53 protein-coding genes (2 of these 53 cut by a window edge) are annotated in these 56,838 nt (G+C 59.7%); 27 read left to right on the forward strand and 26 right to left on the reverse strand.

Annotated elements, in window-relative coordinates; translation table 11 throughout:
• Positions 1-2,909, forward strand: the 3' portion of a protein-coding gene (locus AC5FXY_RS04825) for a metallophosphoesterase family protein (protein ID WP_493555504.1). The gene continues 826 nt to the left of window position 1, outside the view; only the last 2,909 of its 3,735 coding nucleotides appear in the window; the start codon falls outside the window, past its left edge; it ends in the stop codon at positions 2,907-2,909.
• Positions 2,910-2,948: 39 nt separating this feature from the next.
• Here AC5FXY_RS04825 and AC5FXY_RS04830 read toward each other — a convergent pair whose 3' ends face one another.
• From AC5FXY_RS04830 to AC5FXY_RS04880, 11 genes are all read right to left on the reverse strand, one after another.
• On the reverse strand, positions 2,949-3,860 hold the full coding sequence (locus AC5FXY_RS04830) for an ADP-ribosylglycohydrolase family protein (RefSeq protein ID WP_493555505.1): 912 nt from the start codon (positions 3,858-3,860) through the stop codon (positions 2,949-2,951).
• A 625-nt stretch (positions 3,861-4,485) separates the two neighbouring features.
• Complete coding sequence (gene accC, locus AC5FXY_RS04835; protein ID WP_493555506.1) at positions 4,486-5,829, reverse strand: acetyl-CoA carboxylase biotin carboxylase subunit; 1,344 nt, start codon at positions 5,827-5,829, stop codon at positions 4,486-4,488.
• Between the two features lie 103 nt (positions 5,830-5,932).
• The gene (accB, locus tag AC5FXY_RS04840) at positions 5,933-6,424 is read right to left on the reverse strand and encodes an acetyl-CoA carboxylase biotin carboxyl carrier protein (protein ID WP_493555610.1); all 492 of its coding nucleotides are present in this window, start codon (positions 6,422-6,424) and stop codon (positions 5,933-5,935) included.
• A gap of 34 nt (positions 6,425-6,458) precedes the next feature.
• Positions 6,459-7,022 carry an elongation factor P gene (gene efp / locus AC5FXY_RS04845; protein ID WP_493555507.1) on the reverse strand — a complete coding sequence of 188 codons (564 nt, stop codon included), beginning with the start codon at positions 7,020-7,022 and terminating at the stop codon, positions 6,459-6,461.
• A 193-nt stretch (positions 7,023-7,215) separates the two neighbouring features.
• Positions 7,216-8,229: a beta-ketoacyl-ACP synthase III gene (locus tag AC5FXY_RS04850; protein ID WP_493555508.1), complete on the reverse strand. Its 1,014-nt coding sequence runs from the start codon at positions 8,227-8,229 to the stop codon at positions 7,216-7,218.
• Between the two features lie 111 nt (positions 8,230-8,340).
• Entirely contained in the window at positions 8,341-9,282 is a 942-nt protein-coding gene (gene plsX, locus AC5FXY_RS04855; RefSeq protein WP_493555509.1) for a phosphate acyltransferase PlsX, read from the reverse strand.
• 86 nt (positions 9,283-9,368) lie between these two features.
• On the reverse strand, positions 9,369-9,590 hold the full coding sequence (gene rpmF / locus AC5FXY_RS04860; protein WP_493555510.1) for a 50S ribosomal protein L32: 222 nt from the start codon (positions 9,588-9,590) through the stop codon (positions 9,369-9,371).
• A gap of 44 nt (positions 9,591-9,634) precedes the next feature.
• Positions 9,635-10,171: a YceD family protein gene (locus AC5FXY_RS04865; RefSeq protein WP_493555511.1), complete on the reverse strand. Its 537-nt coding sequence runs from the start codon at positions 10,169-10,171 to the stop codon at positions 9,635-9,637.
• A gap of 79 nt (positions 10,172-10,250) precedes the next feature.
• Positions 10,251-10,640: a helix-turn-helix domain-containing protein gene (locus AC5FXY_RS04870; protein ID WP_493555512.1), complete on the reverse strand. Its 390-nt coding sequence runs from the start codon at positions 10,638-10,640 to the stop codon at positions 10,251-10,253.
• A gap of 420 nt (positions 10,641-11,060) precedes the next feature.
• Positions 11,061-12,083, reverse strand: a complete 1,023-nt coding sequence (gene pdxA / locus AC5FXY_RS04875; protein WP_493555513.1) for a 4-hydroxythreonine-4-phosphate dehydrogenase PdxA — start codon at positions 12,081-12,083, stop codon at positions 11,061-11,063.
• Between the two features lie 226 nt (positions 12,084-12,309).
• Positions 12,310-13,758 carry a leucyl aminopeptidase family protein gene (locus AC5FXY_RS04880; RefSeq protein WP_493555514.1) on the reverse strand — a complete coding sequence of 483 codons (1,449 nt, stop codon included), beginning with the start codon at positions 13,756-13,758 and terminating at the stop codon, positions 12,310-12,312.
• Between the two features lie 133 nt (positions 13,759-13,891).
• On the opposite strand from AC5FXY_RS04880, the gene rsmA reads away from it, so the two are divergent.
• The 6 genes from rsmA to AC5FXY_RS04910 all read left to right on the forward strand — a co-directional run bounded on the left by rsmA (position 13,892) and on the right by AC5FXY_RS04910 (position 18,715).
• The gene (gene rsmA, locus AC5FXY_RS04885; RefSeq protein WP_493555515.1) at positions 13,892-14,686 is read left to right on the forward strand and encodes a 16S rRNA (adenine(1518)-N(6)/adenine(1519)-N(6))-dimethyltransferase RsmA; all 795 of its coding nucleotides are present in this window, start codon (positions 13,892-13,894) and stop codon (positions 14,684-14,686) included.
• 84 nt (positions 14,687-14,770) lie between these two features.
• Positions 14,771-15,718, forward strand: coding sequence for an NAD(P)-dependent oxidoreductase (locus AC5FXY_RS04890; RefSeq protein WP_493555516.1), 948 nt, complete (start codon positions 14,771-14,773; stop codon positions 15,716-15,718).
• A 179-nt stretch (positions 15,719-15,897) separates the two neighbouring features.
• Positions 15,898-16,368, forward strand: a complete 471-nt coding sequence (greA, locus tag AC5FXY_RS04895) for a transcription elongation factor GreA (RefSeq protein WP_493555517.1) — start codon at positions 15,898-15,900, stop codon at positions 16,366-16,368.
• Positions 16,369-16,540: 172 nt separating this feature from the next.
• Positions 16,541-17,413 carry a nuclease A inhibitor family protein gene (locus AC5FXY_RS04900; RefSeq protein ID WP_493555518.1) on the forward strand — a complete coding sequence of 291 codons (873 nt, stop codon included), beginning with the start codon at positions 16,541-16,543 and terminating at the stop codon, positions 17,411-17,413.
• A 177-nt stretch (positions 17,414-17,590) separates the two neighbouring features.
• Entirely contained in the window at positions 17,591-18,211 is a 621-nt protein-coding gene (locus AC5FXY_RS04905) for a hypothetical protein (protein ID WP_493555519.1), read from the forward strand.
• A gap of 105 nt (positions 18,212-18,316) precedes the next feature.
• Positions 18,317-18,715 (forward strand): hypothetical protein, encoded by a 399-nt coding sequence (locus tag AC5FXY_RS04910; protein WP_493555520.1) that lies wholly within the window; start codon positions 18,317-18,319, stop codon positions 18,713-18,715.
• Positions 18,716-18,902: 187 nt separating this feature from the next.
• On the opposite strand, the gene AC5FXY_RS04915 is transcribed toward AC5FXY_RS04910, so the two are convergent.
• Positions 18,903-20,354, reverse strand: a complete 1,452-nt coding sequence (locus tag AC5FXY_RS04915; protein ID WP_493555521.1) for a DNA/RNA non-specific endonuclease — start codon at positions 20,352-20,354, stop codon at positions 18,903-18,905.
• 222 nt (positions 20,355-20,576) lie between these two features.
• Here AC5FXY_RS04915 and AC5FXY_RS04920 point away from each other — a divergent pair, with 222 nt between their 5' ends.
• The gene (locus AC5FXY_RS04920; RefSeq protein ID WP_493555522.1) at positions 20,577-22,085 is read left to right on the forward strand and encodes a M28 family metallopeptidase; all 1,509 of its coding nucleotides are present in this window, start codon (positions 20,577-20,579) and stop codon (positions 22,083-22,085) included.
• Positions 22,086-22,175: 90 nt separating this feature from the next.
• On the opposite strand, the gene AC5FXY_RS04925 is transcribed toward AC5FXY_RS04920, so the two are convergent.
• From AC5FXY_RS04925 to AC5FXY_RS04935, 3 genes are all read right to left on the reverse strand, one after another.
• The gene (locus AC5FXY_RS04925) at positions 22,176-23,843 is read right to left on the reverse strand and encodes a T9SS type A sorting domain-containing protein (RefSeq protein WP_493555523.1); all 1,668 of its coding nucleotides are present in this window, start codon (positions 23,841-23,843) and stop codon (positions 22,176-22,178) included.
• A 134-nt stretch (positions 23,844-23,977) separates the two neighbouring features.
• Positions 23,978-25,678, reverse strand: a complete 1,701-nt coding sequence (locus AC5FXY_RS04930; RefSeq protein WP_493555524.1) for a T9SS type A sorting domain-containing protein — start codon at positions 25,676-25,678, stop codon at positions 23,978-23,980.
• A gap of 112 nt (positions 25,679-25,790) precedes the next feature.
• The gene (locus AC5FXY_RS04935; RefSeq protein ID WP_493555525.1) at positions 25,791-29,129 is read right to left on the reverse strand and encodes a class I SAM-dependent DNA methyltransferase; all 3,339 of its coding nucleotides are present in this window, start codon (positions 29,127-29,129) and stop codon (positions 25,791-25,793) included.
• Positions 29,130-29,478: 349 nt separating this feature from the next.
• Between AC5FXY_RS04935 and AC5FXY_RS04940 the strand changes: the two genes are divergently transcribed.
• The 4 genes from AC5FXY_RS04940 to AC5FXY_RS04955 all read left to right on the forward strand — a co-directional run bounded on the left by AC5FXY_RS04940 (position 29,479) and on the right by AC5FXY_RS04955 (position 33,809).
• Positions 29,479-30,105 carry a hypothetical protein gene (locus tag AC5FXY_RS04940; RefSeq protein ID WP_493555526.1) on the forward strand — a complete coding sequence of 209 codons (627 nt, stop codon included), beginning with the start codon at positions 29,479-29,481 and terminating at the stop codon, positions 30,103-30,105.
• A gap of 280 nt (positions 30,106-30,385) precedes the next feature.
• Positions 30,386-32,158: a DUF885 domain-containing protein gene (locus tag AC5FXY_RS04945; RefSeq protein ID WP_493555527.1), complete on the forward strand. Its 1,773-nt coding sequence runs from the start codon at positions 30,386-30,388 to the stop codon at positions 32,156-32,158.
• A gap of 379 nt (positions 32,159-32,537) precedes the next feature.
• On the forward strand, positions 32,538-32,882 hold the full coding sequence (locus tag AC5FXY_RS04950) for a thioredoxin domain-containing protein (protein WP_493555528.1): 345 nt from the start codon (positions 32,538-32,540) through the stop codon (positions 32,880-32,882).
• Positions 32,883-33,029: 147 nt separating this feature from the next.
• A complete protein-coding gene (locus AC5FXY_RS04955; protein WP_493555529.1) occupies positions 33,030-33,809 on the forward strand; it encodes a YdcF family protein in 780 nt (259 codons plus the stop codon).
• Positions 33,810-33,854: 45 nt separating this feature from the next.
• Here the strand turns inward: AC5FXY_RS04955 and AC5FXY_RS04960 are convergent, their stop codons facing one another.
• Positions 33,855-35,255 carry an NAD-dependent succinate-semialdehyde dehydrogenase gene (locus tag AC5FXY_RS04960; protein WP_493555530.1) on the reverse strand — a complete coding sequence of 467 codons (1,401 nt, stop codon included), beginning with the start codon at positions 35,253-35,255 and terminating at the stop codon, positions 33,855-33,857.
• 190 nt (positions 35,256-35,445) lie between these two features.
• Here AC5FXY_RS04960 and AC5FXY_RS04965 point away from each other — a divergent pair, with 190 nt between their 5' ends.
• From AC5FXY_RS04965 to AC5FXY_RS05000, 8 genes are all read left to right on the forward strand, one after another.
• Positions 35,446-36,000 (forward strand): RNA polymerase sigma factor, encoded by a 555-nt coding sequence (locus AC5FXY_RS04965; RefSeq protein WP_493555531.1) that lies wholly within the window; start codon positions 35,446-35,448, stop codon positions 35,998-36,000.
• A gap of 7 nt (positions 36,001-36,007) precedes the next feature.
• Positions 36,008-36,925 carry an anti-sigma factor gene (locus AC5FXY_RS04970; protein ID WP_493555532.1) on the forward strand — a complete coding sequence of 306 codons (918 nt, stop codon included), beginning with the start codon at positions 36,008-36,010 and terminating at the stop codon, positions 36,923-36,925.
• A gap of 75 nt (positions 36,926-37,000) precedes the next feature.
• Complete coding sequence (locus AC5FXY_RS04975) at positions 37,001-37,543, forward strand: heme NO-binding domain-containing protein (RefSeq protein ID WP_493555533.1); 543 nt, start codon at positions 37,001-37,003, stop codon at positions 37,541-37,543.
• Positions 37,544-37,618: 75 nt separating this feature from the next.
• Entirely contained in the window at positions 37,619-37,954 is a 336-nt protein-coding gene (locus AC5FXY_RS04980) for an arsenosugar biosynthesis-associated peroxidase-like protein (RefSeq protein WP_493555534.1), read from the forward strand.
• A gap of 83 nt (positions 37,955-38,037) precedes the next feature.
• Entirely contained in the window at positions 38,038-39,090 is a 1,053-nt protein-coding gene (arsS, locus tag AC5FXY_RS04985; RefSeq protein ID WP_493555535.1) for an arsenosugar biosynthesis radical SAM (seleno)protein ArsS, read from the forward strand.
• Positions 39,091-39,098: 8 nt separating this feature from the next.
• Positions 39,099-39,620, forward strand: coding sequence for a rhodanese-like domain-containing protein (locus AC5FXY_RS04990; RefSeq protein ID WP_493555536.1), 522 nt, complete (start codon positions 39,099-39,101; stop codon positions 39,618-39,620).
• On the forward strand, positions 39,617-40,261 hold the full coding sequence (locus tag AC5FXY_RS04995; protein WP_493555537.1) for a TIGR04282 family arsenosugar biosynthesis glycosyltransferase: 645 nt from the start codon (positions 39,617-39,619) through the stop codon (positions 40,259-40,261). Before AC5FXY_RS04990 ends, AC5FXY_RS04995 begins: the two co-directional genes overlap by 4 nt.
• Before the next feature lie 71 nt (positions 40,262-40,332).
• A complete protein-coding gene (locus AC5FXY_RS05000; protein WP_493555538.1) occupies positions 40,333-41,175 on the forward strand; it encodes a hypothetical protein in 843 nt (280 codons plus the stop codon).
• A 5-nt stretch (positions 41,176-41,180) separates the two neighbouring features.
• Here AC5FXY_RS05000 and AC5FXY_RS05005 read toward each other — a convergent pair whose 3' ends face one another.
• From AC5FXY_RS05005 to AC5FXY_RS05020, 4 genes are read right to left on the reverse strand one after another with little or no spacing between them, the layout of a single operon-like run.
• Positions 41,181-42,521 carry an MptA/MptB family glycosyltransferase gene (locus AC5FXY_RS05005; protein ID WP_493555611.1) on the reverse strand — a complete coding sequence of 447 codons (1,341 nt, stop codon included), beginning with the start codon at positions 42,519-42,521 and terminating at the stop codon, positions 41,181-41,183.
• Positions 42,521-43,990, reverse strand: coding sequence for a cellulose synthase family protein (locus tag AC5FXY_RS05010; protein ID WP_493555539.1), 1,470 nt, complete (start codon positions 43,988-43,990; stop codon positions 42,521-42,523). The genes AC5FXY_RS05005 and AC5FXY_RS05010 overlap by 1 nt, the downstream gene beginning before the upstream one ends.
• An 18-nt stretch (positions 43,991-44,008) precedes the next feature.
• On the reverse strand, positions 44,009-44,731 hold the full coding sequence (locus AC5FXY_RS05015; RefSeq protein ID WP_493555540.1) for a glycosyltransferase family 2 protein: 723 nt from the start codon (positions 44,729-44,731) through the stop codon (positions 44,009-44,011).
• Between the two features lie 57 nt (positions 44,732-44,788).
• Complete coding sequence (locus tag AC5FXY_RS05020; RefSeq protein ID WP_493555541.1) at positions 44,789-45,220, reverse strand: hypothetical protein; 432 nt, start codon at positions 45,218-45,220, stop codon at positions 44,789-44,791.
• 170 nt (positions 45,221-45,390) lie between these two features.
• On the opposite strand from AC5FXY_RS05020, the gene AC5FXY_RS05025 reads away from it, so the two are divergent.
• From AC5FXY_RS05025 to AC5FXY_RS05045, 5 genes are all read left to right on the forward strand, one after another.
• Positions 45,391-45,849: a peroxiredoxin gene (locus AC5FXY_RS05025; protein WP_493555542.1), complete on the forward strand. Its 459-nt coding sequence runs from the start codon at positions 45,391-45,393 to the stop codon at positions 45,847-45,849.
• A gap of 45 nt (positions 45,850-45,894) precedes the next feature.
• Complete coding sequence (locus AC5FXY_RS05030) at positions 45,895-46,605, forward strand: GAF domain-containing protein (protein ID WP_493555543.1); 711 nt, start codon at positions 45,895-45,897, stop codon at positions 46,603-46,605.
• Between the two features lie 82 nt (positions 46,606-46,687).
• Positions 46,688-47,242, forward strand: a complete 555-nt coding sequence (locus AC5FXY_RS05035; RefSeq protein ID WP_493555544.1) for a hypothetical protein — start codon at positions 46,688-46,690, stop codon at positions 47,240-47,242.
• A 95-nt stretch (positions 47,243-47,337) separates the two neighbouring features.
• Positions 47,338-48,309, forward strand: coding sequence for a class I SAM-dependent methyltransferase (locus AC5FXY_RS05040; protein ID WP_493555545.1), 972 nt, complete (start codon positions 47,338-47,340; stop codon positions 48,307-48,309).
• An 87-nt stretch (positions 48,310-48,396) separates the two neighbouring features.
• Positions 48,397-49,401, forward strand: a complete 1,005-nt coding sequence (locus AC5FXY_RS05045; RefSeq protein ID WP_493555546.1) for an alpha/beta fold hydrolase — start codon at positions 48,397-48,399, stop codon at positions 49,399-49,401.
• Positions 49,402-49,488: 87 nt separating this feature from the next.
• On the opposite strand, the gene AC5FXY_RS05050 is transcribed toward AC5FXY_RS05045, so the two are convergent.
• The 4 genes from AC5FXY_RS05050 to AC5FXY_RS05065 all read right to left on the reverse strand — a co-directional run bounded on the left by AC5FXY_RS05050 (position 49,489) and on the right by AC5FXY_RS05065 (position 53,171).
• Entirely contained in the window at positions 49,489-50,025 is a 537-nt protein-coding gene (locus AC5FXY_RS05050) for a hypothetical protein (protein ID WP_493555547.1), read from the reverse strand.
• A gap of 4 nt (positions 50,026-50,029) precedes the next feature.
• Complete coding sequence (locus AC5FXY_RS05055; protein ID WP_493555548.1) at positions 50,030-51,385, reverse strand: 4Fe-4S binding protein; 1,356 nt, start codon at positions 51,383-51,385, stop codon at positions 50,030-50,032.
• Between the two features lie 199 nt (positions 51,386-51,584).
• Entirely contained in the window at positions 51,585-51,821 is a 237-nt protein-coding gene (locus tag AC5FXY_RS05060; protein WP_493555549.1) for a hypothetical protein, read from the reverse strand.
• A gap of 6 nt (positions 51,822-51,827) precedes the next feature.
• Positions 51,828-53,171: an NAD(P)/FAD-dependent oxidoreductase gene (locus AC5FXY_RS05065; protein WP_493555550.1), complete on the reverse strand. Its 1,344-nt coding sequence runs from the start codon at positions 53,169-53,171 to the stop codon at positions 51,828-51,830.
• Positions 53,172-53,442: 271 nt separating this feature from the next.
• Here AC5FXY_RS05065 and AC5FXY_RS05070 point away from each other — a divergent pair, with 271 nt between their 5' ends.
• Together AC5FXY_RS05070 and AC5FXY_RS05075 are read left to right on the forward strand one after the other, a co-directional pair.
• Positions 53,443-53,862, forward strand: coding sequence for a hypothetical protein (locus AC5FXY_RS05070; protein ID WP_493555551.1), 420 nt, complete (start codon positions 53,443-53,445; stop codon positions 53,860-53,862).
• A gap of 218 nt (positions 53,863-54,080) precedes the next feature.
• Complete coding sequence (locus AC5FXY_RS05075) at positions 54,081-54,794, forward strand: carboxypeptidase-like regulatory domain-containing protein (RefSeq protein WP_493555552.1); 714 nt, start codon at positions 54,081-54,083, stop codon at positions 54,792-54,794.
• Positions 54,795-54,909: 115 nt separating this feature from the next.
• Here the strand turns inward: AC5FXY_RS05075 and AC5FXY_RS05080 are convergent, their stop codons facing one another.
• Both AC5FXY_RS05080 and AC5FXY_RS05085 read right to left on the reverse strand, forming a co-directional pair.
• The gene (locus AC5FXY_RS05080; RefSeq protein WP_493555553.1) at positions 54,910-56,418 is read right to left on the reverse strand and encodes an APC family permease; all 1,509 of its coding nucleotides are present in this window, start codon (positions 56,416-56,418) and stop codon (positions 54,910-54,912) included.
• Positions 56,419-56,594: 176 nt separating this feature from the next.
• Positions 56,595-56,838 carry the final stretch of a hypothetical protein gene (locus tag AC5FXY_RS05085; RefSeq protein ID WP_493555554.1) on the reverse strand. The gene runs 314 nt beyond the window's last position, so 244 of the gene's 558 nt are visible here — the last part of the coding sequence; the start codon falls outside the window, past its right edge; its stop codon occupies positions 56,595-56,597.

Here is a 56,838-nt window from a genome sequence, read left to right on the forward strand (position 1 = left end):
GCGGCGTCGATCAGGACATTCCGCACTACCGCTACCAGCTGCTGGCTGAGCGCCTGCTCGGCATCTTCCGGCGCTACGACAACGTGGTGTACACCGCCGGCCACGACCACAACCTACAGCTGCACCAAACCGAGGTTATATCCCACATCATCAGCGGCTCGGGCTGCAAAACCAATCACATAGCCCCTGGCAACAACGCCACCTACGCGCAACGCGAAAAAGGCTTTGCCCGCATCCGGTATTACCAGAACGGCGAGGCTTGGGTAGAGTTCTGGGCTCCTGAGGGCGATGGATCTACCGGTAAAGTGTACTACCGCGGCGTGCTGCACAACCGCAAGCCGCAAACCCCGCCCGTGTGCGCCGACCCGGCCCCCAGTGCACCGGTGCCCGCCGCCATTGCCGATGCCCGCCAAAAGCCTTTCCCGCTAGCCAATGCCCTGCTGAAAAGTAGCTACCGCCAAGCCTGGCTGACTCCTGTGACCTTACCCACGCTCAACCTGAGCACGGCCGAATCGGGCCTGACGCCGTTTGGCATCGGCCGGGAAGAAGACAAGTACCTGCTGCGCCTGCGCAGCGGCCAGGGCAATGAGTACAGCTTCCGGCCGCTGCAGCGCGATGCGGCGCGCACGGTGCCGGCGCGCTACCGCGCCGCGTTGGGCCTAGGCGAGGAGCGCCGGCAAAAGCCGGTGGTGTGGCTGCCCTCGCAGCACCCATACGCGCCGCTGGTGGTGTCTGGACTAGAACAGGCGGCGGGGCTGCTGACCACAGCTCCCCAACTGCTGCGCCTCCCCGACGCTCCTTGCCTGGAGCCGTACCGGGAGCGGTTTGGCGGGCAAGTAGGGTTGCTGGAGCCCGATGCCCGTGAATATCAACGCGAGCGGCTGGCGAGCGGCGAACAGGTGCAGGAAATCAGCTACACTTCCCTGATTCAGCAATTGGAGCAGCACCCCACGCACCGCATCGATAAGCGCGCGTTTGCCCAACTGCGGCTGCTGGATATGCTCGTCGGCGACTGGGACCGGCACGAAGACCAGTACGGGTGGGCCATTTTTGGGGAGGGTGCCCAAACCCTGTACCGCCCCATTGCCAAAGACCGCGACAATGCCTTTTTTCTGTTTGACGGCGCCGTGCCGCGGTTGCTCTCGCGTAGCTGGGGCATGCGCGAGCTGCAGCATTTCGGGCCCGACCTCAACAACCTGAAAAGCCTGAATTACGCTGCCCGCCAGCTCGACCGGCGCTTGCTTAGCAGCCTAACGCCCGCCGACTGGAAAACCCTGGCCGACAGCCTGCAGCAGCGCCTGCCCGATGCGGCGCTGCAGGCCGCCCTGCGCCAGTTGCCCGCTGAGGTGTACGAGTTGCACGGCCCCACTATCCTAGCCAAGCTGCAAAGTCGCCGTGCCCAGCTGCCGCAGGCCGCCGAGGCCTACGGCCGCCTGCTAGGCCGCTTCGCCGACGTGTACGGCTCCAACGAAGACGAACGTTTCGAAGTGCAGCGCCTGCCCGATGGCAGCACCCGTGTGGCCGTGTTTGCGGCTGCCGGCAACGCCGCTGCCGCTCGCTACTCGCGCACGTTTAGCCCCGGCCTTACCCGCGAAATTCGCCTGTACGGCCTACGCGGGCGCGATGTATACCGCATCAGCGGCGAGGTTGGTAGCAAAATCAAAGTGCGCGTAGTGGCTTATCAGGAGCCCGGCAACTACCAGTACACTGCCGCCCCCGATAGCGCCCGCCGCCAGCGCCAGTACACCATCGACAACACGATCAACGACAAGCGCATCGGGGACTACACCACCGACACCAACCAGGATTTTGCTGCCGGCGACCTGATCAACAGTCCCGCCTCCGACCGCTTCGACTACACCGAGCTGCGGCCCAGCGGCGAGCTACTGCACACGCCCACCGACGGGCTGGTGCTGGGTGCCGGCCTGCGCTATACCCCCTACAAGTTTCGGAGTAGTCCTTACGGCGCTTCCCACCGATTGCTGTACCAGCACGCGTTTGACTCGAACGTGGGGCGTATAGCCTATCAGGGCGAAATCAAAAACCTGGCTTTCGACCTCGATTTCGTGGGCCAGGCCTGGGCCTTCACGCCGGTTTACAAAATGTGGTACCGTGGTTATGGGCAACCGGCTGCGGCCGAGCAACAGGTAGCGGCTACGCGGGTAGCCTTCGGCAATGCGTATGCATCGGCCGCGTTGCAGAAGCCGTTCGCGTCCTTTTTTGCGGTCGGTGGTGGTATGCTTTACGAGCATTTTCGCCTTAGCCGGGGGCGTAATGGAGAACTTGCTTCCGCCTTGGCGCCAGTTGAGGCTTTTGGGCCGCGCAATTACCTCGGGCCGCTGGTCTACTTCCGCGCCAGCGTTAAAGACAACGAACACAACCCTTCGCGCGGGCTGGTGGTCAATCTGGATGGTGCCTGGCGCCAAGGCCTGCAGAGTGGCTTGGGTAATTACCGTCGCTACACCTATGAGGTGCGCTACTACATGAGCCCGACGCTGCCCTTGCAGGCTACTCTAGCCGGTCGGCTGGGCGGTGCCGTAAACTCCGGCCGCTACGCCTTCTACCAAGCCAACATGGTGGGCGGGGGCCTGCTGCCTGATTTCAGCCAAACCATCCGAGGCTACGACCGCACCCGCCTGCTCGGCGACCGAAGCCTGTACACCAACCTGGAAGCGCGGGTGTCGCTGCTGCACTACCGCCTCTATATCTTCCCCGGCCAAGCTGGCCTGCTCACCCACTACGACGCCGGCAAGGTGTGGGCCCGCGAGCAACCTCGCGGCACTACCTGGCTTAATTCCTATGGCGGCGGTGCCTGGGTAGCCATTGCCAATCGACTGGTGCTAACGGGCTCCGTGGCCCGGTCATCGGAAGGCACTTACCTGAACTTGCAGCACGGCTTTTTCTTCTGATATAAGTCGTTCTGCATCTGGCAGTGAGCTAAGTCCCGATTAGCGGCTGAAAGCTTGCGCAAAACGGCCCACAATTTCCTCAATCCAGGGGCTCTCGGGCAACTGCCGGAACTCCTGGAGCAAGGCACGCGGAATACCGTCAATGCCTAGTAGTGCCCCGGCAATCTGTCCGGCTATCGAGCAATTGGTGTCAGTGTCGCCGCCGGCTTCCACGAGTTCCTGCAGCATCCGCTCGAAGCCCAGCGCAGAAACCCTTGACGCAGCTGCAAGTGCGAGTGGTACCGACTCGACGACGTAGCCGCCGCTGCCATACTTCGCGGCTAGCGCGGGAATGGACATGGTTTCCAACGACAGTTCCACGCAACGGTCCCGCAGACGCGTGTCCGGTAAGGAACCGGCGACTAATCCTACTAAATCTTTCTGATCGTCGAGTGTCTGATCTATGATTGCTCGCAAAGCGACTACGACTGCCAAGGCACCGCTGTATGCATCGGCGTTGCGATGAGTAATCCGACTTACTTCTTCGATCAAAGAGCAGTCTATTCGGGGCGAAGCAAAGGCTATTGGCGCAATGCGCATCGCCGCACCGTTGCCGGCTGCATATTCGCCTTGGCGACCAGCTGCCCGCCAATCGGCTCCGGCGTCTAGTTCCCGTAGTGCCTTCAGGGTACTTCCTCCAAGTCCCGTCAGCCGCCCTAGTCGGTAATGTTTCAGGAACATGCGGGCAATAGTAGCTGGGGCCACCGTTCCCTCTTCGATCAGCGATTCACAAGTCGCTAACGTTAACTGCGTGTCATCGGTAATTGCCCAATAGCGCTTGGCGACGGGTCTGCCGAAAGGATAATAAGTATCGAGCCGCGCGGACTGAGATTGGTTTTCATAACTGCTGCCATACGCGTCGCCTATAGCACCGCCAATAAGGCAGCCAATTATTCTGTCCTGGTCAGACATGCAGCTAGTAAACTCGTTTTAGGAGCATAAAGAACCGAAAAGCCCTCACAACACCTTGATGAGGGGACGGGGCTGCATTGGGGCAAAAAGAAGGTTAGTTAATTAACGCAGGGAAACAGGAGCAGTTCAGGTGCCAGCGGTGCGGACTTGCTGCCACAGGTTATCCAAGTCCGCCAAAGCCAAACTACTTAGTAGATATAGCTGACATTGATTGGCACCGTCGAAGTAACGCAAGCGGTATACGGAACGTTGATTTAAGTTGATGAAGGTGCTATCAATTGATTGTATGTTCCCCAGTGGAATTTCTGCTATGTAAGAAACCTTATGTATTACCAAACTCTCCCTATTGAACGTGACCTTTTGGGGTAGTGCTTTGGCTTTCCTGTAAACAAAGGGTAAGCAAAGCAAGAAAGCTAATTGAAAGCATGCTTCCAGATAAGAGCTTGCCTGATAATGGTCCCAAGCTGCCCAAATAATTATAATTCCGGCAGCTAATACAAGCCAACGTAATGAACGACTGAGAGCGGGTAAGTTGCGTTGTTGCACTAGAGTACTTTGCCGGTAGATTAGATACAAAAAATGCTCACGCCGTCAAGCATGAGCATTTTTTGTAGTTCAAATCAGTTTACAGCGTTGTAAAGTCAAACGACTCCAGGAATTTCGTGGTGAAGTTACCGGCACGGAAATCCGGGTCGTCCATCAGCTTCAGGTGGAAGGGGATGGTGGTTTTAATGCCTTCTACCACGAATTCCGACAAGGCCCGCTTCATTTTCACCACGCACTCTTCGCGGGTTTGCGCCACGGTGATGAGCTTGGCAATCATGGAATCATAGTTCGGCGGAATCTGGTAGCCCGCGTACACGTGCGTATCCACGCGCACGCCGTGGCCGCCGGGAATGTGCAGCACCGTGATTTTGCCGGGCGAGGGGCGGAAATCCTTCGTCGGGTCCTCGGCGTTGATGCGGCACTCCATGGCGTGCATCTTGGGCAGGTAGTTTTTGCCCGAAATCGGAATGCCCGCCGCTACTTTGATTTGCTCTTTGATGAGGTCAAAGTTGATAACCTCTTCCGTCACGGGGTGCTCCACCTGAATGCGGGTGTTCATCTCCATGAAGTAGAAGTCGCGGTTCTTGTCAACGAGGAACTCGATGGTGCCCACGCCTTCGTAACCGATGGATGCAGCACCGGCCACAGCTGCCTGACCCATCCGCTCGCGCAGATCATCGGTCATGAAGGGGGAAGGAGCTTCTTCCACCAGCTTCTGGTGGCGGCGCTGGATGCTGCAGTCACGCTCCGAGAGGTGACACACAGTCCCGAACTGGTCGCCAGCCACCTGAATTTCGATGTGGCGGGGTTCCTCCACAAACTTCTCCAGGTACACGCCGTCGTTGCCGAAAGCAGCTTTTGCTTCGGTGCGGGCGTCGTTCCAGGCTTTCTCGAACTCGTCTTCGCTCTTGATGATGCGCATGCCGCGCCCGCCGCCGCCGGCCGTAGCCTTCAGAATGACGGGGTACTTGATCTGGGCGGCAACCTTCTTGCCCTGCTCCACGGAGTCGAGCAGGCCATCGGAACCCGGAATAGTAGGCACGCCGGCCTTCTTCATGGTGTCCTTGGCCGAAGCCTTGTCGCCCATGGAGTTGATCATCTCCGGCGAGGCACCAATGAACTTGATGCCGTTCTCGCGGCAGATGCGCGAGAATTCCGCGTTTTCGGACAAGAATCCGTAGCCGGGGTGAATGGCGTCGGCATTGGTGATTTCTGCCGCCGCAATCAGGTTCGGAATGTTCAGGTAACTGTCGCGCGAGGCGGGCGGCCCGATGCAAACCGCCTCATCGGCGAAACGCACATGCAGGCTTTCCTTATCGGCAGTGGAATACACCGCCACCGTCTTGATGCCCATTTCGCGGCAGGTACGAATTACGCGAAGCGCAATTTCGCCGCGGTTGGCAATGAGTATTTTCTTGAACACAGGTCTGGGATAGAAGTGAGAGGTGAGACACGAGAAGCAAGACCGATGAAGCCATTGGTGGCGTTCATCTCACTTCCCATGTCTCACCTCACATGTCTAAAAATTACATCGGCTCGATGATGAACAGCGGCTGGTCGTACTCCACAGGGGAGGCGTTGTCCACCATCACCTTCACGATGCGTCCGCGCTGCTCAGCTTCAATCTCGTTGAAGAGCTTCATGGCTTCGATGATGCAAATCACCTGGCCCTGCTCTACCACGTCGCCTACGGCCACGAAAGGCGGATTATCGGGGCTGCCGGAACGGTAGAACGTGCCAATCATCGGAGCCCGCAGCGCGGTGGTATTAGCACTGGCTGCTACGGGAGCTTCTGCTGGGGCAGCAGCCGGAGCCGGGCTGGGCGCGGCTTGCGGAGCCGGCGCAGCGGCCGGCGCTGGGGCGTGTTGCACAGGTGCCGGGGCAGCGCCGCCGCTCACGTACTTGGTGCTGGGTTCGCGCTGGACCGAAATCTTAAATTCTTCGGTCTCGATGTTGACTTTGTTCAGACCCGACTTGGCGATAAAGTCGATCAGCTCTTGCAGTTCCTTGGCTTTCATGGCAGCGGGGGAGGGCTTTTGCGGCACCTTGTCCTTATTTGACTCTTTCGACATAAGTGTAGTCGCGGGTGTCGACGCGGATTTTCTGGTCTTGGTCGATGAACAGGGGAACTTGAATGCGGGCACCGGTTTCGACGGTGGCGGGCTTCAGCGTATTGGTTGCCGTATCGCCGCGCAGGCCGGGCTCGGTGTAGGTTACCACGAGCTCCACAAAAGCGGGCAGTTCGGCCGTCAGCGGCTGTTCGGTTTCGGCATGAAATAGGATGGTCAGTTCCTGGCCTTCCTTCATCAAATCGGCAAAGGGAACCATAGCTTCAGGCAGCGTTACCTGCTCGAAGGAACTGTTGTCCATGAAATTGTAGCCGTAGTCGTCTTTGTACAGAAACTGGTGCGGGCGCTGCTCTACGCGGGCCGTTTCTACTTTCACACCGGCGTTAAAGGTGTTATCAATGACCTTACCGGTCTTGATATTGCGCATTTTGGTACGCACGAAAGCGGGGCCTTTGCCGGGCTTTACGTGCTGAAATTCCGTGATGACGTGCAGGTCGCCGTTGTAGTTCAACACGAGACCATTGCGAAAATCCGCGGTGGTTGCCATTGCTGGGAAGGGAAATGTGGGGAATCGAGGTGCTTCAGATGGGAGCTAGCGGAAACGCTGGCGAAAGTAACTGTTGCCTAAACAACAGAAGGGAGGAGAGTTGAGTGGAAACCAAACGTGCCGTCCCGGTAACTGGCGGGGCGGCACGTCGGGTGTGCAAGTATAGGAGTTTTCCGCGTCAGGGCCGCCCAGTTTATGCGGTTTGGGGGCCAGGCTTGGGGTCGTATGCCCACTTCAAGTAAAGTGAACCCCACGTAAAGCCACCGCCAAAAGCTGCCAGGATCAGGTTGTTGCCCTTGCGCAGCTGGCTTTCATAGTCGGCCAGGCACAGCGGAATAGTAGCGTTGGTAGTGTTGCCGTATTTGTGAATGTTCAGCATCACCTTATCGGCCCCGATGCCTACACGGCTAGCCGTGGCGTCGATGATGCGCTTGTTGGCTTGGTGTGGAACCAGCCAATCGATGCTGTCGGCAGTGAGGCCGTTACGCTCGGCCACCTGGCCAGCCACGTCGGCCATGCCTTTCACGGCAAACTTGTACACCGTGGCGCCTTCCTGGTACACGAAATGCTCGCGGTTGGCCACCGTCTCGGCCGAAGGCGGACGGCGGGAGCCACCGGCTTTTTGGTGCAGAAACTGTTCGCCAGCGCCATCGGAATGCAGTTCCTGATCGAGTAAGCCAAAACCTTCAGTGCTTGGCTCCAGCAGTACAGCGCCAGCTCCGTCGCCGAAGATAATGCAGGTAGAGCGGTCCGTGTAGTCTACGATGCTCGACATCTTGTCGGCACCCACTACGATTACCTTCTTGTAAGTGCCCGATTGCACGAATGCCGAACCCGTAGCTAAAGCAAACAAAAAGCCGGAGCAAGCGGCTTGCATATCAAAGCTGAAGGCCTTGCTGAGGCCCACGGCAGCCGAAATGATATTGGCCGTAGCCGGAAATACCAGGTCAGGCGTGGTAGTAGCGCAGATCAGTAAGTCCACGTCCTCGGGCCGGGTGCCGGTTTTCTCCAGCAACTGCTGCACGGCCTTGATGCCCATCACCGAGGTGCCTTGGTTTTCACCTTTCAGGATGCGGCGTTCTTTGATGCCCGTACGGGTCTGAATCCATTCGTCGTTGGTTTCTACCAAGTTTTCAAGTTCCTGGTTGGTCAAGACGTAATCAGGTACGTAGGCGCCTACGCCGGTGATGGCAGCGGTCAGCTTCATTGCAAAAGAGAGAAAAAGCGGCGGAAAGAGAATTGGCGAAGAAAATGGCCGCCAAGGTAGCAAAAAGTCCGGCCGAGAAGGGCCGGACTTGCGTGCGAAATTACTTCCGCGTTATGTTTTGAACGTTGCCTTGATCTGGTCTGCAATGCCCGAATGAGCCATTTGATAGCCTTGGAGCAGCATGTTGCAGATGGCCAGCGGCGTGCTCACGCCGTGCCCGATGATGGCGTTGTCGTTGATACCCAGAATGGGCGAACCGCCTACGGACTCGTAGTTGAATTTGTCGAAGAACGGGTCATGCATGTTGCGGGCAGCCAGCAGGTCGTAGACGGACTCAGCCATCTTCAGCACCACATTGCCGGTGAAGCCGTCGCATACAATCACGTCGGTCTTGTCGTTAAACAAGTCGCGGCCTTCCACGTTGCCCACGAAATGAATGTGCGGATTAACCTTGAGCAGTTGGTAAGCCTGCTGGGCAAGAGGAGTGCCTTTGCCTTCTTCTTCGCCCAGATTCATCAAGCCGACTTTGGGCTTGTCGATGCCAAGCACGTACTGTGCGTACAGCGAACCAAGCTCTCCGAACTGCTCCAGCATCTCGGGCTTGCACTCAGCATTGGCGCCTACATCGAGCATGATGCCAAAACCGCCGTGCTCCTTCGGAACGAAGTTGGCAATGGCGGGGCGGAGTACGCCCGGCACGGGCTTCACGCTGAACATGGCACCCACGAGCATGGCGCCGGTGTTGCCCGCTGAGCAAAACGCTTCTACATCGCCGGCGTGTAGCATACGGTAACCTACCGCAATACTCGAATCCTGCTTTTGCTGGTAAGCTTTGGCCGGGTGCTCACCCATATTGATGACCTGGGAAGCTACAACGAGCTCCAGGGAAGCAGCGGCGTCACCGTATGCATCCAGCAGGGGGCGCACCGCGTCTTCCTGCCCGATGAGTACAATTTGGGCCTTACCGGCCAGCTCCTTGGCGGCCAGTACGGCCCCGTCCACGGCAGCTTGAGGGGCGAAATCGCCTCCCATTGCGTCGAGGGCTATTTTCATGAAAGCGAAGTCAAGAACAGTCGGCGGGTGGTATACTGAAACCGGCGGCCGAGTTTCGGCCGCCGGTCAGGGATTCGGGAGGTGCGTTATTCCTCGTCGGTCGAAGCGGCAGCCGAAGCTACGGGAGCGTAGCCCTGAATTGCCACTTTGCCATTGAGGTACAGATCACCGTCCACTACGTAAGCGCGGTGGCGCAGGTGCGTTTCGCCGGTCGTCTGGCAAACGGATACTGGCTTCGGATCGAGCTTGTAGTGAGTGCGACGCTTGTCGCGGCGAACGGCGGAAATGCGTCGTTTCGGGTGTGCCATGAGTGAAAAAAAAGTAAAAGCGAAGAAAAAAGTCGAGAGAAAAACTAGTTGAGGTTGCGAAGGGCGTTCCAGCGCGGGTCGCCGGCATCCTCATCATCGTCGTCATCATCGGCAACGGAGCCGGTAGAGTAGATGAGTTTAGCGTCGGCGTCGGGGTTTTCGTCCTCTTCGTCCTGGAAGCGCGGGTGCAGCTTCTTCATCGGTATGGCCAGCCCAATGTAATCAAACAGGTGCTGGGCGAGCGGCAGGTACTGGGTGTCGGGCGTGACTTGCAGCACATCGTCGTCGAGCTCTTTTACTTCGTCGCCGAAGCGTACGAGCAACTGCTGCTCTACATCGATGGGATGGTCGAAGTCCTCCAAAGTCCGGTCGCAGATCAGCTGCACGGTACCTTGAATATGGATATCGAGCACCATGCGCTGGGCGGTCTTGTCCAGCTTCACATCGGCCCGAAGCTTACCGGTCGGAATCAGCGTCTGGTCGAATTGCTCAAAGAAGTCCTGGCCGAGGTCGAAAACGAATTCGTGCGTTTTCTCGCTTAGCGCGGCAATGTGCAAATCGTATGGGGAAGCCTTTTTCACTGGAGGCGTAAATAGCAAGGGTGCAAAAGTAGAAAGAATTCGCTGCAAGGGGAAGAATGCGAGCATTCTTCGGTGGAACTCAGGCGTTTTTCAGAATGAATTCCGGGCTGATGCCCAGCCGCTCGTACAGCTTCTTGGCCAGATCCAGCGTTACGCGGCGCTTACCGCTAAGGATCTGTGACAAGCGCCCGGCCGGCACTTCTAAGAGCAGCGCCAGTTCTTTTTGTTTGAGGCGCATTTGCTGCCGCTTCAGCTCAATCATCTCTGCCAGGGTGGCCGGCAGGTTGGGAATCGGCAGCAGGCCCAGCTGGTCTTCATATGCATCAATGGCCACAATCAACTCCCGAAATTCCGCTTCCAGTACAGCATTGCCCTCAAAACCAGCGGCTACCAAAGCGTCGAGGCGGCGCAGGGCAGTTTTATAGTCGGTGGGATTATTGAGCTTCATGGAGGCGTAAGCGAGGAGCAACAGTAGCTTCGGTAGCGGAAGTAGCTGGTCTTTCCGCTGCAAAGGTGCAACATTAATTGCAAAATCAAAAACAAAGTTTCGTTTTTGAAAAGAATGTTCTGCTGAATGGAAAGAAGTTGGCAGTAGTAGCGCTACAACTGAGCCTGAAAGGCTGAATTTTAGTTCGTTGTTAAAGTTTTTGAACAGCCCTGAGTGGTCCTGCTATTAACTGTTAGCAGTAAGTAAAGAGTCAAAGCTCGAGCGGCGTGCCATATTATGGTGCGCCGCTCGGGCTTTGGTTATCAACAAGTTTTACCAAGCAACATGTCGCGCGCTCTGCGGCTCTGGTGCTGGTCCGGCTGTCAACTGCGGCTGTTGGTGCCAACTTAAGCCTACTTCAATCCTTTGGGTATTAGTCCTATTGACTCTGTTGCATATGCACTACTTGGCAGAAACCGGCTCCTGCTCGGCCTTGCGGTTGCGAACCAAGTCGCAGGCCAGATACAAAGCTTCACGGAACGACGTCGGATCGGCAGCAAACTTACCGGCCAGGCTGTAAGCGGTACCGTGGTCAGGTGAGGTGCGAATGACGGGCAGGCCGGCTGTGAAATTTACGCCGCGCTCGAAGGCAATGGTTTTGAAAGGAACCAAGCCTTGGTCGTGGTACAGGGCCAGCGTAGCATCAAACTGCCCGTACTGGCGGGTGCCAAAGTAGCCGTCGGCGGGGTAAGGCCCGTACACGAGGTGGCCTTCGTTGAGGAACTGTTGGATAACGGGCTGTACCAAATCCTGCTCCTCGCGGCCCAACAGGCCATTTTCGCCGGCGTGCGGGTTTAGGCCCAGCACAGCCACGCGCGGCTTTTGGATACCAAAATCCTGGCGGAGCGAATGCAGCAACATGCGCAGCTTGCCGCTCAGTACTTCGGGCGTGAGGCGAGCGGGCACATCTTTAAGCGGGATGTGCCCAGTAGCCGTTGCCACGCGCAGGTTGTCGGCCACCAGAAACATCAGGCTGTCGTTGTTGGTGCTGAAATGATGCGCCAGAAACTCCGTGTGGCCGGGAAAGTTAAATCCTTCACCCTGGGTGTTTTCCTTGCTGATGGGCGCCGTCACCAGTGCATCGATCAGGCCTGCCTTAAGGTCCTTGGCCGCGGCAATCAGGGAAAGGCGCGCGGCCTGGCCCGACTCCGCCGTAGGTTGGCCAGGGGATAAAGCGAAGTCTTCGTCCCAGCAAGTGACGGCATTGACTTTGCCGGCTACAATATCGGCCGCTTCGCGTACTTGGCGAAAGCTGAGCGGCGTGTGATTCTTGTCGTGCGGGAAGTCGTCGAAAAGAGTAGCGGCGGTGCCGTAAACCACTGGCGTGCAGAAGCGTAGCACGCGGGCGTCCTGTAAGGTGCGGTAAATGATTTCGGGACCGATACCGGCTAGGTCGCCAGTTGATATGCCAATGCGGGGAAGCATTCTATAGAAGAAAGGTTAGGCGGAAGACTCCCTTCTCAATTGGGAAGGGGCCGCGGCCGTTTGCGGCCGCTGGGGTGGGTGAAAGGTGCCGGGTCCGTTTAGGAGTGGAGAGGAAATAAATGCTACAGGCGAAACTAAGTTTGGCATCAACATCGGCGCTCAAGACCCGGCACGGCCTGGAAGCGCAACATCCCCTCCTCATCTGAGGAGGGGAGTTACCGTCTTGTTACACGCGGCTCGTCAGGAAAGAGTAGAGCAAACGCACGGCAGTACCGGTGCCGTGCTTGCCACGGTACGAATCGGGGCCGGTGAGGTAGGCAGGGCCGGCAATGTCGAGGTGAATCCACGGGTAGCCTTCGGTGAAGCGCTCCAAGAATTTGCCAGCCGAAATGGCGCCGGCTTCGGCTTTGCCCAGGTTGTTGATATCGGCAATGTCGCTCTTGATGTGGTCGGCGTACTCGTCCCACAGCGGGAATTCCACGATGCGTTCGTGGGTACGGCGGCCGGCAGCGGCCAGCTCGCGCATCACGTCCTCATCGGCGGTGCCCATGGCCACGATGCCTTCTTTACCGATGGCTCGGGCGGCCGAGCCGGTGAGCGTGGCCGCATCGATAACCAGTTCGGGGTGGTATTTCTTTGCGAAGCTGAGGGCGTCGGCCATAATCAAGCGACCTTCAGCATCGGTGTTGAGCACTTCCACGGTCAGGCCGCTGTGCATAGTGAGCACGTCACCGGGGCAGTAGGCGGGGCCGCCGGGGCGGTTGTCGGTGGCGGGCACCAGCGCGATGACGTGCAGCGGAATGTTGTTTTTGGCCAGGGCATACATCACGCCGGTCATGGCGGCTGCGCCGGCCATGTCGCACTTCATTACATCCATGGACGCGGGCGTGGGCTTCAAACTCAGGCCGCCGGTGTCAAATACCACTCCCTTGCCGACAAGCACGTAGGGCTTGGCATTCTGAGCACCCTCAGGCTTCCACTCCATTATCGTAAAAGTGGGCGGCTCGGGGCTGCCGAGATTTACGGCCAGCAGGCCCCCCATGCGCAGGGCTTCGATGCGGGCCTGATCGAGGATTTCGGTGTGGTAGCCGGCTTCTTCGCCTGCCGCGGCCATTTGATCGGCAAACATGGTGGCGGTGAGGTAATTCTGGGGCTTGTTGACCAAGTCGCGGGCCAGCGTTACGCCTTCCAACAGGTTTTGCAGCTGAGTCACGCTCTGTTCATCGGCGCCGATGAGTACGACACGCTCCAAATCGGCGGGCTTTTTCGACTTTTCATCGGTTTTGTAGCCCTCGAAGTGGTAAGCCGTCAAGTACAGGCCTTCGGCCAGGGGCAGGGCGGCTTGCTTGTCAACGGTCAGATCCAGAATATGCAACTCCTTTACCTTGGCCGTTTTCAGCTTGGCATGCAGCTGATGGCCCGCCTTGCGAACCTGCTCGGCGGTGAGGTCGGCGGTTTTCTTTTCCGGAACCACTAGCACGTACACCCGGTGGGTGTACAGGTTCACGGCGAAGAGCTTGTTGTCGGCGGCGAGCTGCTCGTGCGCATAGTCACGGGCGGCGTCGGGCAGGGCGGGGGCATCCGTCGGAAGCGACTTGCTGCCCGCAGGCAGAATCACAACGGTATTGGCATTGCCCTGGGGCAATGCGGCAGCTGCGGCGAGTTGGAGTGGCATAGGGAACGTAACTTTGGGTCGCAAGTTATCGGGTTGTTTGATTGCGGCCCGGTTGCCCGCAGATTTTCACTGCCCCGAGGCCGGTGCTGCCGTTGTACGGCGCTGGTATTCGTAAGGCTAACTTTTTGCTGCTGTGGAACGCGTCACCCCCAAAAAACACCTGGGCCAGCATTTTCTGGCCGATCTGAATATTTCCCGCGGCATTGCCGAGTCGTTGCGCCTGCCCGATGGCGTGCGCCACGTGCTGGAAGTAGGACCCGGAATGGGCGTGCTCACGCAGTTTCTGCTGGAGCGTACGGCCGAGTATGAAACCACCGTCATCGAAATCGACCGCGAATCGGTGGCATACCTGCAGCAGCATTTTCCGGTGCTGGAAGGGCGCATACTTTCCGCCGACTTTCTGCGGCAAGACTTGGGCAAGCTGTTTCCCGGGCAACCCTTGGCCGTCATCGGCAACTTTCCCTACAACATCAGCAGCCAGATATATTTTAAGGTGCTGGAGTACCGCCAGCAGGTGCGCGAGTGCGTGGGCATGATTCAGAAGGAGGTGGCTGAGCGCATCGCTGCCAAGCCCGGCTCCAAGGTCTACGGCATTCTGAGTGTACTGGTGCAAGCCTGGTACGATACCGAATACCTCTTTACGGTGCCGCCGCACGTGTTTGTGCCACCGCCCAAAGTTCAGAGTGCCGTGCTACGTCTGACCCGTAATAGTGTGCAGCAGCTCGACTGCGACGAAGCTCTATTTTTTAAGGTAGTGAAGCAGGCTTTCAGCACTCGCCGCAAAACGCTGCGCAACTGCCTAAAGCCAATGGGCATGCCGGTGGAGGAAATGACCGACCCCATCTTTGATAAGCGAGCCGAACAACTGAGTGTAGCCGATTTTATCGGGCTGACGCGGCACGTGGCTGAGCATCGGAAAATGACCTAACCTGCGGTTTGCGCGTAGCCGGCCAACCCCATCAGGGCGCTGGTCTCGTAAGCCTCCTCTTACTGAATTGCTAATTCGCCTGCTATGTCTCGTTGCTTGGTAATAGACGAAATGCACCCTTCCCTGAAGGGTTTGCTTCGTGAAATCGGAGTGCAAATCGACTACGACCCCGACCTGCTGCCCGCAGAGGTAGCGGCAGCGCTGGCAGAGAAGCCATATGAGGGGCTGATCGTGCGCTCCAAGGTGCGCGTGACGGCCGAACTGCTGCGCCACGGCCCGCACCTGCGCTACGTTGCCCGCGCCGGTGCTGGCATTGATAATGTGGATATGAAAGCGATGGAAGCAGCAGGCATCACCTTGCTGAATGCGCCCGAAGGCAACGAGCAGGCCGTGGGCGAATTCTGCGTGGGCCTGCTGTTGACCTTGCTGCGCAAAGTAGCCGCTGCCAATACCGAAGTGCGCCGTGGCGAATGGCAGCGCGAGGCCAACCGCGGCTACGAGTTGCAGTCTCGCACCATAGGCATTCTGGGCTGCGGGCACATGGGGCGAAGCTTTGCTCGTTGTCTGCGTGGCTTCGGTTGCGAAGTGCTTGGCTACGATAATGACCCCGCCGTGCTTGGCACCGATTACTTGCCCCTGGTAAGCTTGGAAGAGCTGCAACAGCGGGCCGATGTGCTGAGCATTCACATTCCGTACTCTTCTGAAAACCACGCTTTCGTAAATGAGACGCTTCTAAGCGGTTTCCGGCGGCCGCTTTGGCTGCTGAATACGGCCCGTGGCGAAGTGCTAGACCACGCGGCCCTCGTGAAACTTCTGCGGGGAGGACAACTGCGCGGCGCGGCCCTGGATGTGCTCGATAACGAACGTCTCGCGACGCTGAAGCCCGAGCAGCGGACCCGCTTTGGGTACTTGGCCGCGGCGCCCAACGTGGTGCTCACGCCGCACGTGGGCGGCTGGACGCACGAGTCGTATCGGCGCATCAACGAGGTGCTGGCGCGTAAGATTCAGGCTTTCCTGCACGGCGAGGGATAATCGGGTAGCAAGCGCAAAAAAGCATCGCTCTATAATCGTTTTGGCCGACCGCAGCTGCCAGCCCTACTTGCGCATCGTAGCGGGGATTTCGTATATTTGCTGATGCCTGTTCGGGAGAACGGCCGGCGCCGCCGGCCGTTCTCCTTGTTTTTTTACCTGTTTGCCCACCACTCATCGTCATGGCTGTCAACTATTATACCCCCGAAGGCTTGCAAAAGCTGAAGGACGAACTGCAGGACCTCAAAATCCGCGGCCGGGCCGAGGCAGCCCGCCAATTGGCGGAAGCGCGCGACAAAGGTGACCTAAGCGAAAACGCGGAATACGACGCAGCGAAGGAGTCGCAGGGCCACCTAGAGCTGAAGATTTCGAAGCTCGAGGAAGTAATCGGCAACGCCCGCATCCTCGACGATTCCAACCTGGACACGAGCAAGGTGCTCATCATGAGCAAAGTGAAGCTCAAGAACCTGAAAAACAACATGGTGCTTGACTACACGCTAGTAGCCGAAGAAGAAGCCAATCTGGCTGCCGGCAAAATCTCGGTGAAGTCGCCCATCGGCAAAGGCTTGCTAGGCAAGTCGGCCGGCGACGTAGCTGAAATTACCGTGCCTGCCGGCAAACTTCAGTTCGAGATTCTGGAAATAAGCCGATAGGTTGAGTGACCGGTAACAGGTGACGCGTAACAGGTCAGCTGGAACCCCACCCAATTCGACCCGTACCAAGCCAAGCGGCGGAGCACAACGCTCCGCCGCTTGGCTTTTTCATTTATTTTGGCGTGCCATGCCTGTTGGCATGTGTTCCTGTCACCCGTTACCCCTTCCCAAAATGCCTTCTATCTTTTCCCGTATCGTGGCGGGTGAGCTGCCTGCTTACAAAGTGGCCGAAGACGACCACCACCTGGCTTTTCTGGATATTACACCGCTGGTAGAAGGCCATACGCTGGTTATTCCCAAGCGGGAGGTAGACTACATCTTCGATTTGCCGGCCGACGAGCTGGCTGCCCTGCACCAGTTTGCGCAGCGCGTGGCAAAGGGCGTGAAGGAGGCTGTAACGTGCCGCCGCGTGGGGGTGGCCGTGATTGGGCTGGAGGTGCCGCATGCGCACATCCATCTGATTCCGATGAACCGCGTGTCGGACATGAACTTCGCCAACGAAAAGATCAAGGTAGGAGAGGAGCGCATGAAGGAATTGGCGGCTGCCATTGCAGCCAAGGTACCAGCCGTCGATGGGCAAAAGTCAGCTGCTGAGTTGGCCGATGCAACTGGGAGCAGCACCACGGCCCCAACTGCCGATTCGGGGGGAGCAGAAGGTGCCCCGGAGCAGCTACACATGCTGACCCAGGGCCTGTATTACATGAGTGAATCGGAGTCGCCGCTGACGGTGGTGAGCGTGCCGATGCCCCAAGGAGAATTTTCGCCGCAGAGCGTTCTGCCGCTGCTAGGCCACTCGCCGGCCGCGGCGCAGGTGGAGACGCAGGAGCTAACGTATTTCCTGCGCAATCACACCGCCGACGATGGCGTGCTGGGCGACGTGGAACTGGCCAACCGCTTTAAAGCCTTACAGATGTACATGAAGCAGGAGCTGGAGGATACGCAGGTATACCGCGTGGGCAGCAGCCCCGAAATTGCGGCTTACGCGTTAGGCAAAACAAGTGACGGAAAGCTGGCTGGCTTCAAAACCACCCTGATTGAGACCTGATCCAGCCTACCTTATCAAGCGTAACGAAAGCGGCTACCCTGCGGTAGCCGCTTTCGTTACGCCTAATTGAACCTGGGAATCGACAAGTATTCAATCACGTTCGGCAAAGGGTTCGTTTGTTTAAAGGCAAATACTAATTGATAGCCTTCGCACTTCTGGTTTGAGCCGGAACTACGCATGATTCACAAGCAGCCACTTTCAGCGGGTATCGATATCGACGTGCCGCATGGCCTGTGGGGCCGGGCGCACCAGCTGCTCATCGACGCAAATACCATCTGCTACCGCCAGGTAGGAACTGCTGAAACGCCGGAAACAGTATGGCGACTAGCCGATGTAGAGGCCATACGCTACGGTTACCAGGTAATAGTATTTTACCGTTTTCGGGTGGGTGTCAACTACGAGGTTCGGCTGCGGCATCGTGACGGCCGGGAACTCAGCATCTGGTTCTACTCCTTGCTGGATAGCTCCGAGGAAGATGAATACTTGTGGCAACTGTATAGCCGTATTCTTGATGCACTGGAAGAGCCACTCATTGAACAAATGGTGGCCGCTGAAGAGGCTCGTATCCGGGCGGGGCTTACCACCCAGATTGGCAAAGTAGAAGTCAGTAAGGATGGCGTGCGGTGGGTTGACCAACAATGGGTTAGCTGGGACGACTGCTACGTGCAGGAAGCTCACCACGCGTTTTCCATCAATTCCCGTGTCAACAGTCGTTTGTATACCAACGTCAGCTTCCGCCGCACCTGGAATGCGGCGGTGCTTCTTTCACTAATAGAAAAATTAACGAGAAGGAATTAAATAGAATCACGCTATGGTTCAATCTTTGTACCATATTGCAAAGGCAGGATCCACGTTTGATCATTGCTTCGTAAGTATGGTACTCATTAGTTCTATTTTCCCGTTATGCATAAGTTTCTTTTTGTGGGTCTGACCCTGTTGGGCATCAGTACCAGTAGCTTGGCTCAAACGCAGTCACCCGGACCTGTGCCAGCCGATAGCGCTGTGCCTGTGACGGAAGCGGCTGTTGACGTCGAAGCTTTCGTGAAGGCTCAGACCAAAGGCGGTGAGTTGGACTTCAATAAGATGCTGTCTTCCCGCAAGCAGACAATGTTCTTGCACGAAGGCACCATGTATACGCGGCAGGAATATGCACTGGTCTTGTGGGCCATGCGGGTAAAGTCGTTAGGGCTGCCGTCGGTTGAGAAGGCCTGCGCCATCTACGCTTCGATCAACAACCGGGCATTGACGGCTGCTGAAAAACAAGCCGTCATGCAAGGTTTTGCCAGCGGCTCCAGCGACTAAGGAAAAGATTGCCGCATTAACTGTAGTTGGTGCCGGTAGCTTAGAAAACAGGTATTAGAAGAACGTGATACACTACGCTGGCCTCTTGGTTTCTGATAACGAACAGCCCAGTTAGCTAATCCGACATAAACAAAAGCCCCATCGGCGGTAGCTGATGGGGCTTTTGCTGTTTAAGAGCCAACGGCAATCAGCGGACGGGGCCGTTGTCAACGGCTGCTTCCAGACGAGCCTGAACCTCGGTGGGAAGCTTGCTGAGCAGGTCAAAGCCCGTGGCGTTTTCGATGGCATCAACGCTAACGCGGTACTGGCTCCAGTCAGACGCAATGCCGTTGTCGTTGGGCGTATCGATGGCGATAAGCCGGGCCTGGCCCGCGGCTATGCGTTGCAGATCATCGGAGCCTTCGGGCAATACCACGAGTACTTTCCAAATGCGTTTGGGCACAGTTACGCGGCCTTGATCGAGGGTAGTAGCCGGGCCATTGGCGCCGCTGCCGCCTTTGCCGTAGCTGCCCATCAGTACGTACACTTCATGGCCCGCCCGCACCAGGGTGCGCGTGTATTCCTCCAGGTTATTCCAGGTGCGCTGGTTGTTCATGGGTGCCTGCGGAACCATGTTGGTCATCAGGAAGGTGGCAGAGTTGTCGTCGAGGTCGTAGCTACGGTCGGCGGAAGGGCAATTATGGCCTTTGTCGAAACCCGAATTCGAATAGGAGCGGGGCGTGGGGCGGTACCAGCCACTGGGCAGCGCGGGGTCGGGACGAAAGTCGTCTTGGCGTGGGGCTGAGCCCATCCATGCCTGACTCAGGTGCCAAACCACCCAGTTGGGCGTGCCCCGGTCGCGGGAGTAGCTTAGGGCAAACTGTGGCTTCACCATCAGGTAGTTGTTGGGCGAAGCAGCGGCATTGTTGGTAGCGCCACTGGGGTTGCCGAGGGCCAGCGGATCGTCGCGGCGGGCCTGGGCAAGTGCTGAGTTCTTAGGAGGTGCAGGAGAGGTGGCAGTGGCCGGCTTAGGTGCGCTGGGTACAGCGCTTACAGCTTCCCTAGCACTGCCGGCGCTGTAGGGCTCTACGGTGAAGTCGTCGAGGTTCAGTCGGTCGTCGCCACCGTCGACTTTGCGGATCTCCAGGCGCAGCGGGCCAGGGCGGTTCACGGCTACTTCAGCCGGCAGGCCAGCGCCTTGCACTTTAATTTCAGTGCCGGTGGGCTGCCAGGTGCGGCCACGGTCGGTGCTGACGAAGAGCTGCCAGCGCACGGCGCCGTCGCGGCCGTAGCTGGCGTTGAACACGCGCACTTTTCCAGCGCCTCCGGGCAAGTCAAAGCGCATTTGGGCGCTGCCCTTGCCACGCAGGCGCAGGGCTTTCTGGCCGCGCTTATGGTCTTGGTCGGAAGTGCCGATGAGGGCGTCGTCGAGTAGCCAAGTGCCGGAGGGAAGTTGCTCCTCGGCAGCCGAGTAAGAGCCTTTGCTGCCGGTTTCAAAGTTCTCGGTGAGGGGACGGGCAGCCTGATAAGCCGCGGATTCCGGCTCGGTGGCTGGTGCGGGTGGCCGAGTAGTGGAAGAATCATCAGTACGCTGGTAGCAGGCAAGCAAGGTGCCGCTTATGAGCAGACCCGAGAGGAGCGGAGTGGAGAAGAGGCGCATGACGGCAAATATAGGAGCCTCCGAAACTGACGCAGCAGCTATAGGTAAGTAAGCGCTGGATAGGTCAGCCAATGACAAGGTAATGCCTCAGCCTTGCGGGATGCCGTTACATCGACGGTAGCCAGCGGTGGAAAGCCAGTGTCCTGCGTAATGTTACTTTGCAGGTCCAATGCCGTAATGGTACATATCGTTCCGGTGCCTTTACTGCTGACCTTTCTACTTATGAAACTTCGTTTCTTATCGGCGCAAGCCTGCCTGGCAGTTGGCCTCGCGTTAGCACTTGTGCAGCCCTTACAGGCTCAGAAAAAACCAAAAGCGGACCGCAAGGCCAATTCCAAAAACGCCGAGTCGGCCATTCGCGAAAGCGACATCAAGCGCGACCTGTTTGCCTTGGCCTCGGACAAATACCGCGGCCGCGAAGGTGGCACGCTCGATGAGCTAAAGGCCTCCGTGTGGCTGGCCGAGCAAATTCGCAGCATTGGTCTGGAGCCAGCTGGTGACGATGGTACCTACTTTCAGTTTTTCCACTTGCAGCGCACGCGCCTCACCAAGGCCAGCCGGCTAAGCATCGGCACCCACGAGCTGCGGCCCAACCAGGATGCACTGCTGTTTGCGCCCATGAATGCGGCCGTGAAGGCGCCGCTGGTGTATGTGGGCACTGGCACGGCTGCAGAACTAGCCAAAGTAGACATCAAAGGCAAAGCCGTGGCGCTGCAATTCAGCGGCAATCCGCCTGCTGACCTGAGCTTCCGCCGCTTCCTGAGCCTGACGCTGCGCGACAAGTCAGCGGAGCTGCTAAAGGCCGGGGCGGTGGCGGTGGTGTTTGTGGCTGATGCGCGGGCCCAAGATATTTACGAGCACTGGGGCCATACCTACGAGCGGGGCCGCTACGGGCTGCCCGGCGACGCCAATACCAAAGTAGTGGATGGCCAGCCGGTGCTGTTGTTGCCCGAATCGGCCAAAACTTGGGTGCAACAGGCCGGCCAGCAGTTCGTAGCTGATCTGCGGGTAGAGAGCTTTCTGTACCCCTCCGTGAACATTGTGGCCCGGGTACCCGGCACGGATGCGCAGCTCAAGAACGAAAACGTGCTTTTCAGCACCCACCAGGACCACGACGGTGTGCGCCACTCCGTTGCCGGCGACTCCATTTGGAACGGTGCCGATGACAACGCCACGGGCTGCGCGGCCCTGCTAGCCATCATGCGCGCCTTCAAGCAGCAGCCCGCCCGCCGCTCGGCCTTGTTTGTGTACCACGGCGCCGAGGAGCGCGGCCTGCTAGGCTCCCGCTATTACTCGGCCACGCCCACCGTGCCGCGCGAAAGCATTGTGGCGGTGCTGAATGCCGAAATGATGGGCCGCAACGTACCCGACTCGGCCGCGCTCTTAGGCTCTATCCCGCCGCACCGCAACTCCTTGGACCTCGTTAACTTGGCCCTGGCCGCTAACGACGCCGGCCCGAAGTTCAAGCTGGATCAGAAGTGGGACCAGGCCACGCACCCCGAGGGCTGGTACTTCCGCTCCGACCACCTGCCGTACGCCCGCCTGGGCATCCCGGCCGTGATGTACACCTCATGGCTGCATAAGGACTACCACACGCCCAAGGACGAAGCCGACCGCATTGATTACGGCAAGCTCACCCGCATGACGCAATGGATGTACCTCACCGGCTGGGCCGTGGCCAACCGCACCGAGCGCCCCGCGCCGGAGCCGGGCTTTAAGCTGGAGCGGTAAGCGGAGTTGAGGTGACTACTGCTTCAAGAAAACCAAGCGCCTGCCTTTCAACTGAAAGGCAGGCGCTTGGTTTTCTTGAAGCAGTGGAGCTTATTCCACCACCACGCGGCCTGTGTACTGCCGGCCCTGCGCATCGGTGGCGCGCAGGGTGTAGGGGCCAGGCTTCAGGCCGCTTACCGATAATGAAGCTGCAGTCATAGAGACCTCGCGCACCACGCGGCCCAGCGCATCCACGAGTTGCACGCGGGTGCCGGCGGGTAGGGCGGGCAGGTGCAGCTGGTCGTGGGCAGGGTTGGGATAAGCGCTGAGAGCAGCCGTACGCCTAGGCCGGGTAGCTAGGGCGCCGTTGCCAAGTCGGGCTACGAACGTATTGAAGGGAGAGGTAGTGCTGAGGCTATGCGGCCCAAATGAACATGTGGCAGCAAAATGGCCCAGCACAATGAGGTCCCCACTGGAGTTCAGGCCCATGGCACTGGCATAGTCAGTACCTGACCCACCGGCTTGCTGTACCCAGCGTAGGGCACCTTGAGAAGTATAAGCTGCCACCGCCACGTCGCTGCTACCAGCGCTGGTAAGGGTGGTTGGACCTAGTTGGCCTACGTTGTTAAAACTACCACACACATAAGGGTTGCCGGCAGCGTCCAAGGCAACATCCCGCCAGATATCAACGCCAGAGCCACCGAACGTGTGGGCCCAGGCCACGGCGCCTAGGGCGGAATACTTGAGGAGAAACCCATCAAACTCGCCAGCGTGAGCTAGCGGAATACCGCCGACGGTGACGGCACTGCCCACGTAGCCGACCAGGTAGAGGTTACCTGCCGCATCCGTTGCGCCATTGTAGTTGCGGTCATCTTCAGCCCCGCCAAACCGCTGCGACCATTCCAAGGCACCTTGCGGACTGTAGCGCGCTACCAGAACATCATTGAAACCAGCGCTGGTGAGCGTGGAAGAACCTACCGTAATACTTTGATCGAAGTGATTGTGCAGGTACGTGGCACCGGAAGGAGTCACTGTCAGCTTGGGGTAGCGCAGCAGCCTGGCCCCGGTAGCGGGAACGTAGTTGTAGGCGGGCACCAACGACAGAACCGTCCCGCTAGCTGGCTCTAGTCGGGCAATGTATGCACCGTCGGTGAAGCTGCCACCGGGGGCGGAGATGGTTTGGCCCCCGATGGTGAAGGTGCCGGAGAAAATACCAGCGACGTACAGATTGCCAGCCGCATCAGTGCCGATGCCACTGGCCGAACTGCCCGACGTACTGGTGAGTGCACCCTGTTGCGCCCACTCAGGAGTGCCTTGTGGCGAATAGCGGATAATAAAAGCGCGGGGACCGGTGCCGCCTACCAATGAAAGGTTGTTGCCCAGCGCAATGGTGTTCGAAAACAACCCGGTTATGTAAGCGTTGCCGGCCCCGTCCAGCGTGACACCCAGGGCCAGATCAAGACCCGCGGAGCCCAAATGACGCACCCAGGCCACGGCTCCAGCGGGCGTGTACTTCACCAGATATGCGTCGCTGAAGCTGCTGCCCTGGTTGGTGAGCGTGGTGCTGCCGATGGTGGCTGTCGCCCCGGAAAAGCTGCCCACCTGGTACAGATTGCCGGCCGCATCCACGGCGGCGGCACCAGTGCCGGTGCCACCTGGCCCCACGGCAGTGGCACTAAGCCAGGCGGGAGTCGTTTGGGCAGCTGCGCCGACACTAAGGCCGATACCTATGAGAGTCCCGACAGCGCGGCCAAACCAAGTGTTGGTAAAAAGATTCATGAAAAGGTAGTTGTGAAGAAGACTATACAAGGCAAGCGGTGCGGATGGCGGTTAAGCACCCTAGGCGCGCTGTGTTGGTGCAGTGCCCCTTTCTCAGCGGGGGATAAAGGTTTCCTAACAACACAAACAGGTGCTTATTCCACCACTATCCGGCCAGCGTACTGCTGGCCCTGCGCATCAGTGGCGCGCAGGGTGTAGAGGCCGGGGGTGAGCCCATGCACTGATACCGAGCCACCAGCCACGGCCACCTCGCGGGCTACGCGGCCCAGCGCATCCACGAGCTGCACGCGGGTGCCGGCGGCTAGGGCGGGCAGGTAAAGCTGGTCGTGGGCGGGATTGGGATAGGCCGTGAGCAGACGCAGCCCTTTAGGAAGCGTAGTGGTTGTGGGCTGAGCGCCTAGGCGCACCACAAAATCGCTGCTTTGATTAGGGACAGTAGGGCCGGCAAGGATGATACTGCCGAACTGCGCCGAGCTGTAAAAGTAACCGCTTATGGAAAGCTGGTCGGTACCATTGGCTGCGACATACCAAGCCGACTCATCGTCGGGAGCATTGGAGTGACGAAGCCAGCGCATGGTGCCCTGGGGCGAATAACTAACTACCAAGGCATCTGAACGGCCTTGGCTGCTGGTGAGCGGGGAGGAGCTCAGGGTGGCGCTGCCCCTAAACTGGCCTACGACGTAGCTGTTGCCTTGGGTGTCCGCCGAGACGTCCTCATAAACGGCTGCGGTACTGGCTTGAAGCGGACGTATCCAATTGATGGCGCCCGTACCGGCATTAAGCTGCACCAACGCGGTATAGTAACTGCCGCTGCCGGTGAGCGTTTGGCTTCCAACGGTGGCCGGGCCGGCGCCGTCGAAGCGCACGGTGACCAGCAGGTTCCCCTGGTTGTCGACGGCCGTTGGATTGGCCGCATCCATGCCGGCACTACCAAACTGCTGAGCCCAGCGGGCAGTGCCTTGGCTGTCATACATCACCACGGCAGCATCGCGGGCCCCGTACGCCGGAGCTGGGGACAGAGAGCCAAAGCCACCCGTACCCGGGTTTATCGCCCAGCTCAGAAAACAGTCGCCGGTCGGGCTCACGGTCAGGTGGTGGCTGGAGGATTGCAAGGAGCCACTGGCAGGAAAGGCTTGGTAGCCGCCTTGGCGTGCCCAGAGCGTCGTACCGTCGGGTGCCAGCTTGAGCAGGTAAAGGGAGCTGCCATTGGGCGAGGACATGGGAATGCCGCCGAAGTTCTGGGTTCCTGAGAAAGAGCCAGTCAGATAAAAATTGCCGGTCGCATCCATGCCCATACCCATCAAGCTGGAATTGCCCGACGGGCCGGCGGCGGAACCTCTGATATCAACCAAGTGCAGCCATTGCACCAGCCCCTGGCCATTCAATTTGGCCAAAAACTTTCCACCTATGCCCGAAGAGGAGTTAATGCGTGTACCGGCCAACTCGGCGTAAGCACCGTCAAAGCTGCCCGCCAGATACACGTTGCCGGCATTGTCGGTGGCTAGCTGCCACACGTTCTGGTAATCGGGGCCGCTCAGATGCCGAACCCATAGCGGGGTACCATCGGGGCCGTACTTGGTCACGTAGGAATCAGAGGCGCCCTGGTTGGAGAGGGCAAGCCCCGACGCGAACGTAACCGGCGCCCCGAAGAAGCCAGCTACGTAGGTGTTGCCGGCGGCATCAGTCATCAGGTCGTAGTTGCTGACCAAGCTGCCGGTGATGGCCCGCGCCCAGCTCCAGGAGGGACCTGCAGTCTGAGCCTGGGTACTGAAGCCAGCAAGTAAGCCGGCAAGTAGGCCGGCGCTGCGCCGGAGAAGAAGGGTAGAAAGAAGCATATAGCGTGACTAAACATGTAAATGGCCCAAGCGGCGTGGGCATCCGCCAACCACCCCCGTTTTGCCTGCGGCAAAACATCCCCTCCTCATCTGAGGAGGGGAGTTTGTTTCATCAGGCCATGAAGGCGCCTTCGGGCGTTTCGCGGACTAGGGCCAGGGCGGCCAGCGTGGCCAGCAGGGGCTGCACCTTCTCGGGGCGGAGGCGCTTGAAGCGGGTGGCGAGCTGGGCAGCGGTGAGGGGCTGCTCGGCTTGCTGGAGGGCGTCGCGGAGGGCCTGCATCTGCTGGGCCAGCTCCGGGGGCCAGGCCTGGGGCGCTTCCCCGGCGGGGGCTTTGGCAGCGGTGGCCTGGGCGGCGGCTTCGGGCAGGGCCAGGGCCGACTGCTGCTGCCCGGGCGCCTGGTAGCTGGGGCGCAGGTAGCGCACGTGGCCCTGCTGCTCTTCGCGGGCGCGCTCGTGGTTGAGGCGCACCAGGCGCTGCAGCAGCTCGGCTTCGGGCAGGTCGGCGGGCCAGCCGTAGGCTTCGGCTACGGCGGCATCGAGCTGCTGGTGCAGGCTGAGCACCACGGCGGCCAGGCCCTGCTGGTGCACGGTCTGGTCTTTGGCCGTGAGGGGCTGGCCGGCGCGCAGCTTCTCCACCACGTTGTAGAGGTCGGTGAGGGTAAGCGTGGGGTGCTGGGCTTGCTGGCGCTTGCGGTGGGCGTCGAGTTGTTCGGCCAGGGCGCGGATGGTCGCCTGCTGCGCGGGCGTGGCGGCGGGGAAGGGGAATGGGTCGAAGCAGCGCGTCTTATCGTAAACCGGGTCGTTCCCAACTCCAAGTCTACTGCCTGCTGCTAATGCCCAAGTAATATGGATTCGACTAGAAATAACGCCTAAATGGTAAGCATCCTCAGAAGCAAACACCACAATCTTCTCATCAGGCAAAACAGCTTCATGCAAGAAGACAAAAAATCTCTGCCTTGAAACGCGAGTTGTTGCTATGTATCGAGGGAGCCCAACTAAGGCTTCGCGCAGTCTGGGATTAGGCTCACCAAAAAGCCACCACTTTTCTCTTCTAGACGCTCTATTGTTCTTATCACGCTCTGGCTTAACCTTTTCATAAACGTGCTGATAAACCTGCGGGTATTCTTCGATAATTTGACTTGTACTCATGCCATATAAATCAATGGCGAACATATCTCTAGACTTTTGAGCTAGGTCACGGCCGTTCAAATAGGGACGTATTCGTTTCTCGAGGCCCGGCAATTTTCCTAAGCCCAAGTTGGTGGCTTCGTTTCCACTCACCAGAAATCCTCCGCCATAAAGCCCAAACCCGACATTTGCTATAGACTTATTGGCTTTTAGATTTCCTGCGGAGTCGATGTTCACGCCTACTGAGAAGTCAGCGTTAATAGACCCTTCTGTTTCTGCTAGATCTACTGCGTGCGCGTCGTCTTCATCGGTGGCAACTTCCTTTACCACCCGCATCAACTTGCCCACCGCCGTATCAGTGCGGCCTACGCTCATGGCAATCCGCACGGCGGCTCCTTGTGTGCTGTCAACCCAAGGGTGGTCGGCAATGGCGTAGGTGAGGTACAGCGGCGGGGTGGCGTCGAGTTGCCGCTGAATCAGGCGGCGGTTAAAGGTTTGGGTAATGGAGTTGGTGGTGATAAAGCCGAATGATTCGGCCTTGCCCTGCCGGACAGTTTCTGCGGCTTTCTCCCACCAGTACATGACCAAATCGGCCGATTCTGGCACCACGCCTTTGTAGGTTTTGCGCAGGGCTTCCACGTAATCAGCGCCCAAGGCGCCGCGCATGGCTTTGTCGCCCACGAAAGGCGGATTGCCGATGATGAAATCCGACTGCGGCCATTCGGTAGGTCGGGCGTTCTGGAAACCGGTTTCGTAAGTCAGCACCGCGTCCTGCTGGCGGATGTTCTGGTACTCGTCCAGCAGCGGCTCGCGGAGCTGGGTGGCGCCGTGGGTGCGCAGGTGCCATTGCAGGTAGCCGATGCGCAGCACCACGTCGGCAATGGCGGCGGCGCGCGGGTTCAGCTCCAGGCCCAGCAGCTGCCGCGGCGACACGGTGGTGCCGCCGCCGAGGTCGAGCAGGCCGGTTTGGCCGAAGGCGTTGATGGCGGCCAGCACCTCGCCTTCGAGGCGTTTGAGGTGCTCCAGGGTCACGTAGAGGAAGTTGCCGGAGCCGCAGGCGGGGTCGAGGATGCGCAGGCTGGTGAGGCGCTGCAGAAAGCGCAGCAGCTCCTGGCGGGCTTCCTTGGCGTTGCCTTCTTCCAGGCGGCGGGCCGAGGCGGCCTGGGCGGCCGTCCACTCGCGGCGCAGCGGCTCGAGCACGGTGGGTAGCACCAGGCGCTCCACGTAGCGGCGCGGGGTGTAGTGGGCACCCAGGGCGTGGCGCTCCTTGGGGTCGAGGGCGCGCTCCAGCAGCGTGCCGAAGATGGCGGGCTCCACCTCGGTCCAGTCGGCCTGCGCCGATTGGAGCAGCAGCTCGGCCTGGTCGGCATTGAGCGGCAGGGCGGTGGCGTCGTGGAAGAGCTTGCCGTTGAAGCGGCGCAGGCGGGCTTTGAGGTCGGGGGAGAAGCCGCCCGTGTCCATGGTGCGCCAGAGGGTGCTGAGCGCATCGGGCAGAAACTCCAGCAGCTCGGGCGTGCCGTACTGGCGCAGCATGCCGGTGAAGGAGGCTTTGGGGATGAGGCCGGTGTCCTCGGCGAACATTGTGAACAGGCAGCGCATCAGGAAATGGGCCACCACGTCGGTATCGTGGCCGGCTTTTTCGAGCTGGGCCGACAGGCGGGCCAGCCGCCCGGCCAGCTCGCGGGTGACGCGGGCGGCGCGGCGCGAGGGGTCCAGCTCGCGCGGCTCCAGCCAGATGCGGCGCAGCAGCTCGCGGGTGGTTTCATCCTGCAGCGCGGCCAGCGGCAGCCGGAAGCGCGACTGGTCGGGGAAGGGCACGAAGGCGTCGCCGACCTGGGCAAAGTTCGAGTACACGTCGATGCAGAAGCCCACGTCGACGACGAGCAGGAACAGCGGGCGGGGCTCGTCTTGGGGGAGGGCGCGCACGTAGCCGAGGGCCTGCTGGCGGGCCGTCTGCATCATCTGCTCCCACTTCACGGAGCCGCGCAGGGCGTGGCCCTTGCGGCGCTTTTCGGCGGGCAGCCCCAGTTCCTGGCGGTCGATGATTTTTTGCTGGTCGGGGGAGTCGGTGCCCTGCTTGGTTTCGAGGATAAAGCAGCCGCGCTTGTAGAGGTCGATGCGGCCGGTGCTGCGCTTCTCGCCGTCGGAGCGGAACTGCACGGCGCGCTCGAGCACGTACTGGTCTTGCTGCGGATTGTCGGTGGTGGGGTCGGGCCGCGGGACGCCCAATAGGTCACAGAGGTCTTGGAGGAACAGGCCGTAGTTGGCGCGTTCGGCCCCGCCAGCCGGGCGCCAGCGGGCCTCGAATTCGGGATAAGTCAAGAGGGTAATGCTGAGGTAGAGATTTGCGGTCGGGAAGATAGGAGAAATGGCCGCTGGTGAAAAGGCGGAAGGGCGGGTTTGCCGGGTAGTTCTTGCGGCTACTGACCCGGGAGCGAAGGGGAACGGCGGCTGGCAGTAGCCGCTGTGCCTCGTTGCTGGTGCCGATAGGGAAGGCCGGTGAAGGGGCAGTGAGGGGCTGGGTCGCTGCTGCCGTCGGCGGGTAAAGGCCGTTGTTCGCTGAAGCGCACTACCATGCACATGGAGCTAAAGAACTGCTTCAGGATGCGCCGTTTGGCGTTACCTTGTAAGCCATTTTCCGGACGCGTTTGATAACACTTTTACCCTACCGATGATTATTTACGGTACCAATGGCTCGCTCGTGCGCACTGAGCCTGTGCCTGGCGTGGCCTGCCCGGCCTGCACCAATGCGGAGCACATGCACTTCAGCGTATTCAGCCGCTACGCCCACGTTTATTGGATTCCGCTGGTGCCCTACACCAAGCCCGTGGCAGCCGAGTGCCGACACTGCCAGAACTGGTGGAAGCTCGATGAGGTGCCCGCCGAAGCACCGGAGCTGAAACAGGCACTGCAAATCGTGAAGAAACACACCCGCACACCGTGGTGGCACTGGTCGGGAGCGGCGCTGCTGGTGCTGGGCGTGATGGGCGCCACCCTGGCCAGCTCCATGGATGAGCGCGACAACGCGGCCTACCTCGCCGCCCCGCAGGCCGGCGACATTTACACCATTCGCGAAAACGACTCCGCCAACCGCTATACCCTGCTGAAAGTGGTCAAGGCCCAGGGGAACACCGTGGATTTGGTGGCCAATGAGTACTCCGTAGATAACAACCATCCGCTGCCCAAGCTCAACTTTCCCGACCGCTACAGCAAGGAAGTGTTTACACTCACGCATCTGGACTTGCTGACGATGAAAAACACCGGCGAGCTGACCGACGTGGACCGGCCGGAAGAGTAAACTAAATGGAGTAGGAGCGGGGCTGCTCACCGCAGGAAGCAAACGGGATTTACGGCGCAGACTGCACCGCGCTGTGGCCCGATGGCAAGCACGCTCCAAGCGCAACAGCCTTTGCCGGCGGTGGGCCGCGGCGCCAGCGTCGGCCATTGAGGCGCCAGCCTTACGTCACTTGCCCATATGCACAAGCTATAATCCGTCGGCTTGCCCATTCTCACCCATGCAGCCAACCAGGCGTTTCTGTGTCCTACCTTGCTGCCTGCATTTCCCCTCAATCCACCACATGACCAACCGCTACTCCCTGGCCCTGCTGGGCCTGGCTGCAGCCGGCACCATTGCCGTCAGCAGCTGCCAGCGCAACACCGATAAGGACAATAGCACCGTCTCCGCCGCCGACGTAGGCTTCGACCGCTACAAGGAGCGTTTCATCGATTCTTTGTGGTACTACAATCCCGAGTGGTCGTCGTCGGTGGGCTTTCATCGCTACGATTCGCTGCTAGTGGTGCCCACGGCCGGGCGGCGCCAGGCCGAAACCAAGGCCTATGCCCGTTGGGAAAAGGAAATGCGCGACATCGCGCAGCTCGACAAGCTCTCGGCCAACAACCGCACCGACTACCAGCTGATGCTGAACCGGCTGCGGGCCTCGCGCTGGTACGCCGATACCCTGCGCAACTGGGAGTGGAACCCGGCGCAGTATAACATATCGGATCAGGTGGCCGAAATCCTGAACGGCCGCTACCAGCCGCTCGACCGCCGTCTGCGCAGCATTTCCTTTAAAATTCGCCGCTCGCCCGATTATTACGAAGCGGCCAAAACCAACCTGCGCAACCCCACCAAGGAGCACCTGGAGCTGGCCATCCTGCAAAACCGCGGCGGGCTGGAAGTGTTCGGTAAGGCCATGGAGGATTCCATCAGCCGCTCGGGCCTCTCGGCGCGGGAAAAAGAGGAGCTGCGCCTACGCGTGACTACCACCCGCCAGGCTATTGGTAGCTATATCAGCTTCTTGGATAAGGAGCTGCGGCCCCAGGCCAAGCGCAGCTTCCGCATCGGCAAGCCGCTCTTTGATCAGAAGTTCGCCTACGACATTCAGTCGACCTACACGGCCGATCAGGTATACCAGAAGGCGCTGCGGCACAAGCAGGAACTGCTGCGCGACATGGCCGTGCGTGCCACGCGCCTGTGGCCCAAGTACTTTGCCGGTCAGCCCATGCCCGCCGACACACTTACCCGCATTCGGCAGGTTATCGGCAAGCTATCGGCCGTGCACACCAGCCCGCAGGGGTTTGTGACTTCGGTGCGTGAGCAAATCCCGGAGCTGGTAAAGTTTGTGAACGACAAGAAGCTGCTGACCCAGGACCCTTCGAAGCCGCTGGTGGTGCGCGAAACGCCGCTGTACATGCGCGGCAGCGGCGCTGGCGCCTCCGTGTCGGCTCCCGGCCCTTATGACAAAGGCGCCGATACGTACTACAACGTGGAGCCCATCAACGACTGGAAGCCCGAGCAGGCCGAAAGCTACCTGCGCGAGTACAACCAGTATACGCTGCAGATTCTGAACATTCACGAGGCCATTCCCGGTCATTACACGCAGCTGGTGTACGCCAACCAGTCGCCCAGTATCATCAAGTCGGTGCTCGGCAACGGCGCCATGATTGAGGGCTGGGCTGTGTACTCCGAGCGCATGATGCTGGAAAACGGCTACGGCGGTGGCTCCGATGAAATCTGGCTGATGTGGGACAAATGGAACATGCGCGTGACGCTGAACACCATCCTTGACCACATGGTACACGTGGACGGCATCTCGGAGAAAGATGCCGTGGCCATGCTCGTGCGCGATGGTTTTCAGGAGCAGGCCGAGGCCACCAACAAGTGGCGCCGCGCCACCCTCAGCCAGGTGCAGCTCAGCAGCTACTTCACCGGCTACACCGAGATTTACGACTTGCGCGAGGAGCTCAAGAAAAAGCAGGGCAAGGACTTCGACCTGAAGGCATTCAACGAACAGTTCCTAAGCTACGGCAGCGCACCAGTGAAATACATCCGGCTGATGATGCTGAAGTAAGAGCCGCACCCCAAGTTCCCTTTCCCTGTCCAAGGATGGGAAGCCTGGCGCCAGTAACGATTCCGTGCAACGTTTGCGGGGCCGCCGAACTTAGTTCGGCGGCCCCGCTTGGTTAAGTGACCAGCGCTGACTGGATTTCGCCTTGACACGGATTGGTAAGTCGTTCGTCCTTATGACGATGCTTGGCTGAGGCTGTAGGGTTAACCGAGGCCAGGGTCTATGGGCCTGTGCAGTCGTGCAAAAAACAAAGTGGGAAGGGGAGCTTGTCAGGAAACAGGCGTCGTGCCCAGACAGAATAGCCCACAAGGAAGCAGGATCTAGATTATTTAATATCCGTATAGGATCGATTGCCACACTATTTATAAAATGCCCATTGCGGATGATTGTATTAGAAACCAACGACGAGGGACTGCGTCAGCTCACGCATGAGCACCTGAAGGTGTTTGCCAAATTCACTTCTGATAAGGATTGTGATGTTTGTGAACTGCTGTCGCCGCACTTCATTCGTTTTGCCGACGACCCCTCTTTCGAAAGCATCTACTTTCTGCGCCTGAACAGCGACGAAAACCCCGTCGCTCGTAAGCTCATGCAGCAGCGCGTGGCGCCGTTTTTTGTCTCGTACTGTCAGGGGCGTATTCTGGAATGCGACACCCGCACCACCGACGAGGAAGTACGGGCGCAGCTGGAGCGGCTGCGGCACTTTATGCCGGTGGCAGCGCACTAGCCAGAGTGTGGACTGCACCTGAAAAGGGTCTTGGTGCAGCTGGTGAAACCGTCCCGCTGAGCTTAGTGGCCACAACCCTCAGCCGGCGTTCTTAGCCTGTCCGCAAAAAGGAGCCGATCAACTGGGTTTTGGCCTAGCTTTGCGCCGGTGTTTTTTGTCCTGTCCAAGCTGCTCGATTTCGTGTTGGCACCGGCCCTTTGGCTGGTTGTGATGCCCGTGGCGGCCCTGCTGGCCCGTTCCTCCCTTTGGCGCCGCCGCTGGCTGATTGCGGCTGTCGTTGCGGCCGTAGTATTTACCAATCCGGGCCTGAGCAACGAGTTGCTACGCCGCTGGGAACTGCCACCCGTGCCGCTTGCCACGCTGGGCCAACAACCCCACGATGCCGCCGTGCTGCTCACCGGCATCACCGACCCCCGCCGGGGCCCCACCGACCGCGTGTACCTCGACCGCGGCGCCGACCGTTTTACCCACGCGCTTTGGCTTTACCGCGCTGGTCGGGTGCGCCGCATCATCATCAGCGGTGGCTCGGGTGCCGTGCTGGAGCAGCCCGGCGCCCGCAGCGAGGCGCGCGACTTATCAGTCCTGCTGCGGCTGGCGGGCGTACCCACCAAGGATATATGGCTGGAAGAGCGCAGCCGCAATACCCGCGAAAACGCTCAGAATACTCAGGCGCTGCTGCAAGAACGGCAGGTGCAGTCGCCGCGCCTGGTACTGGTGACTTCCGCCTTTCATCAGCGGCGAGCCATCGGGTGCTTTCAGAAAGCTGGGCTGCAGGTAACGCCCTTTCCAGCTGGCTACCTTACTATTAAGCGTCAGCCGACGCCTGCGTATTGGCTACTGCCCAGCGCCGGGGCGTTGGAGCAATGGAGCGTGCTGCTGCATGAAGTAACCGGGTACGTGATATATCGGCTGCTTGGGTACGCATGAGAAGGGCGAGAGGCCAAGGCCGGAACGTAAGCGCATCGAGCCCTCTTACTCTGCTTTGTTCTTTACTGAACCCGGCTTCTCGCCGCCAACCCAAATGGTTTTTTGATTGACAAACTCTTTGATGCCTAGGTGAGACAACTCGCGGCCGTAGCCCGATTTCTTCACCCCACCGAAGGGCATTTCTGGAGAGGACTTCACCAAGGCATTTACGAATACTGCGCCGGCCTCCAGCTCGCGGGCTACTTGCTGACCGCGCTCTTCGTCGCGGGTCCACACGGCGGCGCCCAGGCCGTAGCGGGAATCGTTGGCGAGGCGGATGGCCTGCTGCTCGTCGCGGGCGACAAGGATGGTGGCCACCGGGCCAAAGGTTTCCTCCTCGTATGCGGGCATGCCGGGCTTTACGTTGGTCAGCATCACGGGCGCAAAGCGGGCTGAGCCATGTTTAGGCTGGCCCCCCTGTAGCACCACTTTGGCTCCGGCCTGCACCGATTTGTCTACCTGTTGCGTTAGCTCATCAGCCAAGTCGGGACGGGCGAGGGGGCCGTACTGGGTTTGCTCTTCGAGCGGGTCGCCGGCGCGGAAGGCCTGCAGGTGCGCTTTCATGCGTTCGACAAATTCCGCCGAAACGCTTTTCTCCACGATGAAGCGCTTGGCCGCAATACAGCTTTGCCCGGCATTGATCATGCGGGCCTGCGCGGCGGTTTTGGCGGCTAGCTCCAGGTCAGCATCGGCTAGCACCACGAAGGCATCGGAGCCGCCTAGTTCCAGCACCGTTTTCTTGATGTGGCGGCCGGCTGCGGCGCCCACCTGGCTGCCCGCACCTTCGCTGCCGGTTAGGGTCACGGCCCGCACCCGGTCATCGGCGATGAGTGGCTCCACGGCTTTGGATTCGATTAACAGCGCCCGGAAAGCGCCCGTGGGCAACCCCGCATCGTGAAAGATTTTTTCCAGAGCCAGGGCGCACTGCGGCACGTTGGAAGCGTGCTTGAGCAGGCCCACGTTGCCGGCCATCAGGGCCGGGGCTGCGAAGCGCACCACCTGCCAGAGCGGGAAGTTCCAGGGCATCACGGCCAGCACCGGCCCGATGGGGTCGTGCGCAATGTAGCTGCGCCGAGCTTCGGTCTTGATTTCCTCGTCGCGCAGCATGTGCTGGGCGTGCTCTGCGTAGAAGTCGCAGGTGAGGGCGCACTTCTGGGCTTCGGCGCGGCCGTCAGATATAGGTTTACCCATTTCGAGGGCCATGATGCGGGCCAGCTCATCCTGCCGCTCGTGCAGCAACTCACCAGCGCGCCGCAGTACGGTGGCGCGTTCGGCAAAAGCGCTGCGACGCCACTCCTGAAAGGTTTTTTCGGCCTGCGCCAGCATGCGTTCAACCTGTGCAGGGGTGTGCGGCCGAAAGCGGCGCAACACTTTTCCGATATATGGGTTGTAGGACTCGATGGCCATGAAAAATATAATTTTGAAGGAGGTCAGGGGAGCTGGCTTTGCAGGCAGCTTCGGCAGCGATGTTACGTATAACTACTGCCTACCGCCAGAGGTTGGCAGCGGAAATGTCGCAATGTCCGTTTTGTCCCTATTTTTGACCACTTCTGCTGCGCTTCGCTAACCAGCGCCGGGAAGCATTCCACACCACACCGTGACCCAATTGATACCCGAGTCGCCGCCTATTGCCGAGGAGCAGCTAGTAGCCCGGCTTAAGGCACAGGACGAATCTGCCATGGCGGAGTTCTACGACAAATACTCGGCGGCACTGTACGGCGTCATCCTGCGCATCGTGCGCAAGGAGGAAGAAGCCGAAGACGTGCTGCAGGAAAGCATGGTTAAGATCTGGCACTCCTTCCAGAGTTACGACGCCACGAAAGGGCGCCTGTTTACCTGGGTGCTGAATGTTTGCAGAAATTTAGCCATCGACAAAATCCGCTCGCGCCAGTACCGCGTAGGTTCTCGCACACAGTCGCTGGATGACAGTCCGGCCGAGCATCAGCCCGCAATAGCTACTTTCCGTCCCGAGCACATTGGGATTCAGGAGCTGACGCGGCAGCTAACGCCCGACCAGCGCCAGATCGTCGACATGCTGTATTTCGAAGGCTATACCCAAAGCGAGGTAGCTGACGAATTGCAGCTGCCGTTAGGAACCGTGAAAACCCGCGCCCGCGCCGCCATAAAAGTCCTTTCCAAACTGATTCGATAAAAGAACAGTGAATATTGAAGAGTATATCGAATCAGGACAGCTAGAGCTGTATGCCCTGCAACAACTCAGTCCGGCCGAGGCCACTGAGGTGGAGCAACTGGCCATGCAGTACCCGGCCATCCGGGCCGAGCTGATCCGCGTGCAGCAGGCGCTTGGCCTCTACGCTGAGGCCCATGCCGTGACGCCCCCCGCAGCCATGCGGGAGCGGGTGCTCAGCGGCTGGCAGCAGGCCATCCGCCAAGCCCCCGCGCCGAACCAAGTGGCCCAGCCCGCTACGCCCGTAATGCCTACCCCCATGGTGGCTGAGCATACCCGCACCGCGCCCGAAACCACAACCTCGGCGCCTGCCGAGGCCGTAGTGCGCAGCCTGCCTGCCGCCGAGACGTCTTCGGGTGGTGGCTACCGCTGGATGGCGGCTGCCGCAGCCGTACTGCTGTTGCTGAGCATCGGGGCCAACTGGCTGTTCTACAGCCGCTGGCAGCAGGCCGAGTCGCAGCTTTCCGTTGCGCAGGCCGAGCAGGCCCGCTACGCCGCAGCCACGCAGGCCGTGGAGAAGCGCCTCGCGGCTCGCACCGGTGAGCTGGGAATTCTGCGCAACGAGCAGTTCCGCACCGTGGTCATGACCGGTACGCCCACCGCGCCCGGTGCCCGCGCCCGGGTACTTTATAATCCGGCTACCCGCGCCGTGTACGTGGATGTCAACAACCTGCCGCCGGCGCCCAGCGGCAAGCAGTATCAGCTCTGGGCCCTGGACAAAGGCAAGCCGGTGGATGCCGGCATGTTGGCCCAAAACACCGCCGCCGGCGACAGCCTGCAGCGCATGAAAGACGTCATCAATGCGCAGGCCTTTGCCGTGACGCTGGAGCCCGCTGGCGGCCGCCCCGAGCCGACGCTGGCTGCCCTTACAGTGATGGGCCAGATGTAGACGCGCAACCCAAGCACGTTATTCGCAGTACCTTTAAGGCCCTTGGCAACGTGTTTGCCGGGGCCTTTTTGCTACATGCACGGTTCGATTTTTCTCCTGCTCAAGCGGTACGTTCAGACACAATACGACCACAGCACTTGGGTACATTTACTGGAAGCTTCCGGCCTGTCGGCCACTGATTTTGACCATAAAAGTGTATACCCCGATCAGCATATGTACGCCCTGGTGGGCACTGCCGCCAGCATGACGGGCATTCCGGCGGAGGAGCTGCAGGAAAAGTTTGGCGAGTACTTGGTGCCCGACCTGATGTACATGTACAGCAAGCTGTTGCAGCCCGAATGGCGGACGCTGGAAATGCTGCTCCACACCGAAGGGGTTATGCACAAGCGGGTGCGGGAAGAGCACCAGGAAAACGCTCCGCCCGTGCTGCACGTGCGCCGCGTGGACGACAATGAGGTGGTAGTAGAGTATGTGTCGGCGCGGCGTATGGGCGCTTTGGCGGTAGGCATCGTGCGTGGGTTGGCCGCCTATTTTGATGAGGTCGATAAAATTGAAATCGAGCCCAGCTACTTCGACAACGGCCAGCATGTGCGCATTGTGGTGCGCCGCTTGGAATAAGTTATTCGCTTTTATTTGTCGGATAATGCCGCGTCCAATCCAAACCAACCGCGGATTCGTTTGTTGCCTCTGACCATGGAAAAGACCTATTACAACCCCGCGGACCTTGCCAAATTTGGCAATATCACTGAGTGGCAATCCGAGATGGGCCGCAAGTTCTTCGACTACTACGGCGAAGTATTTAAGGATGGTGCCCTTTCCGAACGCGAAAAATCCCTCATTGCCTTGGCCGTTGCCCACGCCGTGCAGTGCCCGTACTGCATTGATGCTTACACCACCGACTCCTTGCAGAAAGGTGCTGATGAGGCCCAGATGATGGAGGCCGTGCACGTGGCCGCCGCCATCAAAGGCGGTGCCGCGCTGGTGCACGGCGTACAAATGATGAACAAGGCCAAAGAACTCAGTATGTAGGTGCTATGGTTACAGGTTCAGTAGTTGCCCATTCTGACACTGCCTGACAACAAGCGACTAATCAGCTCTGTAACCAGCGGCTTATGAAAAGTTTACACGCCCAGCATCACCCGCTGGCCGATACCAGCTACCAGCTTACCGTACTGAATGCTGCCCAGACTACAGGGCAAGCCTGGCCGGCGTTTGCCAGCAAGCTGCGCGAAACGGGCCTGCTGCCGTTGCGGCCTACCAGCATCAGCACCCTGCAACTGAACGTCGGCAAGATGTGCAACCAGACCTGCAAGCACTGCCACGTAGATGCGGGCCCTGACCGCACCGAAATCATGACTCGGGAAACCATGGAGCAGTGCCTGGAGGCGCTGCGCCAAGCCCCCGACATGCAGGTAGTGGACCTAACCGGCGGCGCGCCCGAGATGAACCCGCATTTCCGCTGGTTGGTGGAGCAGGTATCGGCTTTGGGCCGACAGCTGATTGTGCGCTGCAATCTTACCATCATCGTGGCCAACAAGAAGTACCACGACCTGCCCGAATTTTTCCGGCAGCACGGCGTGCGCGTGGTATCGTCGCTGCCGCACTTTTCGGCCGTCCGTACCGATGCGCAGCGGGGCGAAGGGGTGTTTGAGCGCAGCGTGCGGGCACTCAAGATGCTCAATGCCGTGGGCTATGGGCAGGAGGGTAGTGGGCTGATTCTGGACTTGGTGTATAACCCATCCGGCGCGTTTCTGCCCGGTTCGCAGACGGGCCTGGAGCGCGACTTCAAGCAGCGCCTGCGGCGGGAGCACGGCATCGAGTTCAACAACCTGCTCACCATCACCAATCTGCCCGTTAGCCGGTTCCTTGATTACTTGGTGGAAAGCGGCAACTATGCCGCCTACATGGACAAGCTGGTGCAAGGCTACAACCCCGTAGCCGCCGCCAACGTGATGTGCCGCAGCACGCTATCCGTAAGCTGGGACGGCGGCCTCTACGATTGTGACTTCAACCAGATGCTGGAGCTGCCCGTAGACGCCCGCGCTCCGCAGCACATTCGGGATTTTAACCTCGCGCTGCTCAACGGCCGCAGCATTGTCTTGAATCAGCACTGCTACGGCTGCACGGCCGGCGCTGGTTCCAGCTGCGGCGGCGCCACTGCCTGATATCACGCATGAAACACCTTTTGCTGATGTGGTCGGGCATGCTGACGCTGCTGGGCTGCGGCAATGCCCAGAGCGTGCCCCCGCAGGTAGAGCCTGCCTACGGGCGCCTGCTCCATACGCTCTATCGCGGCACTGTGCCCACGGTTCAACCTGCTGAGCTAGCCGAGTTGCGCAAAAAGCAGCCGGGCCTCATCGTGCTCGATACCCGCGCGGCGGCCGAATACCGCGTGAGTCACTTGGAAGGTGCCCGCTTCGTGGATTATGATGCCTTCAGCGCGGCCACTGTGCGGGACCTACCCCGCAATCAACCAGTGGTGGTGTACTGCTCGGTAGGTTACCGCAGTGAGCGAATCGGGGAGAAGCTGAAAGAGCTGGGCTTTAAGGACGTGCGCAACCTCTACGGTGGCATATTTCAGTGGGTCAACGAGGCGTACCCCGTTTACAACGAACACGGCCCGACTGCCCAGGTGCATCCTTATTCGGCACTGTGGGCTCCGTGGGTGCGTCGCGGCGAAAAAGTATATCAGTGAAGCCAACCGAAGGGGCTGCAGCCGAACACCTGCTCATTTTTGCCCGCTACCCCGAGTTGGGTAAAGTGAAAACCCGCCTCGCGGCCGAACTAGGCGATGCTGCTGCCCTTGGTGCCTACAAGCAACTGCTGGCCCTTACTCAAGCTGCGGTGCAGCCGCTCGCCTGCCTCCGCATGCTGTGGCTGGCTGCCGCGCCTCCAGCCGGTGCCCTGCCGCTGTGGCCCGGTACGCAGCAGCAGGTACAACCCACTATTCCCGATCTGGGCCAGCGCATGGCGCACGCCTTCACCGCGGCGTTTGCCACTGGCGCCCGGCGCGTAGTTATTATCGGTACCGACTGCCCGGGGCTGAACGCCGATTTGCTGACGGCGGCCTTTGAAAAGCTACATACGCACGAAGTAGTACTGGGCCCTGCACACGACGGCGGCTATTACCTGCTCGGACTCACTCGGCCCCAACCAGCCCTGTTCGAAGGCATTACTTGGAGTACTGCTGACGTGCTCCGCGACACGCTTCAAACAGCGGAGCGGGAAAGCCTGTCGGTAGCGCTGCTGCCCATGCTACGCGACGTGGATACCGCCGAAGACTGGCAGGCCTGGCAACAAGCCCAGACACCAGGTGCTACCAGCCCTTACCTTTGAGCCGAACCGTTCTTCGCGCCTGCTCCCTTATGCTGCGTCCTGCTGCTTTACGCCCCTTGTTTTTGTTGGTCATGCCTTTCTGGCTTGCTAACTGCTCCAATGCTCAACCCGAAAGCAAGCAGGCGGCGCCAAAAACGGCCTTGGGCAATATTCAGAAGCACTTTGACCCCAACTGGGCGCAGGCGAAGCTTTGGGAGGATGGCTTGGCGGAAGTAGCCACTTATGCCGCCGAGCGCGTGGTGTACAACAAGCCCCGGCAGTTCGATTTGACGCTTATCACGGTGAAAGAAGACTTCAACCAAGCCTTCAATGTGAAGACCGACGATTACCAGCGCGACGACCTTTTTCCGGTTATGAAGGTCAACGTGTTTGGCCGAATTCCCACCGATAACTACCCGTATCATTACCTCACCTCGCTTTTCTTCCGGCGTGAGCAGCCCTTGCAGCTGCATAAACTCACGTCGTCTTCGCAGGAGTGGTGCGGCAATACCTTCAAGGCCCTGACGGATCAGGGTACCTCATACCAACTGACGTACAATTCTTACTGGGATGGACAAGGCGCCGGCCAGCGGGAAGTGCAGCGCGACATTCTGCTCGAAGATGCCTTGCCGTACACCTTGCGCAGTCTTCGCTTCAATGATGAGCCGCTATTTGAAGCCAACGTGCTAGAAACCCAGCAGACCAGCAAAGCCGCCGAACCAGTATTGTACCGCGCCGATTTCCGGGTGGCCCGCGCTACCCTTAGCGAAGCCTCACGCCCGACCTGGCGCGTGACTGTTCGGCTAGAGCGGGGCAAGGAAAACGTGTATTGGTTTGACCAGCAATATCCGCACGTGCTGGTGCAACAGCAAACCTGGGACGGCCGCAAACTGCAGCTGCGGGAAGTGCGCCGCTACGCCTATTGGCAGCATTAATCATGCTATGCCACCTGGGCACTTACCTCGGCCTTTTTTCGCTGCTGGTGCCAGTCCCACAACCCAGCTAGTAATACCACGAAGTACTCCAGCATCACTAGTCGTAGGTCTTCGCAGTAGGCAGTGGTGCGGTAGGCGGCGTACGACAGTGTAGCCATGGCCGCCCAGGTGGCGGGGTAGCGCCAACCGGTAAAGCAACTCAGTGCTACCAAAGTGGTGAGATACCACGGATGCACCGTGGTGGCTAGCGCATAATAGAGCGTCAGACTAAGCAGCAGGGCCCGCGGTACGGTAGCCAAGGTAGCGCGGCGGTCCAGGGCCGCAATCGTTAGAATGCCAACCGCGGAAGTAGCGGCTAGGGCGGTGCCCAAACGGGCAATTTCGTTGTACCCCGTCAGCCAAAAGCCCACCGTGCGCAAGAGGTAGTACACGCTGGCATTAAACTCGAATGCGTGAAAGTACAGATCCAGACTGCGGCCGATGTTGTGCAGCAGCTCTGCGGAGGCAAACGGGGCAAACAGCACCAGCAAGGCCACTAACACCACGGTACCGAAAAGCGCAGTAGGCCACCAGCCCAGCCGCCGTACCAACAGAGGCAAGACCAGCACGGGAGTAAGCTTAGTAGCAACGGCTGTTGCCAGCGCCAGGCTTGCAAGCACAAGGCGCTTCTGCGTGAGAAGCCACAGTGCCAGCAGCACACCGGTAATCACCAAGGCCTCGAAGTGCAGATTACCGACCAGTTCGGCTACTACCAGCGGGTGTAGCAGGTACCACAGCGCCCGCTCGGCCGGCAATTGCCAGCGACGCAGGAGCATTACCAGCAATACGGCACTAGCGACTTCGGCCAATAACAGCACGAGGCGCATGACCATAACCTGGCCCAGTTCCGAATTAGGAATTAGCCGAACGGCTGCCCCGAAAACCGCTTGGCAGACCGGCGGATAGACCGAGTAGTAATGAGGGGAATTAAGCCGCGCGTAGAGGGCAGGAGTGAGGACCGAAGGGCCAGCTATGGCACCGCCAGCCACTGTGTATTCGTCGGGAAGGTGCAGGTAAGGACTTTCACCCGCCGCTACCAGCATGCCGTCCCAGCGGAAGCGGTGGAAGTCATCGGAAAAAGGCGGGCTGATGGGCAGCCAGAGTAGCCGCAGCACCAGCGCCAGCAACAGCCCGGAGCGTAGCGGTAGCTGCCAGCGCAGCAAGCTTACATAGGCTACGGTGGCTAATGCAAACAAAACCAGCAGCTGCGCGGTATGATTGCGCGGCGTGGCATAGGCCAGACCGAGGTGGGCGGCCGTGAGCAGCACCGCCGCCAGCGCAAGCAGAAGCGTCCGTCGCGGCAGCATCAAGCGTTGCGGGCGTGCTGCACGCTGTAATATACAATGGCAGCGTAGCCTAGCGTCAGCAGCAAGTGAAAGGGTAGCAGGCCGTAGTTATCGTAGTGAAAAGCCAAGCCAATACCAGTGGCGAAATACCCAGCCAGCAGGGCCTCCAGCACTGTTTGCCCGTTGATGGAGCCTGTGCGGTAGCGCCGGCGTGCCGTGCTGCTGCGCTTGATGAGCCCGGCCTTGGGCGTGCGCACAAACGGGGTTAACTGGCCAGCTAGCCCTGTAAGCACTGCCCAGGCATTGTGCAGCGACAAGCCCATCGACATCGATAAAAAGAGCAGGAATTTCGGGGCAAAGCGCAGACCGGTGCCTCGGCCTCCGTTCCAGCGCCAAGCCGTGTGGTAGTACGTTACCAACGGCAGCAAGCTCAGCAGCGACACGCCTGCCAGGCGGAAAATCCAGTTGAACTCCGGCCGGTGCGCCCGCACCACCAGCAGCGGCACACTGAGCAGGCCCATCAGCAGCACAGCCACAAACACGCTGCTATTGAGCAAGTGAAAAGTGGCATGCAGCTTGGTGCCAAGGCTTAGCCGGGCATCCTGCCACACGCGGCCGAGGTGCTTTCGGGCCGTTTCAGCCGCGCCTTTGTTCCAGCGGTATTGCTGGGAGCGAAGCGCATCCATGGCGGCGGGCAACTCGGCCGGGGCTACCACCAGCGGCAGGTAGCGGAAACGCCAGCCGCCGAGTTGGGCGCGGTAGCTTAGGTCTAGGTCCTCGGTAAGGGTATCGGACTGCCAGCCGCCGGCCTGCTCAATGCAGCTGCGCCGCCACACGCCGCCCGTGCCGTTGAAGTTGATGAAATGGTGCCCAGCGTTGCGGCCCACTTGCTCGATCAAAAAATGAGCGTTTAGCCCGAAAGCCTGCAGCTCAGTCAGCAGGGAGTATTCTTCGTTTAAGTGGCCCCAACGCGTCTGGACTACGCCCAGCTGCGCTTCCTGGAAGTAGGGGACCGTGCGGCGCAGAAAGTCCGGCTCGGGCACGAAATCCGAATCAAAAATGGCCACCAACTCACCGGTTGCCGACTCCAGCCCGTAAGCCAGTGCCCCCGCCTTGAAGCCTTGGCGGTCGGGGCGGCGTACGTGTTCGATGCACAGGCCGCGGGCCCGGTGGTAGGCCACCCGCGCAGCAGCCAGCGCCACGCTTTCGTCGGTGGAGTCGTCGAGCAGCTGAATCTGCAGGCGGTCGGTGGGGTAGTCGAGCGCGGCGGCGGCGTCGATGATGCGCTCCACCACGTTGTATTCGTTGTACACGGGCAGCTGCACCGTCACGCGCGGCCACTCCGCAGGCAACGGTGGCACTGGTTCAGGCCTGGTGCGGCGGCTGCGGTGCGCCAGGCGCGTAAGTTGCCACTGCGTGATGCTGAAGCACAAAATGAACAGCAGGCACAGCCCGTAAAAAGTCAGCAAGACGATTTCCAGCCCTTTCATGTGGTGCGTGCGGTGGCCTTAGCGGCGGGCATACCGGAAAATAGTCCAAAGAATCTTATACCCGGCGCCCAGCGTCCCCTTCACGGTGCCCGATACCTTCGAAACGCCAATGCGGCGGCGGTAGCGCACGGGCACTTCCGTGCTGCGCAGGCCCTGCCGGGCGGCTTTGAGCTGCATCTCCACCGTCCAGCCATAGGTCTTGTCTTGCATCTGCAAGCGTTGCAGGGCGTCGGCCCGGATGGCGCGAAACGGGCCTAGGTCGGTGAATCGGGCGCCGTAAAGGCGGTGGAGTAGGGTAGTAGCCAGCCAGTTGCCGAAGATCTGCTGGGGCAGCATGGAGCCCGGCTCGCGTTGGCCCAGGGCCCGGGAGCCGATGACCATATCCACGCCATCGGTCAGGATGGGTTGCACCAGCTCAGGCAATTGCTCAGGATAATCGGAGTAGTCGCCATCCACAAACACGATGATGGCTGGCTGCTCGGCCGCGGGGCGGGCGTAGCAGTGGGCCATGCCGCGCAAGCAGGCGTAGCCGTAGCCCGGTCGGTCTTCGCGCAGCACAGTGGCCCCGCCGGCACGGGCGGCAGCTGCTGTGTCGTCAGTAGAAGCGTTATCAACCACAATGATTTCGCGCACCCATTCCCGCGGAATTTCGGCCAGCACCCGCCCGATGCTGCGGACTTCGTTGTGAGCCGGTATGATGACGTCGATGAAAGGAAGCGAAGCGGGAGGGGCAGAAGACATGTAGGCGCGTAACAGAGCGCAAAAGTGCTGATTTGTAAGCGAAGCTAGCAGCTTGGGCTATAAGCTGCGCGTGCTGCGGCGTTGCACAACGCGGCGGTGCCAGCGGCCGGAGCGGTTGCTGGCGTGAATTTCAGCCTCTTCATCCATCACCAAATACAGGCAGTAGCCAAATATGGCGGCCGTGGCAGCGCTCAGCAGCCAACCCCACCCGTGGGTAAGGGCCATGTAGATATCGTAGCCCGTTACCAGGGCTGGTACGCCTGCGGCAAGCAGGGCCATGCGGCGCGAGGGGCGGGGCTGCTCAAACAGCAGGGCCGCCAAGAAGGCGGTCAACAGTACGGTTTGGTGAATGGCTTCGCCCATCCAGGGCGGTAGCAGCATGTTCAGGCCCACAAAGCGCGACAACGCCCGTAGCACGTAACCCACGGCGGCAGCTTCCAGCACTGCCAGCAAAAGCGGAAAGTAAGGGCGGAGTACGAGTCGGGCCATAGGCACTAGCCGGAAAAGGGGACCATAAAGTAGGCTTAGCAGCAAACTGACGCGGGTCTAAGTTTGTACCGTGGTGAACATACGCGTCAACTACTCCCCATGGTTTTACCCGCGGAAGCCAGGTTTGCGTACGTATACCTTCTACCCATTTCAATTTACCCTTTTTCTCCATGCTGCAGGTTGGCGACGTAGCTCCCGATTTTAACCTTACCACCACTTCCGGCGAAACCTTTCGGCTGAGTGAGCAACGCGGAAAGGCCGTAGTGCTGTACTTCTACCCGAAAGACGACACGCCCGGCTGCACCGCACAAGCCTGCTCTTTCCGGGACCAGTACGAGGACTTTCAGGAGCTTGGAGCCGAGGTAGTGGGTATCAGTTCGGACTCCGAGTCGTCGCACCAGAAATTCACCCAGAAGCACCGCCTGCCGTTTCCGCTCTTGGCTGACGAAGGGGGCAAGGTGCGCAAGCTCTACGAAGTGCCCCGGGGCTTTCTCGGCTTGCTGCCCGGCCGGGTTACATACGTAATCGATGCGCAGGGCAAAATTCAGTACATCTTCAATTCCATGAGCCGCGCCACCGACCACGTAGCCGAGGCCAAGCGCGTACTGCAGGAACTGCAGGTAGGGTAGAATGGCCAGTAAGGCCACCGTGGAGTTGAATTCTTTCTAAGTAGCATGGCTTACAAGCAACCGCATTCACTGATTCCGGATAACGAGCTGGCGCGTTTGCGCACCCTTTACCAGTATCAGATTCTGAACACCACCCCAGAAAAAATATTTGATGACTTTGTAGCCCTCACGGCCCAGCTGTTCAACCTGCCAGTCTCGCTGATTTCGTTGGTAGACGAGGAGCAGGTGTTTTTTAAAGCCAACAGCGGAATGGAAGGGTTGCCAGAGCGCGTGTTGCGGACGGATAGCCTATGCTCGGCGGCTGTGCTAGAGGAAGCCACCATTACCTTTCCCGACCTGCAAAAGGAGCGGTGCAACCTGGTAAATCCAGCCGTGGCCGAGTCGGCTGGGCTGCGCTGCTACGCCGGCTCTGCGCTGCGTATGCCTGATGGTCATCCTATTGGCACCTTGTGCGTGATTGGGTTCGAGGCCCGCGAGTTTACGCCCGCCGAGGGCGAACTGCTCATGCGGCTGGCCCAACTGGTGAGCCTGACCATCGAGCTGCGGGGCCGGCTGCTAGAGGCCGGCAAGCCCGAACGGTGGGCCGATGCGCAGCACAGCTTGCAAACCGCCCTACTCGAAAGCTCTACGCTGGCGCGCTACCTCACCGCCCGCACCAGCGGAGCCGCTTTTTTCAATGAAGAATTGATGCAGACCGTCGACCGCCGACTCGATGAAATCGAGCGTACGCTGCAGCGACATCTGGAAATCGATTAATACTGTCCGGTTGCTGCCGGTTCAGCTTTTCGGCTTATTATAGCCGTCCGATCAGCTGGCCGATTGCCGCTGCGGAGCATTTATGGGAGCTTTACTGATTGACATGCTGCAACGCGCCCAGCGTACCCGGCGCGTAGTATCCCTCCAAACTGCCGGTGGGACTTTCCTGGGCTACGTGCTCAGTTTCAACCCGGAGCTGTTGATGCTGCGCAGCATCACGCGCCAAGGCATGCTCAGCAGCGTGCGGAGCATCAGCATGGGCGAGGTGTCGCAGGTGCATTTTGACGACCGGTACGTGCGCCTGATTGAGTTCAAGGAGCACAACCCCGAAGCCATTTTCGGATTGGCCGCTGCTCCCGATGGCGTGGAGCAGCAGTACCTCACGGTGCCCGCCTTGCTGCAGCGCGCCATGGAGGTGCGCCAGCTGGTGCAGCTGCTCACGACTTCCGAAAATGACCCTTACGGCTACATTACCCGCATGACCGAAGACGAGCTGCTGCTAGAAGCTTACACAGCCTTCGGCGAGCCAGACGGCCACTCGGTTCTGCAGATCGATGACGTGCGCAGTGTGGTGTGGAGCGACGAGGAGACGCGCACTATTGAACTGCTGCTTAAACAGCAAACGCGGCCTAGCTAGGGCTATTGGCTTCCATGCGTCGGGTGTGGTCAGCTTAGTGGCAGCACCCGGCGCGTTGTCGGGTCGCGTATCTTTGCCTGCCAAGCTCCCGCCCCATGCGCCTGATTACCCGCGACGACCTCAGCGAAACCCTCGCCAAAATCAACCAACGGGGCAGCGCCTACATTCTGTCGAAGTTTACGACCAATGCCCTGGCGCGCACCCAGAGTACTTTCGATGATGTGCATCTGCAGGCGGCCAACTGGTGGATTATACCGGCCGTGCGGGCCCGCTGGAACGAAAAGATTACCGGGCAGGCTACGCTGGCTTATGAGCCGTACGTGGTCGAAAAGTACCTGAAGGAGCGGAGCGGGCTACACTTGTTGTCGCTCGGCAGCGGCATTTGCAGCCACGAAATGGCCTTTGCCCGGCACCCCCAATTTGGGCTGGTAGAATGCGTTGATATCACCCCGGGGCTGCTGCGCCAGGCCGAAGCCAATGCCCGGCAGGAAGGCTTGCACAATATGCGCTTCGAGGTGCGCGACGTCAACGCCATGCCCTGGCCTGAGGCCGCTTACGACATCGTGTTTTTTCACGCTGCCCTGCACCACTTCCGCAACGTACCCGAAGTGGTAGCCCGCGTGCACCGGGCCCTGCGCCCCGGCGGCCTGCTGATTTTGAATGATTACGTGGGGCCCAACCGCCTGCAGTGGACGGCCGCTCAGCTGCGCGAGGCCAATGCTTTGCTTCGGACCGTGGTGCCCGTGCGCTACCGGCAGCGGTTCCTTTCCAAGCGCATCAAAACCCAGGTAAGCGGCCCTGGCTGGCTGCGCATGGTCATCACCGATCCATCGGAGGCCGTGGAAAGCGAGCAGATTCTGCCCGCCGTGCGCCGGCACTTTCGGGTGCTGGAGGAAAAAGCCATCGGCGGCAACCTGCTCACGCTGGTGCTCAAGGACATCGCCCATCACTTTCTCGCCGAAGATGCCGTCACCCAAAGCCTGCTCCGGGAGCTGTTTGCGGCTGAGGACCAATTTTTGGAACGCGAGCCAAGCGACCTGCTCTTCGGCGTGTATCAGAAGGATTAAGAGACGGGGAGTAGCTGCGCCAAGGGGCACAAGGTTCGACTTTTCCCGAGCCAGTGCGTAATGCAGGCCACACCCAGCCTGTTAACTATGCTTCGTTCGTGCTTGTTGATTTGGTGGTTGTGCTGCGTTGCCTGCATTGCATCGGCGCAAACCACGCCTTCCGTACCTACTACGCTCAATGCCACACTCGATGGCTACGAGTACCCGTTTCCGGTAAAGTACCTGCCGCTGCGCCTCGAAGGCCAGGCCGTACGCATGGCCTACATGGACGTGCCCGCGGCCGCAGCGCCCAACGGCCGTACGGCGGTGCTGATGCACGGCAAGAATTTCTTCGGGGCCTATTGGCGGGGCACGGTGGAGGCCCTCTCGAAAGCCGGGTTTCGGGTGCTCGTCCCGGACCAGGTTGGTTTTGGTAAGTCGGATAAGCCCAACATTCATTACTCATTTCATCAGCTGGCGCGCAACACCAAGCGCCTGCTCGATACGCTGGGTGTGCAGCGGGCCGTAGTCATAGGCCATAGCATGGGCGGCATGCTGGCTACCCGCTTCGCCATCGATTTTCCCGACGCCACCGAGCGGCTGGTGCTCGAAAACCCCATCGGCCTCGAAGACTACCGCCGCGGTGTGCCCTTTCAGAGTGTGGACCAAGCCACTGCCACTGAGCTAAAGGCCACGGAAGAAAGCATCCGCAAATACCACGCGACCTATTACCCCAACGGCTACCCCAAAGCCCACGACCAGTGGCTGCTGCCGCTGGCGGCCCAGACGCGCCACCCCGATTTTCCTAAAGTAGCCCTGGCCAGCGCCCTCACCTACGACATGATCTATCAGCAGCCAGTGGTGTATGAACTAGACCGCGTGCGGGCGCCCACGCTCATCGTAATCGGTCAGCAGGACCGTACCGTGGTGGGCAAAGGCTTGGTGAAAGACCCGAAAGTGTTAGCCACGATGGGGCAGTACCCGGCGCTCGGTAAGCGCACCGCCGCTGCTATCAAGGGCAGCAAGTTGGTGCCACTGGAAAAGGTGGGGCACATCCCGCACCTTGAGGCGCCAGAGCAGTTTCACACGGCGCTGCTGGCGTTTTTAAGGTAGAAACGGCCAGCGCCGTTAAGGTTGTGGCAACTGATTCCAGTCGCGCAGCTAGTGGTGCTTAGTGATGGCAGACACAGGTTTGAAAACTCATTTTGCAAGCAGTTCGCCGCCACCCCAACTTAGCCAGTAAGTGCCCATTTGTCCGCGTGTGGGCATATCATTGATGCGTATGGGTGGAACACTCGGGCTGACATTAGCGGCAGCATGATGTTGAACGAACGCCTGTAAAGCTACCAGGTGTTGAAATGCAGGTCGGTTAAAAGTATAGTCCCAATATGCGTAATAGTGTAGCATGTTAATCAATTCTGCATCGGCTGCTTCAGTTAGCAACAACTCATCAAGAAGGGTAAGCACGAGTAATTCTGCTTCGGAATCGAGCAGGCCTATGCCGCTAAAGCAAGAAGGCTCTGCCATATAATACCATTGAATAAATAAGGCTCGCTTAAGCGCTTCCTGATTTGATTGGTTAGCTGCCAGTGCAGTGTAAGCACGATGAACAGCTTGATATTGATCAAATACTCCTCGACGCTCTAATTCCTCACTCATCCATCCCATTTCACCTCTCACACAAGTAGTCAAGGTTTGTAAGTGCCTTTCGAGCAGGCACAATTCATCTAAAGTCATCGTATCAGCTTAAAATCCGCAGGCTCTCCGCCCTGATCAGCTGACTACCCTGATACCGCCCTTCGCGCGGGCCATTTTCCAGGTTCAGCACGCCGCGGGGGCAGGCAGTGGCGCACATGCCGCAGCCCACGCAGGCCGCCCGAATGATGGGCTCACCGCGCAGGGCGTACTGCTTCACGTCGATGCCCATTTCGCATACGTTGGAGCAGTTGCCGCACGAGATGCACTGCCCGCCGTTGGTGGTGATGCGGAAACGGGAAAAGTGCTTTTGCAGCAGGCCCAGGTAGGCGGCCATGGGACAGCCGTAGCGGCACCACACGCGGTTGCCGAGGATGGGGTAGAAGCCTACGCCCACCACGCCGGAAAAAATAGCCCCGATGACAAAGCCGTAGGTGCGCGAAAACTCATCGGACAGGCGCCCCAGCAGCGCGCCGCCCAGGTAAGTATTCAGCCATAGCAGCGCCGTTACCACTATCACGAAGCCCAGAACGGTGTACACGATGCTAACCTCGTAGCGCCAGGCTTCGCGGCGCTTGTCGGCGAGGTGGCGGTACGGGTCGCCGGCGGTTTCGGCGAGGCCGCCGCAGCCGCACACCCACGAGCAGTACCAGCGTTTGCCGAAGAAGTACGTGAGCACCGGCGTGGCTACAAACGACATGACCACGCTCCAGAATACGAGAAAGGTGCCCAGGGCCTGACCGTCGTTTTTTAGGTAGCTGATGGTGCCCGGAAAAAGGTAATCGTACTTCAGCGGCCAGAAGTAGCTGAAGTAGAACTCCGGCTTTTGCAGGGCCAGCAGCAGGCCCGGAATCAGCCAGGCCAGCACGAGTTGAAAGAACATTACCGACAGCGTGCGAATGCGCTGGTAGCCGGAATGCCGGTACTTGAGCAGCGCCCGAAAGCCCATCAGCAGTACCGCCAGCGTGTAGAAAGTACCGTAGAGAAACCATTGATCAGCCGGCCTTTGGCGTAGGGCCTGGCTTAGGCTGTCAAGCGGCCGGATGAGGTTTTCAAGAAATTCGGGCCACCAGTACAGCACCACGTAAAAGCCCGTCAGCACAATGCCGGCTATCCACGCCACCATGCCCCGGGACGTGCTGTCGCGCTTCCAGAGGTAGTTGTGCCGCACGCCGGCCGGGCCTTGGCCAAACTTATACCAGCTCCAGCCCACGGTGCCCGTGCTCAGCAGCGCAACGCCCAGCCAGAAAGCCTGTGCCTGCAGCGAGGTCGGCGCTACCAGCGTGACAGCCAGCGCCAGCAGGCCCAAGGACACGGGCAGCAGCCACAGCCGCTCGGCGGCGGAGGGCTCAGGTACCGGCTCGGCCAGCGGTTGATCAGAGTAAGCAGTGAAAAAACTCATATTGACGAAAGGCTAAAAGCCTGCTTCTGGATGCTGAAGCGTAAAAGGCTCAACCGTCGTGCTGCCAGCTAGCCAGCACAACGGCGAAAAGAACTAGCAGATTCTTAACCAAGAAATTCAGTAATCGGTCCGGTGCCGCTCAATGTTTTTGACCTGCCGGCTCCGAGTGTGCTTGGGTTGTCAAGACAGTGGCGCGCCCTTAGTGGTGGTGATGATGGTCGTCGGGCTTACCGTACAGGTTGCTCAGCGTACCCAGCACAAAAAGCACCACCCACGAAACGTACAGCCAGTGGAAGCCCTCGGGACGCGGCTGATCAAGCAGAATGAGCACGAGGTGAGCCGCCACGCTCATAATCACGCCCGTGAAGGCGATGTACTGCCAAGCGTTGAAGGTGCCGGGGTGGTAGAGCTTGCGGTAGTCGGGTTTATCGGCCATGAATGATTATACGGAAAGCAGGCGGGCGAGCAGGCCTTTGCGGCGGCGCAGCGTAAGCGGCGGCCGCTCCGGGTGCTGCTCATTGAAAGCCGCCACGATGGCGGGCTCATGCTCGGTGAAAAATTCCGGGTCGAAGTTAGCTTCCCCCAGGTGTTGGAGCACGTGCTCAATGGAAGCGCCCGTGCGCAGCCACCGGTCGCATACGTCGTGGCGCAGGCGCAGGCCCATGGCGTTGATGCCGAGCAGGGCTGCGCCGGCATCGGCGCGGTAGTGCAGGCGCAGGCCGCAGCCGCCTTTGGGGTGGGCCCACCAGAAGCTGGTTTCGCCTGCCACGGGCCGGGCCGGTACCTGGCCGTAGGTCTGGTATTCGAGGTCAAAGAATTTGGCTGAGTTAAACCACGGCCCGCGGCGGTAGGGCGTAGGTTGGCCGCAAATAGTGTGGGCTACCGTTTCGCCTTGCATGCGCCCGGTATACCACAGCGGCTCGATGGCCGCTTCGCCAGGCAGTGGCTGGCGGCGTTGGGCACAGTCGCCGGCGGCATACACACCCGGCACCGAGGTCTGCAGGTAATCATCGACGAGAATGCCGCGGTCGGTTTCGACGGCGGTTCCACTCACCAAGTCAATGTTAGGCGTGACGCCCGTTGCAATGCCCAGCCACTGGCAGGGAATTTCCTGCTGATCCGAGGTAATGACCGAATCCACGCGGCCGCTGCTGTCACTCACTACCTGGGCTAGCTCGGTGCCGTAGCGCACCTGCACGCCGTGCTGCCGCAACTGAGCGTCCACCATGGCGGCCTCTTCCGCTGGCAGCACCGAACCCCAGTAGTGGCTGTCGCGCACCAGCAGGGTCACCTCGATGTTGCGCGTGAGTAGCATCTCGGCCATTTCCACCCCAATAAGCCCACCGCCTACCACCACGGCCTGCCGGGCATCCTGCGTTACTTCCGTCATGCGCTCCAGGTCGGTCATCGTGACGAGGCCTTGTACCCCCACCAAGTCCTGGCCGGGCCAGTCGAAATACTTGGTGCTGGAGCCAGTTGCCAGGAGCAGCGCGTCGTAGGAGAGGGGGGCTTGGCGTGCGAGGTGCACTCGCTTCCCCTCGTAGTCAATGACCACAGCGCGGTCGTGTACCAACTCGATGCGGTTTTCGCGCCAGTACCAGTCCTCGTAGGGCTTTACATCGGGCAGGCGCAAATGGCCCATGTACAAGTACATCAGCGCCGGGCGGGAGAAGTGAAACTCCGTTTCCTTGGATACGATGGTGATGCGGGCATCCGGCCGCAGGCGGCGCACCGTCTGGGCGCAGGTTACGCCTGCTATGCCGTTGCCGATAATGACCAGGTGCATGGAATGAGAATCAGCAGACAATGAACCTGTGAGCATCTGGCCGCTCTGTAACGGCCGGATCGGGAATGTGAATCTGAGAGAGTAAGGAGGCGGTTGGGTGTCGGGCACGGCCGCTTCGGTCACAAACCTACTGGATACAACTATAGTTTGGATTGCCTGCCCGTGCTTTTGCCCAGCGGCAGGTCACCCGGAGAGGCAGTTTTAGCGAGCTGGGCCGAACGCTAGCGGTACTGGGTGCGTAGGAGAAAATGCAAATAAACACCCGAACATCATGGCTAATCCATTTAATCTCAATGTAGAAGGTACTGAAGGCGACGAAAACGAACGCATCAAGCGGCAGAAAACCGGCCCCAAGCGCGATGAGCAACAGGAGCAGGAGCGCGACTTTGAGCAAATCGTCAACAACAATACCGACGTCGACAAAGACCCCACGGCTTATCGCAGCGCCGGTGCGCATGGCTACAGCCAGCGCACCGGTCAGAAAGATCAGCTCGAAAATCTGCGTATTACCGGCAACGACATCACCCCCCAAGGTGGCAACGACCACGAATCGGACCCCGGCAAACAGCAGGGCCCCGGCCACGAGGTGGAAGGCACTTACGAACTCGACCACGAAGCCAACCTGCGCACCCGGGAGCAGCAGTTTGGCGACAAGGCGCCGAGCGGCCCCAGCAACCCCGCTCAGGATTAAGCAAGCACCAGTGCTTGGCCAAACCGCCCCGCTGCCGCCTTGGTAGCGGGGCTTCTTTTATTATTAGGAAATTATTATGGACTGTTGCAATACGATAAGATTCCTCAATAATTTTAGGGACGAACCGAAGACTAAGCTGGTCCGAAAGCGAAAATTACACGTCGGTCAGCTGCTCTTCATTCCTCTCCTCCCGATTTCCCACTGTCAAAAGCACGCCTATGAAAGTTGATTACGAACCTACTCACACCGACGAGCAACTAAACACCGATGAGGCTTCCCTAGAGTCAGGCAACCGCAAGCTTGGCTTAATTGCCGGGGCTGTGGTGCTGCTGATCGGGGCGGCTGTTGCGTTTGTGCCAGCCGAAAACCGTGAGCGAATTGCCAATGGTCAGATGCCAACCTTTGAGCTGGCGGGGGCCAGCGTAGTGGGCACCCGCGAAGTGACCGAAGCCCCCGCTGAAGCAGAGCAAACCGCTGAGCCGGAAAAGGAAGCCAAAGCCAGCGCTGAGTCCAAAACTGCTACAAAAACCACTGCGACTACTAAGTCTGTAGCCGCAACGGACGCGGCCCAGAGCAGCAGTAATAGCGGCAACAGCGAAACCCAGTCGCCTGAGCCCGAGGTGCAGACCGCCGCGGCTCCCGAGCCGGTAGCAGCAGTAGAGGAAGCACCGCGCAGCATAAACATCAGCGGCCGTGTGCTCGATGAAAACGGCCGCCCCCTGGCCGGTGCCACCGTGTTTGTGAAAGGCACTCGCAAGTTTGCCAGCACCGATCAGAACGGTCATTACACCGTAGAAGCGCCCACCGGCGACAACACTTTGGTGTATGGCTACGGCGGCTACGAAGACCAGGAAATGCGCAGCCGTTCGGGCCAATCCCTAAATGTAACCCTCATCCCGAGCGAAAACGGCCGTAACCGCCGCCGCCGGTAACGGAGCCATTAAGAACCTGGGGTGCAGCTCGAAGTGCTTTTCGCCTTCATCCCAAAGCAACAAGGCCGCTTCCTCACTGGAAGCGGCCTTGTTGCTTTGGGATGAAGGCGCTGACCTAGGCTTTTGGTGCGTTGTCGGAAGAAGAGAAGCGGTTGCCGAAGAAAAAGTACACTGGCAAGCCCAAGGCTACCAGTACTAGCCCACGCCAAGAAAACTCACGAGTATCGGGGGCTACCAGCAGGATAAGGCAGAACATGGAGGCCAGCAGGATGTAGATGGCCGGCAACACCGGGTAACCCCAGGCGCGGTAAGGGCGCGGGGCATTGGGCCGGGTGCGGCGCAGCACGAAAATGCCGATGATGGTGATGACGTAGAATAGAATTACCGAGAACATCACGTAGTTGAGCAACTGGCCGTAAGAGCCACTCAGGCACAGCAGAGAGGCCCACAAGCACTGCGCCCATAGTGCCCGGCTAGGTACGCCAGCGGCATTGAGCCGGGCGAGGCCGGGGAAGAACAGGCCGTCCTTGGCCATGGCATAGTAAGCACGGGCACCGGAAAGGATGATGCCGTTGTTGGCTCCGAAGGTGCTGAGCATAATGAGCACTGCCAGCACAATGGCACCAGCTGGCCCAAGCACGTGCTCGGCCACGGCGGTGGCCACACGGTCGTCAGTGGCGTACATGATGCCGCGGCCGGCAATTGTGGTGGCATCGGGAGAGCCTTGGAGCGGTAGCACCAGCAGGTACACCACGTTGGAGAGAATATAGAGGGCCGTGACAATGGCCGTGCCGATGGCCATGCTGCGCACCAGTGTCCGCTCCGGATTCACGATTTCCTCGCCCGCAAAGCCGATGTTGTTCCACGAGTCCGAGGAGAACAAGGAGCCCGTCATGGCCATGCCCACGCCCAGCAGCAAACCCACGGCGCTCAAAGGCAGCGGCGAGCCAGTAGCCCCCGGGGCCGGGTAGCGCACGGTGCTCCACATGTCCTGGAAATTGGCCTGAATAGCTTCAGCATTCAGCCCAAGAGTAAGTCCGCCAATGATCAGCAGGGCCAAGGCCACCAGTTTGGTGCTACCGAGCACGTTCTGAATCAGCTTACCGGCCCGCACCCCGCGGGCGTTGATGGCCGTGATGGCCACGATGAGGATAATGGCCAGCAACTGCACGCTGCTGAACTCAAAAGTGTACTCGCCAACCAGTGGCAAAGTCATCGGGCCGGCGCTGAACAGCACATTCTTGACGCTGAACCACGGCAGCAGCACGCCGGTAAACTTGGCGAAGGCTACCGCCACGGCCGCGATTACCCCGGTCTGAATGACCAGAAACAGCGACCAGCCGTACAGAAATGCCACCAGCTTGCTGTATGCCTCGCGCAGGTAGACGTACTGCCCGCCCACCTTGGGAAACATGGAGGCCAGTTCCCCATAGCTCACGGCCCCGGCCAATGTAATTACGCCCGTCAGCAGCCACACCACCAGCAGCCAGCCGCTGGAGCCTACCTGCCGGGCAATGTCGGCAGAGACAATAAAAATACCGGAGCCAATCATGCTGCCGGTCACAATCATAATGGCATCAAACAGCCCGATGGCCCGTTGAAAATGGCCTTGTTTTTCGCTCATGCGGGAAGAAAAAGAGATATGGCGGCCGGAAGATAGACGATTGGGCAGGATTTGACACCACTATGAAAAAGCCCGCTGCAGGGGCGGGCCTTTGCAAAATCGGTTGTAAGTGGCAGTTGGTAGAGCGACGATTCGCCTAATGCAAGGCTTAAGTCAGCGAGGTTGGCAATTCGTGCTCAGAACTCGCTGCGGTCGTTCCAGCTGCGCATGCGCCAGGGCTCCGAGCGGTTTTTGCGCACCAGCACGATGCGGGCGGTGCCGGTGCCGTCGTAGCGCGTGTTGTCGCGCTGCTCGATGGTGAGCGAGAAGGCGCGCTCCACGTAAGCCAGCGTATCGGAGTAAGCCGTGTCGGTGGTGGGCAGGTACTGCGTCCACTGCAAGTTGGCGGCCCGGGCGGCCCGGAATAGCTTGTAGGTAGCC

The sequence above is a fragment of the Hymenobacter sp. FMD4 genome, from assembly GCF_058932745.1.

Coding starts and splice junctions, on each gene's coding strand:
- AC5FXY_RS04925 (WP_493555523.1), bottom strand. CDS start 23,843: ATGAATCTTTTTACCAACACTTGGTTTGGCCGCGCTGTCGGGACTCTC.
- greA (WP_493555517.1), top strand. CDS start 15,898: ATGGCTGTCAACTATTATACCCCCGAAGGCTTGCAAAAGCTGAAGGAC.
- arsS (WP_493555535.1), top strand. CDS start 38,038: ATGAAAAGTTTACACGCCCAGCATCACCCGCTGGCCGATACCAGCTAC.
- AC5FXY_RS04905 (WP_493555519.1), top strand. CDS start 17,591: ATGATTCACAAGCAGCCACTTTCAGCGGGTATCGATATCGACGTGCCG.
- AC5FXY_RS04850 (WP_493555508.1), bottom strand. CDS start 8,229: ATGAAGCTGACCGCTGCCATCACCGGCGTAGGCGCCTACGTACCTGAT.
- efp (WP_493555507.1), bottom strand. CDS start 7,022: ATGGCAACCACCGCGGATTTTCGCAATGGTCTCGTGTTGAACTACAAC.
- AC5FXY_RS04940 (WP_493555526.1), top strand. CDS start 29,479: ATGATTATTTACGGTACCAATGGCTCGCTCGTGCGCACTGAGCCTGTG.
- AC5FXY_RS05020 (WP_493555541.1), bottom strand. CDS start 45,220: ATGGCCCGACTCGTACTCCGCCCTTACTTTCCGCTTTTGCTGGCAGTG.
- AC5FXY_RS04980 (WP_493555534.1), top strand. CDS start 37,619: ATGGAAAAGACCTATTACAACCCCGCGGACCTTGCCAAATTTGGCAAT.
- AC5FXY_RS05025 (WP_493555542.1), top strand. CDS start 45,391: ATGCTGCAGGTTGGCGACGTAGCTCCCGATTTTAACCTTACCACCACT.
- accB (WP_493555610.1), bottom strand. CDS start 6,424: ATGAAAGCCAAGGAACTGCAAGAGCTGATCGACTTTATCGCCAAGTCG.
- AC5FXY_RS05015 (WP_493555540.1), bottom strand. CDS start 44,731: ATGTCTTCTGCCCCTCCCGCTTCGCTTCCTTTCATCGACGTCATCATA.
- AC5FXY_RS05040 (WP_493555545.1), top strand. CDS start 47,338: ATGCGCCTGATTACCCGCGACGACCTCAGCGAAACCCTCGCCAAAATC.
- AC5FXY_RS04880 (WP_493555514.1), bottom strand. CDS start 13,758: ATGCCACTCCAACTCGCCGCAGCTGCCGCATTGCCCCAGGGCAATGCC.
- AC5FXY_RS04990 (WP_493555536.1), top strand. CDS start 39,099: ATGAAACACCTTTTGCTGATGTGGTCGGGCATGCTGACGCTGCTGGGC.
- pdxA (WP_493555513.1), bottom strand. CDS start 12,083: ATGCTTCCCCGCATTGGCATATCAACTGGCGACCTAGCCGGTATCGGT.
- rpmF (WP_493555510.1), bottom strand. CDS start 9,590: ATGGCACACCCGAAACGACGCATTTCCGCCGTTCGCCGCGACAAGCGT.
- AC5FXY_RS04830 (WP_493555505.1), bottom strand. CDS start 3,860: ATGTCTGACCAGGACAGAATAATTGGCTGCCTTATTGGCGGTGCTATA.
- plsX (WP_493555509.1), bottom strand. CDS start 9,282: ATGAAAATAGCCCTCGACGCAATGGGAGGCGATTTCGCCCCTCAAGCT.
- AC5FXY_RS05005 (WP_493555611.1), bottom strand. CDS start 42,521: ATGCTGCCGCGACGGACGCTTCTGCTTGCGCTGGCGGCGGTGCTGCTC.
- AC5FXY_RS04910 (WP_493555520.1), top strand. CDS start 18,317: ATGCATAAGTTTCTTTTTGTGGGTCTGACCCTGTTGGGCATCAGTACC.
- AC5FXY_RS05030 (WP_493555543.1), top strand. CDS start 45,895: ATGGCTTACAAGCAACCGCATTCACTGATTCCGGATAACGAGCTGGCG.
- AC5FXY_RS04890 (WP_493555516.1), top strand. CDS start 14,771: ATGTCTCGTTGCTTGGTAATAGACGAAATGCACCCTTCCCTGAAGGGT.
- AC5FXY_RS05045 (WP_493555546.1), top strand. CDS start 48,397: ATGCTTCGTTCGTGCTTGTTGATTTGGTGGTTGTGCTGCGTTGCCTGC.
- AC5FXY_RS05010 (WP_493555539.1), bottom strand. CDS start 43,990: ATGAAAGGGCTGGAAATCGTCTTGCTGACTTTTTACGGGCTGTGCCTG.
- AC5FXY_RS05075 (WP_493555552.1), top strand. CDS start 54,081: ATGAAAGTTGATTACGAACCTACTCACACCGACGAGCAACTAAACACC.
- AC5FXY_RS04920 (WP_493555522.1), top strand. CDS start 20,577: ATGAAACTTCGTTTCTTATCGGCGCAAGCCTGCCTGGCAGTTGGCCTC.
- AC5FXY_RS05055 (WP_493555548.1), bottom strand. CDS start 51,385: ATGAGTTTTTTCACTGCTTACTCTGATCAACCGCTGGCCGAGCCGGTA.
- AC5FXY_RS05070 (WP_493555551.1), top strand. CDS start 53,443: ATGGCTAATCCATTTAATCTCAATGTAGAAGGTACTGAAGGCGACGAA.
- AC5FXY_RS04950 (WP_493555528.1), top strand. CDS start 32,538: ATGATTGTATTAGAAACCAACGACGAGGGACTGCGTCAGCTCACGCAT.
- AC5FXY_RS04945 (WP_493555527.1), top strand. CDS start 30,386: ATGACCAACCGCTACTCCCTGGCCCTGCTGGGCCTGGCTGCAGCCGGC.
- AC5FXY_RS05065 (WP_493555550.1), bottom strand. CDS start 53,171: ATGCACCTGGTCATTATCGGCAACGGCATAGCAGGCGTAACCTGCGCC.
- AC5FXY_RS04900 (WP_493555518.1), top strand. CDS start 16,541: ATGCCTTCTATCTTTTCCCGTATCGTGGCGGGTGAGCTGCCTGCTTAC.
- AC5FXY_RS05035 (WP_493555544.1), top strand. CDS start 46,688: ATGGGAGCTTTACTGATTGACATGCTGCAACGCGCCCAGCGTACCCGG.
- AC5FXY_RS04960 (WP_493555530.1), bottom strand. CDS start 35,255: ATGGCCATCGAGTCCTACAACCCATATATCGGAAAAGTGTTGCGCCGC.
- AC5FXY_RS05000 (WP_493555538.1), top strand. CDS start 40,333: ATGCCTTTCTGGCTTGCTAACTGCTCCAATGCTCAACCCGAAAGCAAG.
- AC5FXY_RS05050 (WP_493555547.1), bottom strand. CDS start 50,025: ATGACTTTAGATGAATTGTGCCTGCTCGAAAGGCACTTACAAACCTTG.
- AC5FXY_RS04930 (WP_493555524.1), bottom strand. CDS start 25,678: ATGCTTCTTTCTACCCTTCTTCTCCGGCGCAGCGCCGGCCTACTTGCC.
- AC5FXY_RS05060 (WP_493555549.1), bottom strand. CDS start 51,821: ATGGCCGATAAACCCGACTACCGCAAGCTCTACCACCCCGGCACCTTC.
- AC5FXY_RS04975 (WP_493555533.1), top strand. CDS start 37,001: ATGCACGGTTCGATTTTTCTCCTGCTCAAGCGGTACGTTCAGACACAA.
- AC5FXY_RS05080 (WP_493555553.1), bottom strand. CDS start 56,418: ATGAGCGAAAAACAAGGCCATTTTCAACGGGCCATCGGGCTGTTTGAT.
- AC5FXY_RS04915 (WP_493555521.1), bottom strand. CDS start 20,354: ATGCGCCTCTTCTCCACTCCGCTCCTCTCGGGTCTGCTCATAAGCGGC.